The organism is Idiomarina sp. UBA4520 (assembly GCF_002388365.1).
In the GTDB taxonomy this organism is placed as follows: domain Bacteria; phylum Pseudomonadota; class Gammaproteobacteria; order Enterobacterales; family Alteromonadaceae; genus Idiomarina; species Idiomarina zobellii.
Window position 1 is genome coordinate 172518 of the sequence record NZ_DGMK01000022.1, and the last position, 42776, is coordinate 215293.

The 42776-nt window shown below is 47.1% G+C and carries 43 protein-coding genes and 2 tRNA genes (1 of these 45 only partly in view); 17 read left to right on the forward strand and 28 right to left on the reverse strand.

Annotated elements, in window-relative coordinates; translation table 11 throughout:
- Both B3850_RS11735 and B3850_RS11740 read right to left on the reverse strand, forming a co-directional pair.
- Window positions 1-130, reverse strand: the 5' portion of a protein-coding gene (locus B3850_RS11735; RefSeq protein ID WP_286875615.1) for a SlyX family protein. The gene continues 95 nt to the left of window position 1, outside the view; 130 of the gene's 225 nt are visible here — the first part of the coding sequence; the start codon lies at window positions 128-130; its stop codon lies off the left edge, out of view.
- On the reverse strand, window positions 130-1122 hold the full coding sequence (locus B3850_RS11740; RefSeq protein WP_286875616.1) for a WD40 repeat domain-containing protein: 993 nt from the start codon (window positions 1120-1122) through the stop codon (window positions 130-132). The genes B3850_RS11735 and B3850_RS11740 overlap by 1 nt, the downstream gene beginning before the upstream one ends.
- A 94-nt stretch (window positions 1123-1216) precedes the next feature.
- On the opposite strand from B3850_RS11740, the gene fkpA reads away from it, so the two are divergent.
- Window positions 1217-1972, forward strand: coding sequence for an FKBP-type peptidyl-prolyl cis-trans isomerase (fkpA, locus tag B3850_RS11745; protein WP_058578418.1), 756 nt, complete (start codon window positions 1217-1219; stop codon window positions 1970-1972).
- Between the two features lie 58 nt (window positions 1973-2030).
- Here the strand turns inward: fkpA and rsd are convergent, their stop codons facing one another.
- Window positions 2031-2507, reverse strand: a complete 477-nt coding sequence (gene rsd, locus B3850_RS11750; RefSeq protein ID WP_286875620.1) for a sigma D regulator — start codon at window positions 2505-2507, stop codon at window positions 2031-2033.
- Between the two features lie 102 nt (window positions 2508-2609).
- Here rsd and nudC point away from each other — a divergent pair, with 102 nt between their 5' ends.
- The 4 genes from nudC to B3850_RS11770 all read left to right on the forward strand — a co-directional run bounded on the left by nudC (window position 2610) and on the right by B3850_RS11770 (window position 8878).
- Window positions 2610-3407 (forward strand): NAD(+) diphosphatase, encoded by a 798-nt coding sequence (gene nudC / locus B3850_RS11755; protein ID WP_286911772.1) that lies wholly within the window; start codon window positions 2610-2612, stop codon window positions 3405-3407.
- Window positions 3408-3492: 85 nt separating this feature from the next.
- Complete coding sequence (hemE, locus tag B3850_RS11760) at window positions 3493-4563, forward strand: uroporphyrinogen decarboxylase (RefSeq protein WP_286911773.1); 1071 nt, start codon at window positions 3493-3495, stop codon at window positions 4561-4563.
- 157 nt (window positions 4564-4720) lie between these two features.
- Window positions 4721-5776, forward strand: coding sequence for an efflux RND transporter periplasmic adaptor subunit (locus tag B3850_RS11765; protein ID WP_286872059.1), 1056 nt, complete (start codon window positions 4721-4723; stop codon window positions 5774-5776).
- Between the two features lie 3 nt (window positions 5777-5779).
- Window positions 5780-8878 carry an efflux RND transporter permease subunit gene (locus B3850_RS11770; protein ID WP_058578415.1) on the forward strand — a complete coding sequence of 1033 codons (3099 nt, stop codon included), beginning with the start codon at window positions 5780-5782 and terminating at the stop codon, window positions 8876-8878.
- Here B3850_RS11770 and B3850_RS11775 read toward each other — a convergent pair.
- From B3850_RS11775 to rsgA, 3 genes are read right to left on the reverse strand one after another with little or no spacing between them, the layout of a single operon-like run.
- The gene (locus tag B3850_RS11775) at window positions 8875-9603 is read right to left on the reverse strand and encodes a glycerophosphodiester phosphodiesterase (RefSeq protein ID WP_286872050.1); all 729 of its coding nucleotides are present in this window, start codon (window positions 9601-9603) and stop codon (window positions 8875-8877) included. The genes B3850_RS11770 and B3850_RS11775 overlap by 4 nt on opposite strands.
- Entirely contained in the window at window positions 9600-10448 is an 849-nt protein-coding gene (gene asd, locus B3850_RS11780; RefSeq protein WP_286872057.1) for an archaetidylserine decarboxylase, read from the reverse strand. The genes B3850_RS11775 and asd overlap by 4 nt, the downstream gene beginning before the upstream one ends.
- 44 nt (window positions 10449-10492) lie before the next feature.
- Entirely contained in the window at window positions 10493-11536 is a 1044-nt protein-coding gene (gene rsgA / locus B3850_RS11785) for a small ribosomal subunit biogenesis GTPase RsgA (RefSeq protein ID WP_286872047.1), read from the reverse strand.
- A gap of 69 nt (window positions 11537-11605) precedes the next feature.
- Between rsgA and orn the strand changes: the two genes are divergently transcribed.
- The 3 genes from orn (at window position 11606) to B3850_RS11800 (ending at window position 12414) form a co-directional block, all read left to right on the forward strand.
- Window positions 11606-12157, forward strand: a complete 552-nt coding sequence (orn, locus tag B3850_RS11790) for an oligoribonuclease (protein ID WP_058578412.1) — start codon at window positions 11606-11608, stop codon at window positions 12155-12157.
- A gap of 68 nt (window positions 12158-12225) precedes the next feature.
- A tRNA-Gly gene (locus B3850_RS11795) sits at window positions 12226-12301 on the forward strand.
- Between the two features lie 37 nt (window positions 12302-12338).
- Window positions 12339-12414, forward strand: a tRNA-Gly gene (locus B3850_RS11800).
- Between the two features lie 17 nt (window positions 12415-12431).
- Here B3850_RS11800 and B3850_RS11960 read toward each other — a convergent pair.
- From B3850_RS11960 to B3850_RS11825, 6 genes are all read right to left on the reverse strand, one after another.
- Window positions 12432-12854, reverse strand: coding sequence for a HipA domain-containing protein (locus B3850_RS11960; protein ID WP_339612206.1), 423 nt, complete (start codon window positions 12852-12854; stop codon window positions 12432-12434).
- Window positions 12824-13273 (reverse strand): HipA N-terminal domain-containing protein, encoded by a 450-nt coding sequence (locus B3850_RS11965; protein WP_339612207.1) that lies wholly within the window; start codon window positions 13271-13273, stop codon window positions 12824-12826. Before B3850_RS11965 ends, B3850_RS11960 begins: the two co-directional genes overlap by 31 nt.
- Window positions 13273-13530 (reverse strand): helix-turn-helix domain-containing protein, encoded by a 258-nt coding sequence (locus tag B3850_RS11810; RefSeq protein ID WP_053954328.1) that lies wholly within the window; start codon window positions 13528-13530, stop codon window positions 13273-13275. Before B3850_RS11810 ends, B3850_RS11965 begins: the two co-directional genes overlap by 1 nt.
- Window positions 13531-13658: 128 nt before the next feature.
- Complete coding sequence (locus B3850_RS11815; RefSeq protein ID WP_286872043.1) at window positions 13659-14807, reverse strand: dicarboxylate/amino acid:cation symporter; 1149 nt, start codon at window positions 14805-14807, stop codon at window positions 13659-13661.
- 45 nt (window positions 14808-14852) lie between these two features.
- A complete protein-coding gene (locus B3850_RS11820; RefSeq protein ID WP_286911774.1) occupies window positions 14853-15770 on the reverse strand; it encodes a histone deacetylase family protein in 918 nt (305 codons plus the stop codon).
- A 3-nt stretch (window positions 15771-15773) separates the two neighbouring features.
- Window positions 15774-17615 carry a bifunctional acetyl-CoA hydrolase/transferase family protein/GNAT family N-acetyltransferase gene (locus tag B3850_RS11825; protein ID WP_273270041.1) on the reverse strand — a complete coding sequence of 614 codons (1842 nt, stop codon included), beginning with the start codon at window positions 17613-17615 and terminating at the stop codon, window positions 15774-15776.
- 93 nt (window positions 17616-17708) lie between these two features.
- Between B3850_RS11825 and B3850_RS11830 the strand changes: the two genes are divergently transcribed.
- Together B3850_RS11830 and B3850_RS11835 are read left to right on the forward strand one after the other, a co-directional pair.
- A complete protein-coding gene (locus tag B3850_RS11830; RefSeq protein WP_286872038.1) occupies window positions 17709-19805 on the forward strand; it encodes a tetratricopeptide repeat-containing diguanylate cyclase in 2097 nt (698 codons plus the stop codon).
- The gene (locus B3850_RS11835; protein WP_054491309.1) at window positions 19802-21022 is read left to right on the forward strand and encodes an Nramp family divalent metal transporter; all 1221 of its coding nucleotides are present in this window, start codon (window positions 19802-19804) and stop codon (window positions 21020-21022) included. The genes B3850_RS11830 and B3850_RS11835 overlap by 4 nt, the downstream gene beginning before the upstream one ends.
- 54 nt (window positions 21023-21076) lie before the next feature.
- Here the strand turns inward: B3850_RS11835 and B3850_RS11840 are convergent, their stop codons facing one another.
- Complete coding sequence (locus tag B3850_RS11840; protein ID WP_054491310.1) at window positions 21077-22075, reverse strand: DUF4382 domain-containing protein; 999 nt, start codon at window positions 22073-22075, stop codon at window positions 21077-21079.
- A gap of 172 nt (window positions 22076-22247) precedes the next feature.
- Between B3850_RS11840 and maoP the strand changes: the two genes are divergently transcribed.
- Window positions 22248-22613: a DUF413 domain-containing protein gene (gene maoP, locus B3850_RS11845; RefSeq protein WP_053954321.1), complete on the forward strand. Its 366-nt coding sequence runs from the start codon at window positions 22248-22250 to the stop codon at window positions 22611-22613.
- On the opposite strand, the gene B3850_RS11850 is transcribed toward maoP, so the two are convergent.
- The 12 genes from B3850_RS11850 to cutA all read right to left on the reverse strand — a co-directional run bounded on the left by B3850_RS11850 (window position 22610) and on the right by cutA (window position 35087).
- A complete protein-coding gene (locus B3850_RS11850; protein ID WP_053954320.1) occupies window positions 22610-24394 on the reverse strand; it encodes a bifunctional diguanylate cyclase/phosphodiesterase in 1785 nt (594 codons plus the stop codon). The two genes, maoP and B3850_RS11850, sit on opposite strands and share 4 nt — an antisense overlap.
- 70 nt (window positions 24395-24464) lie before the next feature.
- On the reverse strand, window positions 24465-25748 hold the full coding sequence (gene purD / locus B3850_RS11855; protein ID WP_286872022.1) for a phosphoribosylamine--glycine ligase: 1284 nt from the start codon (window positions 25746-25748) through the stop codon (window positions 24465-24467).
- Window positions 25749-25756: 8 nt separating this feature from the next.
- Entirely contained in the window at window positions 25757-26620 is an 864-nt protein-coding gene (locus B3850_RS11860) for a class I SAM-dependent methyltransferase (RefSeq protein WP_286872020.1), read from the reverse strand.
- Window positions 26621-26706: 86 nt separating this feature from the next.
- Entirely contained in the window at window positions 26707-28263 is a 1557-nt protein-coding gene (gene purH / locus B3850_RS11865) for a bifunctional phosphoribosylaminoimidazolecarboxamide formyltransferase/IMP cyclohydrolase (protein WP_286872017.1), read from the reverse strand.
- Window positions 28264-28337: 74 nt separating this feature from the next.
- The gene (fis, locus tag B3850_RS11870) at window positions 28338-28631 is read right to left on the reverse strand and encodes a DNA-binding transcriptional regulator Fis (protein WP_053954316.1); all 294 of its coding nucleotides are present in this window, start codon (window positions 28629-28631) and stop codon (window positions 28338-28340) included.
- A 7-nt stretch (window positions 28632-28638) separates the two neighbouring features.
- Window positions 28639-29610: a tRNA dihydrouridine synthase DusB gene (dusB, locus tag B3850_RS11875; RefSeq protein WP_053954315.1), complete on the reverse strand. Its 972-nt coding sequence runs from the start codon at window positions 29608-29610 to the stop codon at window positions 28639-28641.
- A gap of 124 nt (window positions 29611-29734) precedes the next feature.
- Window positions 29735-30616 (reverse strand): 50S ribosomal protein L11 methyltransferase, encoded by an 882-nt coding sequence (gene prmA, locus B3850_RS11880; RefSeq protein ID WP_053954314.1) that lies wholly within the window; start codon window positions 30614-30616, stop codon window positions 29735-29737.
- Window positions 30617-30620: 4 nt separating this feature from the next.
- The gene (accC, locus tag B3850_RS11885; protein ID WP_053954313.1) at window positions 30621-31970 is read right to left on the reverse strand and encodes an acetyl-CoA carboxylase biotin carboxylase subunit; all 1350 of its coding nucleotides are present in this window, start codon (window positions 31968-31970) and stop codon (window positions 30621-30623) included.
- Window positions 31971-31990: 20 nt separating this feature from the next.
- Complete coding sequence (accB, locus tag B3850_RS11890; protein WP_053954312.1) at window positions 31991-32452, reverse strand: acetyl-CoA carboxylase biotin carboxyl carrier protein; 462 nt, start codon at window positions 32450-32452, stop codon at window positions 31991-31993.
- Between the two features lie 8 nt (window positions 32453-32460).
- On the reverse strand, window positions 32461-32925 hold the full coding sequence (gene aroQ / locus B3850_RS11895) for a type II 3-dehydroquinate dehydratase (RefSeq protein WP_273270451.1): 465 nt from the start codon (window positions 32923-32925) through the stop codon (window positions 32461-32463).
- A gap of 144 nt (window positions 32926-33069) precedes the next feature.
- Window positions 33070-34779 (reverse strand): protein-disulfide reductase DsbD, encoded by a 1710-nt coding sequence (locus B3850_RS11900; RefSeq protein WP_286872169.1) that lies wholly within the window; start codon window positions 34777-34779, stop codon window positions 33070-33072.
- A complete protein-coding gene (cutA, locus tag B3850_RS11905) occupies window positions 34776-35087 on the reverse strand; it encodes a divalent-cation tolerance protein CutA (RefSeq protein ID WP_273270449.1) in 312 nt (103 codons plus the stop codon). The genes B3850_RS11900 and cutA overlap by 4 nt, the downstream gene beginning before the upstream one ends.
- Window positions 35088-35259: 172 nt before the next feature.
- Here cutA and B3850_RS11910 point away from each other — a divergent pair, with 172 nt between their 5' ends.
- From B3850_RS11910 to B3850_RS11920, 3 genes are all read left to right on the forward strand, one after another.
- Complete coding sequence (locus B3850_RS11910; RefSeq protein WP_053954308.1) at window positions 35260-35550, forward strand: co-chaperone GroES; 291 nt, start codon at window positions 35260-35262, stop codon at window positions 35548-35550.
- A 51-nt stretch (window positions 35551-35601) separates the two neighbouring features.
- Window positions 35602-37248 (forward strand): chaperonin GroEL, encoded by a 1647-nt coding sequence (gene groL, locus B3850_RS11915; RefSeq protein WP_053954307.1) that lies wholly within the window; start codon window positions 35602-35604, stop codon window positions 37246-37248.
- A gap of 115 nt (window positions 37249-37363) precedes the next feature.
- Complete coding sequence (locus B3850_RS11920; protein WP_053954306.1) at window positions 37364-37864, forward strand: DUF3016 domain-containing protein; 501 nt, start codon at window positions 37364-37366, stop codon at window positions 37862-37864.
- Here the strand turns inward: B3850_RS11920 and priC are convergent.
- Together priC and epmB are read right to left on the reverse strand one after the other, a co-directional pair.
- The gene (priC, locus tag B3850_RS11925) at window positions 37861-38181 is read right to left on the reverse strand and encodes a primosomal replication protein PriC (RefSeq protein ID WP_286872703.1); all 321 of its coding nucleotides are present in this window, start codon (window positions 38179-38181) and stop codon (window positions 37861-37863) included. The genes B3850_RS11920 and priC overlap by 4 nt on opposite strands.
- A gap of 13 nt (window positions 38182-38194) precedes the next feature.
- Window positions 38195-39217, reverse strand: coding sequence for an EF-P beta-lysylation protein EpmB (gene epmB, locus B3850_RS11930; protein ID WP_286872705.1), 1023 nt, complete (start codon window positions 39215-39217; stop codon window positions 38195-38197).
- A gap of 106 nt (window positions 39218-39323) precedes the next feature.
- Here epmB and efp point away from each other — a divergent pair, with 106 nt between their 5' ends.
- From efp to B3850_RS11945, 3 genes are all read left to right on the forward strand, one after another.
- Window positions 39324-39893, forward strand: coding sequence for an elongation factor P (gene efp, locus B3850_RS11935; protein ID WP_053954303.1), 570 nt, complete (start codon window positions 39324-39326; stop codon window positions 39891-39893).
- 9 nt (window positions 39894-39902) lie between these two features.
- Window positions 39903-40874 (forward strand): EF-P lysine aminoacylase EpmA, encoded by a 972-nt coding sequence (gene epmA / locus B3850_RS11940; RefSeq protein WP_286872708.1) that lies wholly within the window; start codon window positions 39903-39905, stop codon window positions 40872-40874.
- 141 nt (window positions 40875-41015) lie between these two features.
- Complete coding sequence (locus B3850_RS11945; protein ID WP_286872710.1) at window positions 41016-41411, forward strand: MerC domain-containing protein; 396 nt, start codon at window positions 41016-41018, stop codon at window positions 41409-41411.
- Between the two features lie 2 nt (window positions 41412-41413).
- Here the strand turns inward: B3850_RS11945 and trmA are convergent, their stop codons facing one another.
- Window positions 41414-42517 (reverse strand): tRNA (uridine(54)-C5)-methyltransferase TrmA, encoded by a 1104-nt coding sequence (trmA, locus tag B3850_RS11950; RefSeq protein ID WP_286872713.1) that lies wholly within the window; start codon window positions 42515-42517, stop codon window positions 41414-41416.
- Window positions 42518-42776 lie beyond the last annotated feature (259 nt).

Sequence of the window (42776 nt, forward strand, 5' to 3'; positions counted from 1 at the left end):
GACGTTGCATTTCTGTCATTTGCTGAGTTTGTTCAGTGACGAGCTTATTCAATGATTCAATGGTGTCTTCCTGAAAGGTCAATTGCATTTCCAGGTTTGCCATTTGTTGTTCGATTTTCTTTAAATCCATTATTTACTGCCTGTTAAGTCAATTTCCCACCATTCAACCAGACCTGCTGAGCTTTCGCTGACGACGGTATTCTCAGCTTCGTCGAAAACCACTGCTAAAACCGACGCGTTACTTGGACGTCCACCGTCTCGTAAGTCGACTCGCCAGTCACTTAACAGTTTACCCGTAGCCGTGTTCCAAATGGCGATGCGACGCGAAGGGGCGCCGGTGATTAAGTAGTCTCCTGACTCACTGAAGCGGGCTGCGCTAAAAATACGCTGCCGGTCAGGGAACTTCAGTCGGCTCACTTCCTCACCACCGGGCAATGCTCGAATAACTGCATTATCCGTAGAGTCGGCAGCAAACGCATACCTGCCACTGGGGTGAAGTGCCACTTGCGTCATACGACCTTCATACTCCCAGCGGTGCACAATTTGGCCACTGCGAGTGTCCCATAAAATGGCGGTGTAGTCGTTAGATGCACTGAGTACATAAAAACCATTGGGTGAAATATCCAGCGCATTGACGGCTTCGGTATGACCGTAAAACTCTATGCGGCGGCCGGACTGCGGGTTAAAAGCGACCTGAGTGCCGTCACGTTTACCTAACACAACGGTACCACCGGACTTGCTCACAACAATTTTCTGAATGCGCCCATTACCAATGCTCCAAAAACCTAAGTTTTCACCGGTTTTCATATCCCACATAGAGAATTCATAGCGCGACGCAGCAACAGCAACGCTGTTGTCGGCCGCAATGTCGACATCAATAATTTGTGACACTTCACCTTCTTCGTGTTCCCACTGATACTTTGCGTTATTCGCGTAGCGTGGCCATAGCAACAGCCCGGTTTCGTCTGTGGACACTAAACTGTAAGATCCGTCGTCTGATATGTCAGCCGCGTAGGTGCCATTTTCAGCATGGACCTTCTTGTGAATTTTATCAGGGGAAGGCTGGCAGGCACTTACCGCTAATATCAATAGCAGTAAAGCGCTAAGCTTCATAAAAGGCATAGGCAACTCCCCTGTGGTTGTGTAGTATGGTTCTGTTCACTAACACTATTATGACATAGTCCGAAAGGATGCAAGACGATAATTGGAGAAAACAATGAAACATCTGATGAAACCGTTGGCAGTATCAGCGGTCGCCCTGGCGTTAGCCGCTTGTTCACAAGAAAAATTTCCGGCAAACGACACTCAGTTGCAGACAGAAAAAGACAAACAAGCGTACGCGTTGGGCTCATCGGTTGGTGGCTTTATTGCCCGTAACTTAGAACGCCAGGAAGAAGCTGACTTTATTCTTGAACGTGATGTCATCATTGCTGGTTTCGTGGATGCCATTAAAGGCGACCCTCAGCTGAGTGACGAAGAAGCAGAAGAAATTTTGAACGCTATGCGTCAGGAAGTGATGGAGCAGCGCCAAAACGTTTTAGGTCAGAAGTCGGCTGAAGAAGGTCAGGCTTACCTGGAAGAAAACAAGAAGAAAGAAGGCGTTAAAGTGACTGAGTCCGGCTTACAGTACGAAGTGCTGGAAGAAGGTGAAGGTGACAGCCCGGCTGAAACCGACATGGTCGAGGTTCATTATGAAGGTACCTTAATTAATGGTGAAGTATTCGACAGCTCTTATGAGCGTGGTGAGCCAACCTCATTCCCTCTGAACCGGGTTATTCAAGGCTGGACCGAAGGTCTTCAGTTAATGAAAGAAGGCGCGAAATACCGCTTTGTCATTCCAGCAGAGTTAGCTTACGGCGAGCGCGAAGTGGGTGGCGGACAAATTCCACCAAACTCAACACTAATTTTCACGGTAGAGCTGTTGGACGTGAAAAATACTGAAGAAGAGCCGGCAGGCGATACAGAGCAGTAATACTTTGTAATATGACGTGGCCTGACGTAATTAACGTCAGGCCACGTGCGTTTTAGGCTTATGCAGTTATAAGCTGATGCTCTTCTAAGTGGTTGAGTAATTGATCCTCAAACTCCATGCGAAGCTCAATGGCTTCACCTAACGCAGACAAGTCTCGGTCAAACTTGTCGCAATGATTGGTAGAATCGATATCGCCGTATTTGTCGTTAAAGTCTAATGCAATATCGGTTGTATCAGAGATTAACGGGAATAACTCGTCTGCTAAGTCATCAACTGAATGTCCCTGACTGCTCGCTTCTCGGACAATCTGGTCATAAATTTCAAAATGACCACTGGATACATAATCAACTAACTGACCGCAGAAGTTTCTTATATCAACAACGTCTGGCAAGCCTTTATGACTGTTTTCATAAGGCGGTAAGGCGGCAAGTTTAAAGTAATTGATCAGCAAGTCCTGGCGTTCTTCCAGCCAGTGATCAATGGTTTTATGAGCGCCACCCCAGCGCTTTTTTGCCTGTTCATTACGGCTTAACATGATACTCTCCGTTATTGATATCAGTCATCAATGTAAATTCTCAGTCGTTAGAACTCAATAGGTTTTACGCAAAAATCGTCTTACGGAAGAAAGAACCGAAATATGGCAACTTTATACGCAACTCCAGCGAATGACGAACCCGCATGGTGGTTTGTTGTCAGCGCCGATCATATTTTTCTGACTCATGATGGTGAAGTGCCTTTTGGGCAACTAAACCAGCTTGCGTTTCCGGACTTGGCGCAATACCAGGTTATTGAAATTGGCGAAATTCGCGAAAGAACCTGCTATCTGGTCATGGCGGATTACATGGATGAGCAGTTTAAAGGCGGTGATTTTGCACCGTTGCGACAGCTGTTAAAACCGGATGACATGGAAATATTCAAGATGGCCGGGCGTGCGCGGCAGTTCAGCGACTTCCTGAATACACACCGATTCTGTGGCCGCTGTGGTACTCGCATGCAAAGTGTTGAATGGGAACTTGCCATGCACTGTCACCAGTGTCAGCACCGCTGTTATCCGCGAGTGTCCCCTTGCATTATTGTTGCAATCACAAAAGGCGAGCAACTGCTTCTAGCTCAGGGTAAACGACATAAAGCGGGGCTTTACTCTATTCTAGCCGGATTTGTGGAAGCGGGAGAAAACCTGGAGCAAGCACTTAAGCGCGAGGTGTACGAAGAAGCTGGTATTCGTGTGAAAAACATTCAGTACCATATGAGCCAACCTTGGTCTTTTCCGCATTCTCTTATGATGGGCTTTACCGCCGAATGGGAGTCCGGCAATTTGCATATTGACCCTCACGAACTGGTTACCGGAGACTGGTTCCCAATTAATGACTTACCTCAAATCCCCCCGCAGGGAACTATCGCACGCACACTTATCGATATAGCCATAAAGAGGTAGAAACCGGCTAGCTATAAGTTTTCATGGAGTGCGCGCGCATGCACTGCTAAAATGCGCGCCAGAATTTTGTAAAAATGGATGAGTTATGACGGCTCCAGTATTAAAAAATGATCGTTATCTTCGCGCCTTATTGAAGCAACCTGTTGACCGGACGCCAGTTTGGATGATGCGTCAAGCAGGACGCTATTTACCTGAGTATAAAGAAGTTCGGGCCGAAGCTGGCGACTTTATGTCGCTTTGTCGTAATACGGAGCTGGCGTGCGAAGTCACTCTGCAGCCGCTACGCCGTTTTGATTTAGATGCGGCTATTTTATTCAGCGACATTCTCACTATTCCTGATGCTATGGGCCTTGGGCTGTATTTTGAAGCGGGTGAAGGGCCTAAGTTTAAAAATCCAGTCAGAGACATGGCGGCGATAAAAAACTTGTCAGTACCTGACATGGAAGATGAGCTGGGCTATGTCATGGATGCGGTTAGAATGATTCGCCGTGAACTGCAAGGTGAAGTGCCCCTGATAGGCTTTTCCGGCAGCCCCTGGACGCTGGCGACTTATATGGTCGAAGGCGGCAGCACTAAAAACTTCTCCAAAGTTAAGCAGCTAATGTTTGCAGAGCCCGAAGCCATGCACCACCTGCTGAATGTACTGGCTGACTCTGTCACTCAATATTTGAACGCGCAAATAGCCGCAGGAGCGCAGTCGGTTATGATTTTCGACACCTGGGGCGGCGTTTTGTCACCACGAGACTACAAAGAGTTCTCGCTAGCCTACATGGAAAAGATTGTACAAGGCCTGACGCGTGAAGCCGACGGTCGCAAAGTACCAGTGACGTTATTTACTAAGAATGGTGGTCAGTGGTTAGAAGCAATGGCGGCGTCAGGAGCCGATGCTCTGGGAGTTGATTGGACAACCGACTTATCAGACGCGCGAGCTCGCGTTGGCGGACAAGTTGCCCTGCAGGGAAATATGGACCCGAGCGTTTTGTACGCCTCGCCTGAGCGCATTGAACAAGAGGTTCAGACAATATTGGAAAGCTTTGGTCACGGGAATGGTCATGTGTTCAACTTAGGGCATGGTATTCACCCGGAAGTAAACCCGGAGCATGCGAAAGCGTTTATCGATGCGATTCATAAACACAGCCCGATATACCATAAGTAAACACCCTGAATTGTAGATTCGGGCAAAAACGCATCTAAAATACTGAATTTGCGATTAAAGACCGATAATCCTCGTTAAGTGCACCGCCTTTATGGCGGTGTTTTTCGTACAATAAGCTATGTTTAAAACCGTTGGACACAAGCTTTTAGAGGTCAACATGGCGAAACGTAGCTGGATTAACCCAATTACCATTGTGGTTGTCGTTTTATTAGCGGCAGCAATTTATTTATTTGGGTTTCCGCCAAAAGAAGTGGTAGAGCAGGGAGAGCAGCAGGCCGTGCCGGTAAAGGTACAGCAGGCAGAGGTCAGTGAGTTTCGGGATACTATCGAGGCTTTGGGTACTGCTATGGCCAATGAAACTGTCGAAATTACTGCGCAGACACAAGACGTGGTTGATAAAATCTACTTCGACAGTGGTGACCTGGTGAAAGAGGGTCAGCTTTTAGCCGAGCTTAACGCACGCAAAGAAGTTGCTCGTGTTCAACAAATTAAGTTCAGCTTAGACGAAGCAAAACGTCAGTTAGATCGTATTGGTGAGCTGCGTCGTGGCAATGCAGCGTCACAGCAACAGCTCGATGAACAACAGGTAAAAGTTAATGGCTTACAGGCAGACCTGGAAGTCGCAGAAGCCACGTTGCGAGAAATGAAGATTTACGCTCCGTTCTCAGGACGCGTAGGTATCCGTCAGGTCAGTCCTGGGTCTTTAGTAGGTCCAGGCGATGTCTTCACAACGTTAGACGACATTAAACCGATAAAAATCGATTTCAGTGTGCCAGAGCGTTTCTTTGCCAGCATAGCGGTGGGTCAGGAAGTAATGGCGCGCAGCCGGGCATACCCGGGAGAACTTTTTAGCGGACGCATTACCAGCATTGATGCACGCATTGACCCGGTAACCAGAGCTGTACGTGTTCGAGCCAAAATAACCAATGATGATGAGCGCTTGCGCCCGGGGATGCTGTTGCAAATTACCCTATTGCGCAGTATCGACGAAGCCATGTTGTTACCGGAAAAAGCGTTGGTTCCTATTCAAAACCGCCAGTATGTCTATGTGTTAACTCCAGACAACAGAGCCCGTCAGAAAGAAGTGACCATTGGTCGAAGAAAGCCGGGGATTGTTGAGGTCACTGATGGTCTTAAGCCTGGCGAGAAAGTCATCATTGAAGGTATTGTCCGCCTTCGCGACGGAATTCCAGTATCCGTTCAGGGAGAGTAATTTATGTTGTTGTCTGATCTCTCTGTTAAACGTCCGGTATTTGCGACGGTTCTAAACATACTTTTATTGGTGTTTGGTATTGTTGCGTTCACGATGCTGCCGCTGCGTGAATACCCTGATATCGATCGCCCAATTGTCTCCATTGATACCGATTACCCGGGAGCCTCCGCCGAAGTTGTGGAAACGCAGGTCACTCAACTTGTGGAAGACCGCATCAGTGGCATTGAGGGCATTAAAAATATCAGCTCCAGTAGCAGTAATGGCCGCTCGCGTATCAGTATCGAATTTAATTTAACCCGTGACATTGATGCGGCATCGAACGACGTTCGTGAGCGCGTATCGCGTGTGCTCGATAACCTGCCTGAAGAAGCCGACCCGCCTGAAGTGTCAAAAGCCTCCAGCGACGAAAGTACGGTCGTTTGGTACAACCTGCGCAGTGAAAGCATGTCCATTCTTGAGCTGACCGACTACGCTGAACGGTACATTGTGGACAGGCTGTCGGTGGCTGACGGGGTAGCGCGAGTGGTAATCGGTGGTGACCGCCGTTATGCCATGCGTGTTTGGTTAGACCGCGATGCAATGGCGGCACGGCGTGTGACGGTGACTGATATTGTTAACCGGTTGCGTGAAGAGAATGTTGAATTACCGGCCGGTGAGGTTGAGTCAACAGACAGGGAGTTTTCGGTTCGAATGGCCCGGGCTTACCTGGCGCCGGAAGACTTTAAAAACCTTGTAATACGCCAGGGCGATGATGGTTACCTTGTTCGTTTAGGGGAGGTTGCCCGGGTAGAACTCGGCGCCGAGGACGATAAAACCGACTTCCGCGGTAATGGCGTGAATATGGTCGGTATTGGCATTATTAAACAGTCCAAGGGCAACACGCTGGAAGTGGTGAATAATGTTCACCGGGAAATGGAGAACATACAGGAAACACTTCCGGAAACCATGTATTTGGCGCCAAGCTACGACTCATCGATATTCATACAGGGGTCAGTGGATGAGGTATACAACACCTTAGCCGTAGCGATGTCGCTGGTTATTGTCGTGATTTACCTGTTTTTGGGGAATGTACGGGCGACCATAGTTCCCGCGTTAACGGTACCTGTCGCCATAATTGCCTCTTACATTGTGCTATTCGCGTTGGGCTTCTCTATCAACCTTCTGACTTTGCTGGCGCTGGTATTGGCGATAGGCCTTGTGGTTGATGACTCCATTGTCGTGTTAGAGAACATTTACCGACGTATCGAAGAAGGCGAGCCGCCGTTGTTGGCCGCTTACAGGGGCGCGCGAGAAGTTGGCTTTGCCGTTATAGCAACCACATTAGTGCTTATTTCCGTGTTTGTACCTTTGGCGTTTCTGGAAGGGAACATTGGTAAGCTCTTTACCGAGTTTGCTTTAGCCATAGCTGCGGCGGTCGCTTTCTCAAGTATTGCAGCACTGACGCTAACCCCAATGTTGAGCTCCAAAGTACTCAGCAAAAAAGAGCGAACCAGTAAGTTTGGTCGGGCTTTTGATGCGACCTTTAACTGGCTGGAAAACGGCTACGGCAACATTCTTGAAAAAAGCGTGAAGCGCCCGCTAATGGCGGTAGTTTTAGTCGTAATGTCAGGTGTTGTTGCTTATGGGTTGTTTAGTTTTATTCCGCAAGAGTTTGCGCCACCGGAAGACCGCGGAACCTTTTATATCCGTGTAAACAGTGCCGAAGGTGCCAGCTTTGAGTCGAGCTCACGACACATGGATGAAATTGAGCAAATACTTCTGCCATATATTGACGAAGGCAAAATTGACCGCTTAATTGTTCGTGCACCGGGTTGGGGCGGCAGTGCCGGTATCGCCATTGTTGGCGCAGTGCCATTTGATGAACGTGACTGGTCAAGCTTTGACTTAATGGAAGAAATGCGAGAGCAGCTTAACTCGGTTGTTGGCGTGCAGGCTTTTGCCTTCATGCGCAGTGGCATTAGCGGCGGCGGAGGTCGACCGGTACAGTTTGTGTTGCAAGGTAACACGTATGAGCGCCTGGCGGAGTTTCGCGATATCGTTATCGAAGAGGCGTCAACGAACCCAGGGCTGCAAAACCTGGACAGCGACTATAAAGAAACGTTGCCGCAACTGCTTATTGAAGTGGATGAAGCCAGTGCGGCGGACTTAGGTGTGTCGGTTCAGGATATTGGTATTACGCTACAGTCCGTGCTGGGTCAGCGCCGTGTCACCACATATCTCGATAGAGGTGAAGAGTATGACGTTATGCTCGAAGGTGAGAAAGCAGACTACCGCAGCCCAAGCGCTATCGATAATATCTATGTGCGTTCGCGCAAAAGTGACGAGCTTATTCCTCTTTCAAACTTAGTCAGCGTTACTGAGCAGGCAACTTCAGCGCGACTGAATCGTTATAACCGCATGCGCAGTGTGACCATAGAAGCGAACCTGGCGGACGGTTACTCGCTGGGTGAAGCCTTGAGCTATCTGGAAGGGGTGGTTCAGGAGAAGTTGCCTGAAGACGTTTCTGTTGACTACAAAGGTGAGTCGCAGCTTTATAAAGAAAGTGGCAGCTCTATCGTCTTTGTATTCGGCTTAGCGTTGGTTATTACCTTCCTGGTACTAGCCGCTCAGTTTGAAAGCTTTATACATCCGTTGGTCATCATGCTAGCGGTTCCAATGGCGATTGTGGGTGCTCTCATAGGTCTTTACGTAACGGGCATGAGTATCAACATTTACAGCCAAATTGGTATTGTCATGCTTATTGGTTTGGCTGCCAAAAACGGTATTTTGATTGTTGAATTTGCGAACCAGCTTCGTGACTCCGGTGTTGAGTTTAAAGAGGCGGTGCTGCGGGCTTCGCGTCAGCGTTTGCGCCCTATTGTGATGACTGCATTCACGACTCTCATGAGTGCTATGCCGCTTATTCTTGGCTCAGGGCCGGGCGCTGAAAGCCGTCAGGTTATTGGTACGGTCATCTTTGCCGGTGTGGCGGTATCGGCGTTCTTAACCTTGTTCGTCATTCCTGCGCTTTACATTGCACTGGCTCAGAAGACCAGTTCACCGATGGCAATTACGCGCAAGCTGGAGTCAATGCAGGAAGAGTATCCGGACCACCACAGTTAATAGTGCAAGATAGGATCATTGCCGGCAGTCGTTAAGCCGGCAATGACATTTTGTGCAAAGCTTGGATGGTTCGTGAAAATGCCATCAACGCCCATTTCGTGCAGCTCTTCAATATCGTGTCTTTCGTCGACCGTGTAGACATACACCTGAAGTCCCCGTTCATGTCCGTCTTCGACAAGTTCTTTAGTCACAAAGTCCACAGCAAAGTGGGCGGAATAAGCGTTAAGATCCTCCGCAAACTGGCAGTAAGTTAACGGACAGCTGGCACTTAAAGCGCCAATAAGGGCATCGGGGCGACGCTTTTTGAGGCGTTGCAACCAATGATGGTTAAACGATGAAAACAAAAGCTGCTCTTGCGAAAAGCTCGTATTGGTTAGTGCGAAATCCACATCTTTAAGCAATTCGCGAGTCGGAATGTCGCCTTTTAGCTCAATGTTCACATGACAGTGACCATTAATGTGTTTGAGGGCATCGCGCAGCGTTGGTATGGGTTGTTGTCCAAATATTTTTAGTTGCTTTAATTGCTCGGCAGATAAGTCTTTTAAGCGACCAGGCGTTGCGGTGAGGCGCTCGAGGTAGCGGTCGTGAAAGACGAAGCGCTCGCCGTCAATGCCGTAAACATCGAGCTCGATGCCATGGACGCCGGAATCCATGGCGCGCGTAAAGGCCGCTAGTGTGTTTTCCGGGGCTTCGTAACTTGCGCCCCGGTGAGCCCATAAAATCAATCGTCACTCTCTTTAGTTTCTGTTTTTATTTTTGCCATGACCTCACCCATGCGAGTTGTAGAGCGAGGCTCAAGGTCATCATCAAACTCTATAGCATCCTTGGCAAACGTCAGCACCACGGTCGAGCCTAATTTGAAGTGACCCATTTCTTCACCTTTCTTAAGGTGTATAGCCGCAGGGCCAGATGCCGGATAAGACCAGCTTTGAATGCGTCCACCAGTTGGCGGTGTCACAGTGCCGGACCAGACTGTACCAATACTGGCAACAATAGTGGCGCCAACCAGAACCATCGACATGGGGCCAACTTCTGTGTCAAAAATAGCCACAACACGCTCATTACGAGCAAATAAATTGGGCACATTGGCCGCTGTGAGCGGGTTCACTGAATAAAGGTCCCCCGGTACGTAAACCATTTTCTTGAGCACGCCATCGCATGGCATATGAATACGGTGATAGTCTTTCGGTGCCAGATAAATGGTCGCGAAATCGCCATTCATAAAGGGTTTGGCATCTTCTTCGCTGCCGCCTAGCAGCTCTTTTAACGAGTAGTCGTGACCTTTGGCCTGGAATATACGCCCGTCTTTAATTTCGCCAAGCTGACTGACTGCACCGTCTACCGGATGTGCCAACTCGTCATCATCCGCCTTTAATGGTCTTAGTTCGGGCTTCAGACGGCGCGTGAAAAAGTCATTAAAGGTTTTATACGCTTGCGGTGACTCTTCAATAGCCTCACTCATATCAATTTTGTATTGACGGATAAACCAACGGATGAATGTCTGTGTGAACCATCCGGCACGTGCCGCTGCAAATTTTCCCATCAAGCGGGAAATAAGGTGCTTCGGCATAACGTGCTGAAAGAATATTTTGGCTTTATCGGTTTTTGCCACAGTTAATTACCTCTAATGACCCTACTGGGTTTCTGTGTTTTCATCGTTTCAATAATGCGATGATAATTAGAAAGGCGCCAGTCGTGCAATGCATTCTTGCTGACAGCCTCTTGTAATGCGCAGCCCGGGTCTTCTGCATGTTTGCAGTCCCGGAATTTGCAGCCGCCTAAATAGTCACGAAAGTCGACATAACACCAGGCAACACGCTCTGGCTCCAAGTGCCATAATGAGAACTCCCGAATACCGGGCGAGTCGATAAGCGCACCGCCCTCGGCTAAGTCGTACCAGGTTGCTACCGTTGTTGTGTGCTGGCCTAGCCCGGAATTATCTGACACTTGTTTGGTTTCGGCGTTCACTTCAGGCAGTAGCTGATTGACCAGCGATGACTTCCCGACACCCGATTGTCCGACAACAATAGAGACATGGTCTTTAAGCCGCTGTCTAAGTGTTTCAAGCCCTTCGCCGGTTGTACTGCTGACCCGAAGCACCGTGTAGCCAATATTCTGATAGTCAGCTAAACGTTGCTCAATATGCGCTTTTTCTTCGTTGTCGATATTGTCGAGCAAGTCGGCTTTATTAAGCACAATAATAGGCTCAATGCCTATGTCTTCGCATGCCACTAAATAGCGATCAATAATTTGTGATGAGAAACTCGGCAGTACGCTGGATATGACAAAAATTTGGTCAATATTGGAAGCCACAGGCTTCAGGCCGTCGTAATAGTCCGGACGTGAAAGTAGGCTTTGGCGCTCGTGTACTGCGATGACAACGCCTTGCATACCTTGCTGCTCAGTCGTTGCCCGAGCCCATTGAACAATGTCTCCACAGACTAAACTGTCGACCACACGGCGAATATGACAACGATAGGTATTGCCCTGCTCATCTCTAATATCAGCGTGCTGTCCAAAACGGCTAATGACACGGCCTGTTTCAGGCGCATTAAGCTGGCCGTCGTTCCATTCGACGTCATTACCTTTCAGCCGCTTTTTTTGATTCGCCGACACACGGCGTTGCTGACCTTTATTGAGACGTTTGCGTTTTGCCAATCGGGATAACCTGTTGTCGAGCTTTAAATGACGCTATCATACAACAAATTGCATTGAGAGAGCAGGGTAATGGCTGAAGACGATAAGAAACAACGCTTAATTTGGATAGACTTGGAAATGACCGGCTTGGTGCCGGAAGAGCACCACATTATTGAGGTAGCGACCATTGTTACGGACGCTGAACTCAATACAATTGCCGAAGGCCCGGTTATTGCCGTTCATCAACCCAAGAAATACCTCGATCGCATGGACGCCTGGAATGTGAAAACCCATACCGGCTCAGGTCTCGTCGAACGCGTGCAAAAAAGTCAGCATAACGAGCGTACTGCAGCGGCAGCAACCATTGAATTTTTGCAGCAGCATATCGATGCTGGCGTATCGCCTATGTGTGGTAACAGTATCTGCCAGGATCGTCGTTTTTTAGCACGTCATATGCCGGATCTCGAAGCGTTTTTCCATTACCGTAACCTCGATGTGAGCACGTTAAAAGAACTGGCAAAGCGCTGGCAGCCAGAAGTAGCGGATAGCTTCAAAAAGTCCGGCGCGCACGAGGCCTTGGCAGATATTCGAGAGTCTATCGATGAGCTGAAACATTACAGAGAACATTTTTTCAGCAAATAAGCCAATTGCGGCGCAAAAACTATTGACCTTATCGGTGGTATCAGTAGAATACACGCCGCACTGACGAAGCGGGAATAGCTCAGCTGGTAGAGCACAACCTTGCCAAGGTTGGGGTCGCGAGTTCGAATCTCGTTTCCCGCTCCAACGTCAGACTTTCCAGAATACTGCAAAGTACCAATACGCGGGAATAGCTCAGCTGGTAGAGCACAACCTTGCCAAGGTTGGGGTCGCGAGTTCGAATCTCGTTTCCCGCTCCAATTTTTTTATCTAAAAGTCAGCTAATAAGTCTCTCTTTTCGACGATTAAGACCTTCAAAAATAGGCTCTGCAACTTTCATTGGAAAGTGTTTGGGTAAGCGCTTACTAACCTTTTCAATAACGTTATCTGTGCTTTCATACATTACCTTAAGAACGTCCTGCATCTGTTTTAGGCTGTACTGCGCTTCCTTTGCCGAACTGATGAAATGACGCCCGTAAATCTGGAAAAGCTTTGACTTTCGACCTTTTGAGCCTTTAAGTGTCATAGCGAGTTTTAAGTCTCTTAAATGAAGCCCTTGACCACCGACTGCTGGGTACGCAGAAAGAATGTCGTAAAGCGGAGTTAACTTGAAACCACCCCCTGGCTCTATAAACACAGAAAAGTTTTTAGCGTGCCCGTCGGTTGCTCCTAGCAGAAAAAATAGCACCTGTGCTGCCATAAAAGTTCTTCTGTCTTTGTGAGAGTTAGAAGAGCCTTTTCTAGCTTGCTTTCATTCAGAGGCTGGTAGTTTATTGTCTTTATATTGCCAGGTTGTTCCCCTTGAGGGTAAAACTGTAAAGCGCCTACTGTATCTCGGCCTACTGCTTTGAGAAGATCGAAAGGTTGTTTCGAGTCGGCTCGGTAGCGTGCAACAATCCTGTCTCTAACTTCCTGGCTATCGGGCAGAAGGTTATCGAAAAAGTTGATGACTTCAGGACCTTCGTAGGCGTTCCTTGTTAGAGGCATTGATAACGAAATGGGGCGGGCGCCCGGTGTCTCGAGCCAGTTGATACTGTAAGTAAAACGGTGGGCGCCAGAGTTACTACGGTGCAGCTCACCGACCAGCAACCCGTTCATATAAATATCGAGTTTATCCATTACCATTCCTCGTTCCATGAGTGTTCAGTGTTGTTTTCCTGAGCGTTTTCCTTGCTCTTAATGCTTAATTCTAACCCCAGCGCTGATAGAAGCCGAAATAACGTATCTATTTGGCTTTTCTCAGGAGAAAGCTCAAAGCTTGAGACAGTGCCCTGTCTTAAACCAACAGATTCAGCAACTTTTGCCTGACTTAAACTTTGTCGTTTTCTTTCATCTTTTAAATGAACCGCTAACGCGTGGGGGCTTGTAATTTTCATACCTATTCCTAAACGCGAGTCCGTTTAAGAACAGTATTATACGCATTTACGTGTAAATCAAATTTTAATCGCTAGTGCGTGTATATAAATTTCTAAACGCACTAGCGACTAACCGAGTTTGAAGGTTTTCACTGACTCTTCTTCGAGCTGTCCACAAACATCGCAATAGCGCCATCACCAGTAATGTTACAGGCGGTACCGAAGCTGTCCTGTGCCATGTACAAGGCTATCATTAAGGCGACGGCGGTTTCGCCGAAACCCAGCATGGAACCTAACAGGCCAACCGCCGACATAACCGCACCGCCTGGAACACCCGGTGCAGCTAACATGACAATACCCAACATTAAAATAAACGGCAGCATGGTAAAGAACCCGGGAATGGCGAGGGAGTTATGCAGCACCATAACCGCAACAGCACAGCTGACAATGGTAATGGTGGAGCCGGCTAAATGCACGGTAGCGCAAAGTGGCACGGTAAAGTTGGCAACGTCGTTATTGACTCTGTTTTTACGTACGCTCTGCAGGGTGACTGGAATCGTGGCGGCGCTAGACATAGTACCTAGTGCGGTAAAATACGCCGGCAACATGTTTTTGATCAAAAACAGCGGCGAACGACCGGTTTTGATACCCGCCATAATGTACATAGAGGTAATGTAAACCCAGTGTAGGGCAACGGCGAGTATCAGAATAACGCCAAAGGTTTTGAGCGTGTTAAAGACGGTACCGGCAACAGCCATTTCCGCAAAAATGCCAGCGATATACAGCGGCAATAAAGGAATAATAACTTTAACCAGCAGCAGCTCAATAATGTCACGGCCTTGATCAGAGAGCTTTTTCAAATTCTCCGCTTTGGTACTGGCTATGCCTAAACCAAAAATAAAGGCTAAAACCAAAGCAGACATGACTTCCATTAGCGGTGGAACTGACAGTTCAATAAAGGGTTCGATAGTGGCTTTGGCTTCTGTAGAAACACTCTGAGCGTCGGTTGTCAGCCAGGGAACGACAATGCTGGCAGCGAAAAACGCAACAATGCCAGCTGTAACGGTTGAGGCATAAGCAATGCCTAAGGTTTTACCCAGCATTTTTCCGGAGTTGCTCGGTAAGCTGGCAATACCGCTGGTAATAAAGAACAAAATAAGTAATGGGATAGTGAAGAACAGCAGCTGACCGAACAGTGTTTTGAAAGTCAGCAGAAGTTGGCTGACCCATTCTGGCATGTATAACCCAATAAGAATACCGGCGACAATGCCCGCCACAAGTTTAAGAACTAATCCCATAATATTCGACTCTTTTTTATGAATGTTTTAAGAATAGAGGTGCGCTTAGAGTAGGCCTTTTAAATGCGCAACAACACTGCGGCCTAACGCGCTGAGATTATACCCACCTTCGAGCGTAGATACGATACGACCGTCACAGTGTTTGTCGGCAATTTCTTTCAGCTTAACGCTTATCCAGTGGTAGTCTTCTTCTTTCAGTAGAAACTGGGACATGTCGTCTTCTGCGTGACCATCGAAGCCGGCAGAAATAAGCACCAGTTGAGGCTGGAATTGGTCGAGGGCATGGAACCATTTCTCTGAAACGGCTTGTTGCCATTGTTCGCCTTTGCAGCCAGCCGGCAGTGGCACGTTATGTACATTGCTGGCGCTGCTGTCTTCGCCGGTGAATGGGTAGAAGGCCTGCTGGAATGACGAGCAGAACAAGATACGGTCATCACCCTGAACTATGTCTTCGGTACCGTTGCCGTGGTGTACGTCAAAATCGACAATAGCAACGCGCTCAAGCCCGTGTTTTTCAATAGCGTGGTACGCCGCAACGGCAATGTTGTTGAATAAGCAAAAGCCCATGGCTTTTGAGCGCGTAGCGTGGTGGCCGGGTGGGCGAACGGCACAAAAAGCCTGTTTGTTGAGGGTGGTCATGACATCGTCAACCGCATTAACTGCCGCCCCGGCTGCTTTCAAGGCGGCGGTTAAGCTACCTGGTGTCACTAAGGTGTCCGGATCTATCCATTCATGGTCGTACTCAGGAATTTCCGCACGAATAAAGTCGATATGTGCTTGCGAATGCGCTGCTTGAATAGCTTCCCAGGGCGCTTCTGTTGCTTCTTTTCGTATGAGAACGAAGTCGAGCCCGGAGCGAATGAGTTGGTCATTAATAGCTTCAATACGGGCAGGGCACTCGGGGTGCTGCTCGTTGGGTATGTGTTTAAGGCAGTCATCGTGACTGAATACGACTATCGACATAATTTATTCACTGCCTTCTTTAAGGTCGAGTTTTAGCAAAACCTCACCGGGCTCTTCACTGGGCAGGCGTTTGAAGCCGCCCCGTTCAAACACACTTAACATGGGTTTATTCGCGGCTAATACGTAGGCTTGCATACTGTCCAGGCCGCGCTCCCGGGCTATGCGGATCATTTCATCTAAGAGCTTGCCCGCCATGCCGCGGCCCTGGTATTTCTCGCGGGTCACGAAAGCAACTTCGCAACTATTTTGCGACTCGATGTAGTAGTAACGCCCAACGGCCTGAATTTGAACGGCTGAACCTTTTTGGTGAACAATACAGAGTGCTAGGTCTTTAGATTGATCAACACTGACTAAGTTACAGGACTTTTCACGACTCATGCTAGTGGGCACGGCGTTGTAGCGCAATTGCAGCGTTTCTTTAGTGTGCGAGTAGAAAAATTCCTGCAGGCGACGTTCATCAGATGGGTATAGCGGGCGCAGATCGAAATTTTCGCCGTTGATTTTCAGCTTTTTAAAGCCAATGTCGCCAAGCTCCGGCACATCAACCGGCGTTTGTTGCTGATAATGTGGCACCCAGTAGTGTTTACGAACCTCCTGCAATAAGTGACTACGGAATTTAGGGTGAGCTACCCGAATTAACTCCATAGCTCTCTCGCGGATACTTTTGCCACGCAATGAAGCGACCCCAAACTCTGTGACCACATAGTGAACGTGGCCACGAGTGGTAACTACGCCAGCCCCTTCTCTTATAAAGGGAACTATGCGGGAGACTTTACCGTCGTTGGTGGTTGAGGGAAGAGCGATAACTGGTTTACCGCCTTTACTTAAGGAAGCCCCTCGGCTGAAGTCCACTTGCCCGCCTATACCGCTGTAAAATTGATGTCCAATAGAGTCCGACACGATTTGTCCGGTTAAATCGACTTCAATAGCACTGTTTATCGCCACTAACTTATCGTTACGTGCGACATTAGCGGGCGAGTTGACGTATTCACTCGGATAAAAGCCTACGTGGGGGTTGTGATCGACAAAGTCGTATAGGGCTTTTGACCCCATGCAGAAACTCGTCACAATTTTATTCGGGTGAAAGGTTTTCTTGCGATTATTAATGACGCCTTTCAGCATCAAATGCATGACATCGTCGGTAATCAGTTCGCTATGAATGCCTAAATCTTTATGATTACTGAGGTATCTCAAAGCGGCTGCACAAATATTGCCAATACCTACCTGTAAGGTTGCGCCGTCTTCAACCAGCAAGGAAATATATTGACCAATACGCTCAATGATTTTGCTATTGTCGTGCTCTGGCGGCGCCAGTTCCGGCAAGGGTGAGGAATGCTCCCAAAAGTAGTTAATTTGATTTTCGTGTAAAAACGACTGTCCGTAAGTGACAGGCATTTGCGGGTTAACCTGAGCTATCACGGTTTTTGCGGATTTAGCTGCAGCCGCTACCACATCAACTGATACACCCATTGAGTGATAGCCATACTTATCGCCCGGAGCAACCATAATCAACGCCGCATCCAGTGGCAAAATCCCATTATTGAACAGGTTGGGTATGTCTGAAATAAAGCTTGGCGTGTAATCAGCCCGGCCTTCGTTGACAGCTTTGCGAATTGTACCGCCACCGATAAAAAAGGTATTTACCTTAAAAAGTTGCTGATATTGCGGCTCTGCCCATTTGTTATCGGACAGCGTCATAAGCTGCACAATTTCAATATCGTGCAGATCTTTTGAGTTCTCTATCAGGTCGTCAATTAAGGCTGTTGGCACCGCAGCATGAGAGCCGATAAAGATGCGCTGACCCGATTTTAGAACGTTCGACCAATTAATTTTTGTTTCTGTCATAACATCCGTTTTATCGCAGATGTATATTTTGTGCAATGGTTAAAATTCGGGTAAACTCGGCGATTAATTTATAAACGAAACGACGTCGTTCCCATGCATAAAAATAACAATAAATGGGCTCACTTTTGGGCTACTTTGTCATTATTGCTGCTACTTAGCTTTGCGGTTAAGGCAAACCAGGCACCTATTGAGAATATCAACGGAGTGCCGGTTGATATGGCGATAGAGAAGCAGCTCGATAAGTATCTTACGACTAGCGGTGAAGAAGGCGTCGATTCCAAAGCGTTGCTTTTTGGCGTTCTTGAAAAAATCTCTAGCGAAACCCCGGTTGCAACTCGCGCCAGAGCGTTGAGCTATGAAGCTTACTGGCACTATTATGAAGGCAATACAGAGCTTGCTTTTGAAACGCTGGATAAATTATTTAATCTTGCTGAAAATACAGAGCTAGCTGATGTAAAAGTGGAAGCTTTAGCAACACAGCTGGAACTGGTCCAATACGAAGGCAAGTACGGTGAAGCATTTTTATTACTTAGTGATATAGAGATTCACCTTTCCAGCGCACGCATGCCTCGTCTTAGATACTTTGCACACAACCGTATTTCTCGTGTTTATGCTGACTGGAATAGGTATGACGATGCCCTGCGTCACTTGCTCGCTGCTCAGGAAGCTGTTAGCGAAACCAACAACGAAAGAACCCCTATTCGTCAGCAGTACCTAGACTATTCTATCGCTGTTATTCAGTCCGAACTGAAGAACTGGGAAGGTGCTCTAAGCACCATTAACAAAGCGATAGAGCATGCTAAACAGAATGGCTTAACTTATGATTTACCGGACTTCTACCTTCAAAAATCTTATATAGAAGCCGGTATGGGTAACAGGGAAGCCTCTCTGAATTCATTAAGAAAAGCCTATGATACTGCCGAAAGTGGTGACCGAATTTATTTGCTGCCGACAATTCTGAATAATTTCGGCGATCATTACATGTATGAAGAAGACTGGGAGAAGGCACGCAGCCATTTACTAGAAGCGCTAGAGCTTGCTGAAGAGGTTGAAGATGTTTGGATGGCTCAAACTATACATTTTAATTTAGGGTTTGTTGAGGTGCATCAGGGGAATACTGAGGCGGGCCTAAAAGAAATGACGGATGCCGTTCAATTTTACAGGGACGAAGAGTTAACAAAAAAAGTGGAAGCGATGTTAGGTGAACTCGCTCAGGCTTACGAATTTGCGGGCTTATATCAGAAACAAGCAGAAACTCTAAAAGAGCAGGTTGCGTTGTCAAAGGAGCACTACCAAAGCGATCAGCAAAAAAACCTCGCAAACCTGCAACAACTTTATGAAACCAAAGACAAAGAGCAACAAATTGAGTTATTAGAACGTCAAAATGAACTTAAAGAGCAATTGTTGGAAATAAACCAACAGCGGAATATGATTTGGTTGTTGCTTGGTGTTGTGGCGTTATTTGCTACTGTTTTCGTATTCATCATGTATCGAAAAGCACGAAAAGCGAACCTACGCTTAAAAGCGGCGAACAGTATGTTGGCCGATCAGTCCTTAAAAGACCCGCTCACAGGCTTGTGGAATAGGCGCGCACTGCAAAAAGAAATGGATGAGCGCAAGAAACATGGCGAGCGCCGTGATGCCGCGACTCAGTCCGATGGCTTAATTCTGCTTGACCTCGACTTTTTCAAACGCATAAACGATCAATACGGGCATGCAGCGGGGGATGAAGTGTTGGCCGAAGTTAGCCGACGCCTGCAGATGATCTGCCGAGACAGCGACAAACTGATACGCTGGGGCGGGGAGGAGTTTCTATTCCTGGTTCGCAATGTCGATGATGAAAACCTAAAAGAGCTGAGTGAGCGCATACTGAATGAACTGGCTAAAAAGCCTGTTAGGTATGAAGGTTATGAAATTCCAGTGACAACCACTATTGGTTTTATTCGCCTACCTTTCTCGGGTGTTTCAGAGAAACAAATGGATTGGGAAAAAGTACTTCAGGTTGCTGATATGGCGTTGTATATGGGCAAAGCGCACGGAAGAAACCGTGCTTGTGGGGTTACTGAGTTGCATGTGTCTTATGAAGAGGCCCAGGCAATACTGGAAACCGACTTGTCTGAGGCATTAAGTAATAAATGGATCTCTATGGAAACCATTGAGGGTCCTGAAGCGCCTCAAGACCCCTCATGAAGCTATCTCAGTTTGGCCCCGGCGCGCTGGTCGCTGCCGCTTTCATCGGCCCCGGAACTGTTGTTACGGCGTCGTTAGCCGGTGCTAATTATGGCTATGCTTTGTTATGGGCTTTAGTTTTTTCTGTTTTCGCTTGTCTTATCTTGCAAGAAATGTCGGCTCGCATTGGGTTAGTGACTCAAGCTGGGCTGGGCGAGAATATCCGAAATAACCTGACCGCGGGCTGGTTGCGGTGGTTAGCTCTTTTGCTTATTTTCAGTGCAATAGCCATTGGCAACAGCGTTTACCAGGGCGGAAACTTATCTGGTGCGAGTTTAGGAGCTTTTGAACTGCTAGGTCCTGTGCCATTAGTTGATAAATGGCTAAGCAATGCCTGGGCAGTGGTTATTGGTGTTGTGGCCTTTCTGGTACTTTGGTCGGGTAATGCTCGGGTTATCGAGAAGTCGTTAATTGCCATGGTGCTCCTTATGAGTATCGCATTTCTAGGTACGTTCTTTTTGACCGATCCTGACTGGGCTGGTGTATTTAACGGTATTTTCGTGCTCAGCATGCCTTCGGGAGCGACGCTTACTGTGGTTGCGCTCATTGGCACAACGGTTGTGCCTTATAATATCTTTCTTCATGCCTCCAGCATTTCTAAAAAATGGCAGTCAACCAGTGATTTGCCAGCAGTTCGTCGCGACTTATTTGTTTCCATTCCATTAGGCGGCTTAATATCCATGGCAATTGTGGCGACTGCCGCATCGGCGTTTTTTGGTCACCAAATTACAATTTCCAGTGCTGCCGATTTAGCCGTCTCCTTAGAGCCTCTGTTTGGTGATGCCGCAACGTATCTAATGGCAATTGGTCTGTTTGCTGCGGGAATTTCTTCGGCGACAACGGCCCCTTTAGCAAGCGCCTATGCGCTAAATGGTATTATGGGGTGGTCAGTGAATTTGAAGAGCAGGGCCTTTAGGACGGTCTGGTTGAGTATTTTGGTGTTGGGCGTAGCTATTTCCAGCCTTGGCATAGAGCCTGTCACCGTTATTTGGTTTGCGCAGGTCGCTAATGGGATTTTGCTGCCTGTTATTGTGGGCTTTTTATGGTGGTTGAGCTGGGGAAGTTTATTGGGTCAGAATCGCAATTCCTGGTGGCAAAACCTGTTAGCGGCAATGGTGTTTATCATTTCAATTGTACTGAGTGTCAGAAGTTTAGGTTCAGCGTTCGGAGCTTTTTAGCCCTCTAAAATAAGAAAAAGGCAGCGTCCCTGCTGCCTAAAACTGCGAAATGAGTTATTCGCTTGCGGCACCAATAAACTCGAGTTCTACTGGTTCACTTGATGCTTCAATGGTGACATTTTCAGTTAGGAAAAACTCTATGTCATCATCTGCTTCTGGGTCATCCGTATTATTACAAGTTAACGCAGCGGTGTACTCGCCGGTCGCAACGAAACCCATAGCGAAGTCATAGGTATCAACCCCGTCAAAATAAACCGCTGTGCTCGCGTACGGCTCATTCTCTTCGCTACCGCCGTTGTCGGCTAACGCTGAAGCTTCTAAATCGCTGCCTTTATAAAGGTAAACGTAAGCAACTGGCTGCGATTCATCTTCAGGTGCGACAGTGCAGGCTTCATTAAACAGCAGAGCGCCTTCGGCTACTGTACCTTTCAAGTGGCCAACCGCTGAGTTATCAACTAAGCGAACACCGCGTGGCTTCAGAATATAGTGTGCTTGACCGACCGGGTTGGTCATTGCATGGCGTAGATCAAACTCAACAGTGAAGTTAAGGTTACCGCCTGCATCAGCTATGAATCCATCGAGTTTAAGTTCATTGGATGGCACTTGGACAGGTACTTGCTCAGCTTCTCCATCGCCATTTGTGTCAGTCATGATGTACGAACCATCGGCCATTACCAGTCTGAGTTGTCCATATTGACCGGCTTCAATTTCTGCGTTTTCGAGAAACACCATCGACTCGTTACCAGTAAATTCAAGTAAGTCGATGCCTATTGTATTAGGAATTGGGTTACCTTCCTCGTCTAGGCAAAGGTCATTCTCTTCAGGTGCTTCTAAATCATCGCCAACCGTAAATGTCTGCGTTCCATTTCCGTTTCCAGTGAGCTCCACGGCATTAAAGCAGGCAACCACGGACTCTGCGTTATCGACAGGCGCGTCACTTACTCCTAAAGTCAACTGAGCAGTATCCGGTGTGGTCGGGTCATCATCTGAACCGCCACAAGCGGCTAGCGTTACTGTCGCCAAAGCTAACGTAGTGTATGCAAATAAACGCATGGGCATTCCTCCTTATGAGTTAACTCCTGTTATTTATAGGCATTACCGCACTTATTTAAAACGCGTTTTACAAACATTTTCATTGACAAATTCTCAGTATGGCTCTATATCGTTTTTGTCGTAAATAACGACAGGCTTTTTGTTCGGTTTTAGTCTGTAGGAAGGGCTTATCATGACCATTATTACCCGAGAGTTATTATTGAAGAAACCGTTTAACGATTTCCGAAACTACCCTTATGGCTTCGCTCGTTCGGGCGATTTTTCTATCCGGGAAAGCGATGCATTGACACACTACGGTTGTTTAATTACCGCCATGCTTAATGGAGAGTTTAAACCGACTTCTCAAGAGGATATCGACTTACTGGCTGCTGCAAAAGGCGAGCAAGCGCCTGCTACCCCGGTTGAAAAAGCCTGGGCCAAATATCAGGCGCGTATTCACCGTCCTAAAGTCGCCAGTATGTATGGCAAAGGTAAGTTTGCGGATGACTCATTAGGCTCATCGTCTGACACAGAAGACGATTTGATTGTCGAAGATTAAGAATGTGAACTAACAAGCTTTAAGCGTCTGGGGGCTTGGCGGTGGCAAAGGTAACAATGGCTGCCGCCAAAACGCTTTGCTTCTTTCTTGGCCTCGGTTGCTAGTAAGGCAACGTCATGGTGCGACTCACAAAGTTTAGCGTCTGGGCTGACCACTCCAACGGCAATGCTCAATAAAGAAAAGAATGTTGGGTGACCCTCTCGGTTAACTGCCTTAATGCCGCCAAGCTTTATATGTTCCTCTTGATAAAACTGAATGACATCCCTATCAAACAGCTCAATAACGTTTTTACAGCTGTTTTCAACGAGACCTGCATTTCCCGCTGAGTGATCAAATATTACAACAAAGTCATCACCACCAATATGACCGACAAAGTTACTGCACCCTGTAAGGCGTTTCTGCAGTAGCTGAGCAACCCACTTGATCACTTGATCACCTTGCTCGTAGCCATAAATATCGTTATAGGGCTTGAAGTGGTTTAAATCGAAGTAGGCGACACTAAATGGGGTTTGAGCTTTCAACTTTTCGTTGATAACCCGATTTATAGCTACATTACCGGGCAATTGAGTTAAGGGATTGGCATGTCGGGCATCATTAATTTTTAGCTCAGTTATTTTCCGCAGTAAGCTCTTTATAGAAGCTACGCCGTAATATCTGTTATTGCGAGTGACGATAATATGTTGATAGACATCGGTTTCTTCGTGCTCAGTGATTAACTGACTGACGTCTTCTAACGATGCTCGCCAATCAACAGCTATCGGTTCTTTTTCCATAATATGCACAACGTGCTTGCTGGCATTTAAGGCATGCCCATAAGAGCCGGAAAAACGCTCTAACAGTTTTTCTCTGCGAAGCACGCCTACCACTTGCTGGTATCGGGTGACCGGAAGTAACGACAATGAGGCATTCTTGGTAAAACGGTTGAGTGCCTCTAGTGCCGGTTCATCATCAGCAATAGTTTCCAGTGAATTAACAACGCTGGCGATAGTTTCGTGGTAGCTGCTTTTAGTAGGCTGATATGTATTTAAAAGGGATGTGTTTACATCTCTCGCAGGCAACTTGGCAGGCCTACCGAACAGATAGCCCTGGCAGTGCTTAATGCCTAATGCGTGAAGCTGTTCAAGCTCATCTTTGGTTTCAATCCCCTCAGCAATAACTTTCGTTTGTATATTTTTTGCCAGCGAGAGAATGCTTTGAACAAACACCCGTTTAACCGACGACTCATGAATATCCTGAATGAAATAGCGGTCAATTTTAACGTAATCAGGATGCAGCTCAGACCAAAGCTTTAAGCCAGAATAGCCGGCACCTAAGTCGTCGATGGCTATCATAAAGCCTAATTGACGGTAATGAATAATGGCTTCTTTCAGGTTTTCGGTATCCTCTATTGGATATCGCTCTGATATTTCAATAACAATTTGGTGAGGATCCAGTCCCAGCTGCTGTGACAGTCGTAATGTTGAACCATGGGGGTGGGAGTCATCTTTTAAAACGTTGGGGTTTACGTTTAAAAACAGTTTGCCGGTCATACCTCGGCGCTGAAACTCTTTTATCGCGGCGTAACGACAGGCAAGCTCAAGCTCTGAGAGTAAATCGCTTTCGTGAGCAACCGAGAACAGTTTATCGGGAAACTCCAGAACATGGCCTTTAGGCCCCCTAATAAGGGATTCATGACCAATCACACAACCGCGGGTAGTATCAACAACGGGCTGAAAGAGGGGATACAATTGTTGATTATCAATGAGTGAAATGAGTGCCCGGCGGTTATCGCTCGTTGACATAAAGCCTCCTGTCATAAACACCACGGATGATAAGTCCTTTTTATGACGGTGTTATGACAGGAGGTGGGTTTTAGCTTTCGCGTTTAATGGCTCTGTGGGCAATATCTGTGCGGAAGTAGACATTGTCCCAGCTAATATTATCAACCAGTTGGTATGCGAGGCTTTGAGCTTCTGTCACAGTTTTACCAAGTGCGGTGCAGCAAAGAACGCGACCGCCGCTGGTAACTACGTTTCCGTTGTTCATTTTGGTACCGGCGTGAAAAACCTTTTGATTCTCCAGCTCAGTGTCCGGTAAACCGTGAATAACGTCGCCTTTATTGTAGCTTTCAGGGTAACCACCTGCGGCCATGACCACGCCTACCGCCGCGCGCTCATCGAACTCGATAGGTGCTTGGTTTAATTTGCCCTCGACTGCTTGCAGACATAGCTCAACTAAGTCTGACTTAAGGCGCATCATAATTGGCTGTGTTTCCGGGTCCCCAAAACGACAGTTGTATTCGAGCACCTTGGATGTACCATCTTCCGCAATCATTAACCCAGCGTATAAGAAGCCTTTATAAGGAGCGCCTTCAGCCGCCATTCCGTCAACGGTTGGTTTAATAACATGACGCATTACCCAGTCATGAATCGCCGGAGAAACGACCGGTGCTGGAGAATAGGCGCCCATACCACCGGTGTTCGGGCCCGTATCGCCATTGTCACGAGCTTTATGGTCCTGGCTAGAGGCAAAGGGTATTGCGCGTTCACCGTCAACCATTACAATGAAAGACGCTTCTTCGCCTTTTAAAAACTCTTCAATGACCACACGGTGACCTGCGTCACCAAAGCGGTTGCCTGCCAGCATATCGTCTATCGCTGCGTTAGCTTGCTCCAGGGTTTCAGCGATAATAACGCCTTTACCGGCTGCTAAGCCGTCTGCTTTGATGACAATAGGCACGCCTTTTTCAGCAACATAAGCTTTTGCAGAGTCTACTTCTGTGAAGTTTTGGTAGTCGGCGGTTGGAATCTTGTGACGTTGCAGGAAGTCCTTACTGAACGCTTTAGAACCTTCCAGCTGAGCGGCTTTAGCTGTAGGACCAAAAGCGGCTAAGCCAGCTTCAGTAAATTTGTCGACAATGCCGGCGACAAGAGGTGCTTCAGGACCAACAATGGTCAGCCCAATGCTTTCCTGTTTGGCAAAGTTAAGCAGGCCGTCGATGTCTTCGGCCGCAATATCAACGTTTGTGAGGTTTGGCTCACGTTCAGTTCCTGCATTGCCAGGAGCTACGAACACACAGTCTACTTGTGAGGACTGTGATGCTTTCCACGCCAGTGCGTGTTCACGGCCTCCGCCGCCAACAACCAAAACTTTCATGAGTATCCTTATTCTACGGGTTTTCTAAACTTCAGTGTGAATCGGTCACTCTCACCGATGGCTTTATAAATTTCAGCGTCATCACCATCTTCGACATTGAGTGTTGGAGGTAAATTCCAAACACCGTTAGGATGGTTCGCTGTATCTTTCGGGTTTGCATTAATTTCACTGCTTTCGACAAGCTCAAAGCCAGCCTGTTCAGCAAGACCAATAACCCAGCTTTCTTTAATGTAACCACTGTTTTCCATAGCGCCATCGTCTGCACTTTCTGGTAAACGGTGATCAACCACACCCAAAATACCATCCGGAATTAATGCTTGATGGAATTGTCGGAAAGCATCCAACACCGCTTCTTCGCCGCCACTCATATACCAATTGTGTAAATTACGGAAGGTCAGTATGCGATCAGCGCTGTTTGGCGGCGCAATATCAGTTTCCAGTGGTGTCAAAGGGGCAAACTGAGTCAGCTCAACATTGCCAAACACAGCTTCGCTGGTGAGGCGTTCTTTAAATTTATTGAGTGAGCGTTGGTAATAGTCGCTTTGTGTATCTTCCGGAAAATGTGCAGCGTAAAATGTACCTTCGTCAGCGAGGTATGGCGCCAGAATTTCGCTGTAGTAACCACCGCCTGGCCATATTTCGACAACGGTCATCGAAGGTTCAAGTTCGAAAAACTCTAGAGTTTCTTTTGGATGGCGGAACTGATCACGCTCAACATACGCAGGCGTGCGATCCTCGTGGTTAACTGCGCTTTCTAAAGTGATAGGTGCGCCTTGCTCTGTGCTTGCCGGTGCCGACGACTTCGGACCACTGTCACAGGCTGATAACGCCAAAAGAGAAACCATGGATAATGCGATTGCAGAATATTTCATATAACTGCCTCTTCGTTTTTATAAGTGTTTGTAAAGATTAGCCCCGAATCGTCGGGGCAGCAAATAACATCACTTATCACTACGCATTAATGGCGGAAATGGCGCATCCCGGTAAAGACCATGGCTATGCCGTGTTCGTCTGCGGCAGCAATAATCTCGTCGTCGCGAATAGACCCACCGGGTTGAATAATAGCTTTAATACCCGCTTCAGCGGCAGCATCGATACCGTCCCGGAATGGGAAGAATGCGTCAGATGCCATGACTGAACCTTCGACCTGAAGGCCTTCATCAGCTGCTTTAATGCCGGCAATTTTTGCACTGTAAACCCGACTCATTTGCCCAGCGCCAACACCAATGGTCATACCGTCTTTGGCATAAACAATGGCATTTGACTTAACAAACTTAGCCACCTTCCAGCAGAACATCAGGTCAGTCATTTGTTCTTCGGTTGGTTGAACCTTGCTAACGACTTTCAACTCGTCTTCGTTAAAGTCCTGAGTGTCGGTATCTTGTACTAATAAGCCGCCGGTGACTCGTTTATAGTCGAGCTGAGTGCCAGAGTCAGCCCACTGACCACACTCGAGCAAACGTACGTTTTTCTTACCGGAGACGGCTTTTTTCGCGGCATCGCTAACGCTTGGCGCAATAATAACTTCGACAAACTGGCGCTCAACAATTGCAGTTGCTGTCGCTTCATCCAGTTCGCGGTTAAACGCAATGATGCCACCAAAAGCTGAGGTTGGATCGGTTTTAAAGGCTCTATCGTAAGCTTTGGTAATAGACTCGCCAATGGCAACGCCGCAAGGGTTCGCGTGTTTTACAATGACGCACGCAGGCTCTGCGAAACTTTTCACACATTCCAATGCTGCATCGGTATCGGCAATGTTATTAAAAGACAGTGCTTTGCCTTGTAGCTGCTCTGCTGTAGACACGTTACCTTTAGGCGCATTACGCTCAGTGTAGAACGCTGCCGATTGATGCGAGTTTTCACCGTAGCGCAAGTCTTGTTTCTTAGATACTTGCAAGTTCAAGGTGCGCGCAAAGTCATTGTCGCTGAGCTGCAGGCCTAAGTAGTTCGCTATCATACCGTCGTATTGGGCTGTGTGTTCAAACGCAGCAACCGCAAGATCAAAACGGGTGTTGTAGCTGACACTACCGCTGTCATTAATCTCATTTAAAACACGGTCATAGTCAGACGCATTAACTACTATAGTGACATCTTTATGGTTTTTCGCTGCCGCGCGAACCATGGTTGGACCGCCAATATCGATGTTCTCTATCGCGTCTTCTAAAGTACAACCTTCCTTCGCGACCGTTTCGGCAAATGGATACAGGTTCACAACGACCATGTCGATAGGCGCAATGTCTTGCTCTTGCATAACGTCCTGATCAATGTCTCGTCGACCTAAAATGCCGCCATGAACTTTCGGGTGCAGCGTTTTCACACGACCGCCCATAATTTCCGTTTGACCTGTATGCTCAGAGACATCAATAACGGTTAAGCCAGAGTCGCGCAAAAGTTTAGCAGTGCCACCTGTAGAGAGAATTTCAATATTTTTCGCTGCTAACGCCTGAGCAAACTCAACGATGCCTGTTTTATCTGAAACACTGATTAACGCGCGTTGGATAGGACGGTTTTCCATGGTTTTGCCTTTCTGTTCTAAGTTACTTTTTTAAGCCATAAAAAAAGGGCGCCAAAAGGCGCCCAAAAATCGTATTAGTTCATGCCGTATTTTTTCAGCTTTTTGCGTAAGGTGCCGCGGTTAATGCCTAGCATGGTCGCGGCGCGGGTTTGATTACCCCGGGTGTAAGTCATGACCTCTTCAAGTAATGGTGCCTCTACTTCTGAAAGCACCAGTTCATACAGCTCTTCTGGGTCCTGACCGTCAAGCTGGCGCAGGAAGCTGTGCAGTGCTTGCTTTACGGAGTCACGCAGCGGCTTAGGCTGAGCGTTGTTTCCGATAGTGGTCAGGGGAGATACATTCTCACGATTAGGGTTTTGATCAAACATAATACGCTTATCTCTTCTCTACAGTGACAAAATAATCTTCAAGTGCCTGGAGTTGCTCGCTGGCGTCTTCCAGGCGATTAAATACTTGCCGGAATTCATCGTTGCTGGCTTGTTCTTTCAAGTACCAACCAACATGTTTTCTGGCTATTCGAACACCTTGAAAGCTGCCGTAAAATTGATGCAGCTGTTCAACGTGATTAATCGTTGTTTCCGCGACTTCCGATATTGACGGTGGCGCTAATTCTTCACCGGTTTCCAGGAAATGGCTTATTTCCCTGAATAACCAGGGATTTCCTTGCGCGCCACGTCCTATCATTATTGCGTCAGCACCGGTATAAGCTAAAACCTGTTGTGCTTGCTGTGGTGTACGAACATCACCATTAGCAATGACAGGGATTGAAACCGCTTCCTTTACCGCTCGTATGGTGTCGTATTCGGCTTCGCCTTTGTACATACAGGCTCTTGTTCGACCATGCACTGCGAGCGATTGAATACCACAACGTTCGGCAATTTTTGCTATTTCAATGCCATTTTTATTGTCCCGGTTCCAACCGGTACGGGTTTTTAACGTGACCGGAACATCGACAGCTGAAACCACGGCTGTCAGTATCTCTTCAACAAGCTCCGGGTATTGCATCAGCGCAGAGCCTGCCATTTTTTTATTCACTTTCTTCGCTGGGCAGCCCATATTGATGTCAATAATTTGAGCGCCCATATCGACATTCACTTTGGCCGCTTCTGCCATTAAAGAAGGCTCGGAGCCTGCAATTTGCACGGCGCGAATACCTAATTCACCCGAGTGGTCCATGCGTTGCCTGGATTTCCCGGTTTTCCACACTTTCGGGTTACTGGACAGCATTTCAGACACTGTCAAACCTGCCCCTTTGCTGTAACACAGCTGACGAAAGGGCTGATCAGTAACTCCGGCCATGGGAGCTAGAATGACCTGATTGTCGAGTTGATATGGACCAATCCGCATCGGTTAAAAACTACTCAGCGAAAGGGGAGAGAATTTTATGGAATTTGCGCAATAAAGAAAAGGCTATTTATTACGCAATTTGATTCTTTTTTTAACTTTTTACTATTGACAAAGCGAACGCTTGTTAACCAACTCGAGTACCGCTGAGCATTGCCCAGTCGCCGTCTATGACGGGCGTGTCGAATTTTATGTCAGGCTGGTAGGCTTGTATTACATCGCTGACTTGACGTTCCAAAATTCCGGAAAGTACGAGCTGACCACCGGGTTTAACAAATGCCAGTATGGTGTCCGACAACTCTCTGAGTGGTCCGGCGAGCACGTTGGCTAGGACTAAGTCGACCTGTGTTAGTGGTTGCTCGCTTGGCAGGAATACGTCGAATTTGCTGCTGACACCATTACGCTCCGCATTGTCTTTAGTGGCGATAAGTGCCTGTTGGTCAATGTCGATACCAATAGCGTGCTTCGCATCAAACAAGAGTGCGGCAATACCCAAAATACCGGAGCCACAGCCAAAGTCTAAGGTGGTCTTATCTTTTGGTGGGTTAGCGTCAAGCCATCGCAAGCACATAGCTGTCGTTGGATGCGTACCGGTACCAAACGCCATGCCTGGATCAAGCAAGATATTTACTGCTGACGGGTCAGGAATATCGCGCCAGCTAGGGCAAATCCAAAGGCGCTCGCCAAACTGGATAGGGTGGAAGTTATCCATCCACTCACGTTCCCAGTCCTTGTCTTCAAGCGCATCGGTTTTGTATTGAAGCGGGGTCGGTAAAATCGACGACTTTTCCAAGTTAGTGACAACCGACTTAATATCAGCCTCAGCGTCAAACAATCCCGTGACTAGAGTGTTTTGCCATAATGTCACTTCGCCCGGTCTGGGTTCAAAAATAGGTGTGTCGGCGCCGTCACGGTAGGTGACCGCTTGAGCGCCATTGCCCATGAGCATGTCGCCGACACGCGGCGCATGCTCTTCACTACTGGAGAGGGTGAGTTGTATCCAGGCCATTCTGTTAATGACCGCCCATACCGAGCTTTTTCTCTAAGTAGTGAATGTTGGTACCACCATGCTGGAAGTTTTCATCCGCCATGATGCTTTTTTGCAGAGGTACGTTGGTTTTAATGTTCTCAATAATGAGCTCACTCAACGCATTGCGCATACGTGCAATAGCGATATCGCGGTTTTCGCCGTAGGTAATGAGCTTACCAATCATTGAGTCATAATTAGGTGGCACTTTGTAGTCTGCATAAACATGAGAGTCCCAGCGAACACCAAAGCCGCCCGGAGGGTGGAATCGTGTGATTTGTCCTGGTGACGGCACAAAGGTGTCAGGGTCTTCTGCGTTAATTCGGCACTCTACAGCATGCCCACGAATAACAACGTCTTCCTGGCTGATAGAAAGCTGTCGGCCAGCAGCAATGCGCAGCTGCTCTTTAATAAGGTCGATACCGGTAACCATTTCGGTGACTGGGTGCTCCACCTGAATACGGGTGTTCATCTCAATGAAGTAGAACTCGCCGTTTTCATATAAGAACTCAAAGGTACCAGCACCGCGATAGCCAATTTCTATACAGGCCTTGGCACAGCGCTCACCAATGAACTTACGCATTTCTGGCGTAATACCTGGGGCTGGCGCTTCTTCGACCACTTTCTGGTGGCGACGCTGCATAGAGCAGTCTCGCTCGCCTAAATGAATAGCGTTGCCCTGGCCGTCGGCGAGAACCTGAACCTCTACGTGGCGAGGGTTTTCCAGGAACTTCTCCATATAAACAACGGGGTTCCCGAAAGCAGCTCTTGCTTCATTCTGAGTCATACTAATGGCGCTTAGTAACTCGCTTTCTTGACGCACAACGCGCATACCGCGGCCACCGCCGCCGCCTGCCGCTTTAATAATAATTGGGTAACCAATGCGCTTGGCGAGTTTAATATTGCGCTCATCATTGTCGTCCAGAGGACCGTCTGACCCTGGAACACAAGGAACCCCGGCTTTTTTCATGGCTTTTATCGCTGAGACTTTATCGCCCATCAGGCGAATAACGTCTGCTGTTGGTCCCACGAAAACGAAACCTGATTGTTCAACTTGCTCAGCGAAGTCTGCATTCTCAGCAAGGAAGCCATATCCTGGGTGAATGGCGGCTGAGTCGGTAATTTCTGCAGCGCTAATAATTCTTGGTATGTTCAAATAGCTTTCATTCGCCGGTGCTTTACCAATACAAATGGCTTCATCAGCAAGCAGTACGTGCTTTAAATTTCTGTCGACCGTCGAGTGAACCGCAACCGTCTTAATGCCAAGCTCTTTACAAGCTCGCAAAATTCTCAGTGCAATTTCGCCGCGGTTGGCTATGACCACTTTATCTAACATGACAAATTCCTGCGGTTACTTTATTCGATAACAAATAGTGGCTGATCAAACTCAACTGGCTCTTCGTTCTCGACCAGAATTTGTTTCACAACACCGGACTTGTCTGCTTCAATTTGATTCATCATTTTCATTGCTTCAACGATGCACAGTGTTTCGCCGGCGTTGACTTGTGAACCCACAGTGACAAATGGCTTAGCATCAGGTGAAGGCGCTTCGTAGAACGTTCCCACCATGGGTGAGCGAACGATATGACCGGATATTTCTTCACTGGGTGCTTCAGCACTATCGGCAGCAGCTGGTGCTGACTGAGCTTGAGGCGCCGCTTGAGGTGCTGGTTGCGGAGCGTACTGAACGGGCGCTGGTGCCGCCTGAGCGCTGTATCGGTTAATACGAACTGACTCTTCACCCTCGGTGATTTCTAACTCAGCCACGCCTGACTCTTCAACCAGTTCAATCAATTTCTTAATTTTACGAATGTCCATGCTAACGCTTACCTTTCAATGTCGTTGTTATTTAAATGCTGTAAAGCGGCCTTCAAAGCGTACTCATAACCTGAAGGTCCTAAGCCGCAAATAACGCCGGTTGCGGCGTCCGCTAAATACGAGTGATGCCGGAATGACTCACGGCGATAAATATTGGAAATGTGTACTTCAATAAATGGAATAGCAGTGGCTAATAGTGCATCTCTTATTGCAACGCTGGTGTGAGCGTAAGCCGCAGGGTTGATGATGATGTAATCAACGTCAGATTCTGCTGCTTGCTGTATCCAGTCAATCAGTTGATGTTCGGCGTTTGACTGCTTAAAGGTCAGCTCCGCGCTCTCTGCTTTAGCGATACTGTTTAAGTCCTGCTGAATATCAGTGAGTGTTTTATGACCATAAATCGAGGGCTCCCGCGAACCTAGCAGGTTAAGATTTGGGCCATTTAGCACTAATATATGAGAAGGTTTCGCCATTATGCCGCCATCTGCTTCGAAATCACTGAAAACTAACTATTGTAGACAGTAACTTCTAATGTGAGTTCTTATTTTCCGTATTATAGGCAAAAATGACAGGAATGCAGCACTTTACTGGTCTTATCAGAGCATTTAGGCGCAAAATTACTCATTTAGCATGTTTTCAAGGTGCTTTTTAAAGTCTTCAGCGTTTTTAAAGCCCGTTACACGGTATGCTTTCTGCTCTTCGCCGTTTGGTGAAAAGAACAAAATGGTTGGCAGACCCAGCACTTTGTAGTGATTCAGTATAGCGATGTCCTGCTTATTGTTGGCGGTAACGTCAGCTTGTATCAAATGCATACTTTCAAAGTGTTTTTGTACGTTGGCGTCAGAGAAGGTGTACTGCTCAAACTCTTTGCAGGCAATACACCAGTCAGCGTATAAATCCAGCATAACCCACTCATCACTCTCGGTTATTTCGCGCTGAATGTCTTCAAGAGTGCTTACTTGCTTAAATAAGCCATGACTTTGCTGCTCTAACTGAGCTTTATTCACTTGCCAGTAAACCCCAATGGTAGCCAGGCTCGATAAAGCGATTAATGAAATAACGGTCGATTTCACTGAGGTAATTCGACTAATGGCGGCAATTAACGCTCCGGCGGCAATCACAAAGTAGAATACCCATAGCCACATACTTATATGGGTTGGTAGTAAACGCTCGATTAAGAACAGTGTGACAGCAAGCAGTAACCAGCCAAAAACCTGTTTCACGACGGTCATCCAGGCGCCGGCTTTAGGCAGCAGCTTACCGCCACTGAGACCGAACAAAATAAGAGGAACACCCATGCCTAAACTTAATGCATAGAGTATTGCTGCACCGTTTATGATATCGCCTGATTGTGCAATAAAGAGTAAAGCGCCGGAAAGAGGTGCCGTTGTGCAGGGAGAGGCTACTAATCCGGAGATGGCGCCGATAATGAATACACCTAAGGGGCTACCTCCTTTTTGTTGACCGCTAAACTGCTGCAGTCGAGACTGCCAGCTAATGGGAAGTTGTAAGGTAAACACACCAAACATACTTAACGCGAACGCGGTGAACAATACTGCTAAAACAATGAGAACCGCTGGGTGCTGAAAATAGGCTTGGTATTGCATGCCTGCGAGCGCAACGACCAGGCCTAATAACGAATAGGTGATAGCCATACCTTGCACATAAATAAAGGACATCCATAACGTATTACGCCAGGTGCGCTGACGGTTTCCCAGGACAACGCCCGACAGAATCGGATACATAGGGAAGACACAAGGGGTAAATGCTAAACCTATACCCAAGGCAAAGAACAGCAGAAGAGTCACCACAAGTGACTGCTCGCCAATACCGAATAACGACTCGTCGGAACGTGTTTCGTTTGCTGTACTGGCGTCAGCTTCGGCGCTAACGTCAAGCGTTATGGTTTTCTGGGTCGGTGGGTAACATAGCCCCGCATCAGCACAGCCTTGATACTGAATGGTAATTTGTTGGCCGGAGTAGTCTTCGCTTAGCTCGAAGGTAAGCTCTGCATACTCTCGGTAAATAAAAGACTCGCCGAAAAATTCGTCGTGATGAGACTCTGCTTCAGGGAAGTTTAACTCACTAGCTAAGGCGTTCTTTGGAACCACCGAAAAGCGGTGTTGATACAAATAGTAGTTTGGCGCAATTAACCAACTGACAGTTACTGTTTTGCCATCAACGTCGCTGCTAAAGTCAAAGGCTTCATCGACCGGTAAAAACTCTTGGTTATTACTGGCGAATGGACTCTGTGTCGCGGTAGCGGGTAATGTCGCTGCGACTATCAATAATAAAGCTAGAGTTACCTGGAACAGCGATTTTATCATTTTACGGTATCCTGAACCCATTGTAGGTAATCGGGTAAGCCGTCGGTAACATCGACACTGATAAGCTCTGGTGAATCGTACGGGTGTATCTTCATTATTGCTTCTTTGAGAGCCTCAGACATGTCGTCAGTGGTCTTAATAAGTAGCAGCCATTCTTGATCGTGCTGAATTTCGTTATTCCAATGATACACCGAGGTAATGCCCGGGATGATATTAACGCAGGCGGCCAATTGCTGTTCCACAATCGATGCGGCTAACTCATTAGCGGACGACTGACTATCGGTTGTGCAATAGAAGAGTTTGACCATGGAAACACCTGTATCATTGCGTTATTCAATTGAGCAGCAAAATTACCATAAAAAATTTTTATCTGCCCCCCTTGATAAGACAAAAATTTCCCCCATTTATTGAGCACAACGTTTTTAACACGCCCCAAAGGGGTATTTACCACTAACAACATAGGTTGAGGAGTTATCACCAATGAAACTTCGTCCTTTACACGATCGAGTCATTATCAAACGCATCGAAGTCGAAGCTAAATCGGCAGGCGGCATTGTTCTGACTGGTTCTGCGGCAGAAAAATCTACACGCGGTGAAGTCGTCGCTGTAGGTAATGGCCGTATTTTGGATAACGGTGAAGTGCGTGCGCTGGACGTAAAAGCCGGCGACAAGGTTCTGTTCAACGAAGGTTACGGTGTAAAAACCGAGAAAATCGACGGTGAAGAGTACCTGATCATGAGCGAAAGCGACATTTTGGCTATCGAAGAATAAGCCAAACCCTAACGCATAAATCGTTAAACCGCATTTGAGAGGAAAGCAAACATGGCAGCTAAAGAAGTTAAGTTTGGTAACACAGCGCGTCAAAAAATGCTGAAAGGCGTCAACGTACTGGCTGACGCAGTAAAAGTAACCTTAGGCCCTAAAGGTCGTAACGTTGTTTTAGATAAGTCATTCGGTGCGCCGAACATCACTAAAGATGGTGTGTCAGTTGCAAAAGAAATCGAGCTGGAAGATAAGTTCGAGAACATGGGCGCACAAATGGTCAAAGAAGTGGCGTCTAAAGCAAATGACGAAGCTGGTGACGGTACAACTACTGCGACCGTATTGGCGCAAGCTATCGTAAACGAAGGTTTAAAAGCGGTAGCTGCGGGCATGAACCCAATGGATCTAAAACGTGGTATCGACAAAGCGGTTATCGCTGCAGTTGAAGAGCTGAAGAAAATTTCTCAGCCGTGCGCTGACAGCAAAGCCATTGCGCAGGTTGGTACTATTTCTGCGAACTCTGACCATACTATTGGTCAAATCATCGCTGAAGCGATGGACAAAGTTGGTCAGGAAGGTGTCATCACTGTTGAAGAAGGTCAGGCACTGACAGATGAGCTTGACGTTGTTGAAGGTATGCAGTTCGACCGTGGTTACCTGTCTCCTTACTTCATTAACAACCAGGAAAGCGGTTCAGTTGAATTGGATAACCCATTCATCCTGTTGGTTGACAAGAAAATCTCTAACATCCGTGAATTACTGCCGGTATTAGAAGGTGTTTCTAAAGCAGGTAAACCATTGCTGATCATCGCTGAAGACGTTGAAGGCGAAGCGTTGGCAACCTTGGTTGTAAACAACATGCGCGGCATTGTTAAAGTTGCAGCCGTTAAAGCACCTGGCTTTGGAGACCGTCGTAAAGCAATGCTGCAAGACATTGCTGTATTGACGGGTGGTACGGTTGTCTCTGAAGAAATCGGCATGGAGTTGGAGAAAACTCAGCTGGAAGACTTAGGTACAGCGAAGCGCATTGTTATCACTAAAGATAACACCACTGTTGTTGACGGTAACGGCGACGATGCCGCTATCGAAGGCCGTGTAACGCAAATCAAACAGCAAATGGAAGAAACTACTTCTGACTACGACCGCGAAAAACTGCAAGAACGTCTGGCTAAGTTAGCTGGTGGTGTTGCAGTCATTAAAGTAGGTGCTGCGACCGAAGTTGAGATGAAAGAGAAGAAAGCGCGCGTTGAAGACGCTCTGCACGCGACTCGCGCTGCGGTTGAAGAAGGCGTTGTCCCGGGTGGTGGTGTTGCACTGGTTCGTGCAGCAAGCAAACTGGGTGAATTACGCGGCGACAACGAAGAACAGAACGTCGGTATTCGTTTAGCATTGCGTGCAATGGAGGCGCCACTGCGTCAAATCGCAACCAACGCTGGTGCAGAAGCTTCTGTTGTTGCTAACAACGTACGTGACGGCGAAGGTAACTACGGTTACAACGCGGGTAACGATACGTACGGCGATATGCTGGAAATGGGTATTTTGGATCCAACCAAAGTGACTCGTTCAGCGCTGCAGTTTGCTTCTTCAGTAGGTGCGTTAATGATTACTACCGAAGCTATGATTGCTGACATCCCACAAGATGACAATGCTGGCGGAATGCCTGGCGGCGACATGGGTGGCATGGGCGGAATGGGCGGCATGATGTAATGCGCGCTTAAACGCCAAAAAAGGGAGCCTCAGCCGGCTCCCTTTTTTTATGGAATTTTTTTGCTTTTCGGTACTCTAACGCCATATAAGTAAAACGTATGACGGAGGAATAAGCATGCGTATTCGTAGTTTAGTGGTATTAATGGCTATCTCCTTTAGTGCTTTTTCCTTTGCTGGAGAAGCCGAAGTGAAATGGGAAGGTGTTGATAAATATACTGACTTTAAGCCGGCTAACAGCAACGAAGAGCGTTATCAGGAAAAAGTGAAAGAGCAGTTGACTGAGCATATTCATCAGTTAGCCGGTGAGCTACCTGATGGGCAAAAGCTGCATATGGTTGTAACCAATGTCGACTTAACCGGCCGTTTGGAACCAACGTTTGGGCGGTCAACGTCTAATTATGTGCGTATTGTTCGTGAAATAGACTTTCCACGCATCAGCTTTAATTATCAGTTAACGGACAGTAGCGGCGAAGTGATAAAAGAAGGCCAGGAGAAGTTAAAGAACATGGGCTTTAACTATGACAGCCTGGCTTCGGTAAAACGTCGCGACGATTTGTATTTTGAAAAAGAAATGTTAACCCGCTGGTTCAACGAAACCTTGGGCGAAAAGAGTTAACCGGCCTGGCGAATACTTTTAAGCCGCGCCAGAGTTTCAGTCATAAGCTGCAGTTGCTGAACCAGTAGCTGCAGTAGCTCTTCATCACTTTGGTTTTGTTTCCAGGCTTCCAAGTTTTCAGTGATTTCATTTAAGTAGGGCTGAAACTTATTGCCCTTACTTTTGAAAATTGTCTGCTCGGCAAACACTCCCTGGAACTTGGCCTTACCCTGTTGACGCATATCATCTAGATATTGATCGGCATCGACGACCTGTCTATAGAGAACTTGCAGGTGCTCCTGAATTTTCTGTTCAACACTGTCAAAGCTGTCGCTCATGAATCATCCTTCATTATGTTGTTAAGCCATCGGGCATTATGGCAGTTTTACTGGGTTTGCGAGCTTGCTCCCGAACAAGCTTAGGAACTAAAAAGCCGGGTAACTGTTGCGTCATGTCCAGCCAAAGCTGTTGGGCTTTGTCGTCACTTACTTCAAAATGGCTGGCGCCTTCAACTTTATCCAGCTGGTGCAGATAATAGGGTAACACGTTTGCACGAAAGAGCGTTTCACTCAGGCGGCAAAGTACCTCCGAACTATCGTTAACTCCTCTTAACAAAACGCTTTGATTTAGCAGGTGTATGCCGGCGTTATGCCATTTCTTTAAAGCGGCGGACAAATCATTAGAAATCTCGTTCGCGTGATTCGCGTGTATTACTAACACGACTTGTAATCGGCTTTGGGTTAAAGACGTTAATAGCCCGTCAGTCAGCCTGGACGGAATAACCACGGGCAGCCGGCTGTGAATGCGTAAACGAGTCAGCTGAGGTAAAGCTTCTAGCTCCCGCACGAGTTTATGTAGCCGCTCGTCTTTCGCCATTAGTGGGTCACCGCCACTTAAAATCACCTCGTTAACTTCTGGATTCTGTTTTATGTAGTCTAGCGTGTCATCAATTTGCCGCTGACTAATGGTTAACTCGTCATAGGGAAAGTGCCGGCGAAAACAATAGCGGCAATTAACGGCACATCCGCCTTGCAGGATTAATAAAACCCGTCCGTGATATTTATGCAGCAGACCATTAGCCGGAGAGCTTTGCTCGTCGAGCGGATCTTTATGGAACCCCGGTTCGACTCTAAACTCGTCTACAAGAGGAAGTACCTGCCGCAGCAGAGGGTCATTAGGGTCGCCAATGTTCATTTGTTGAACGAAGGGGCGTGGCACTCGCATGGAGAATAGTTGCCGCGCTTTAATATCGTCGGCATACGCGCTGGCGTCCAGCTGCAAGGCTGATAGCAAGTCTTCAGGTCGAGTGTATGACTTTTTTAATTCGTAGAGCCAATCAGCTCGTGGACTGACGGACACTGAATTTTCGGTCATGCGACCTCCCTATACTCAACAAAGTTCGTATTTTACCTGAAAATAAAGTCATTTTGTTTTATTATTGCGCGCAAATAATGATGGTTTAAGCAAGGAAAATGTCGTTATGGCAAATTACAGTACAAGTGAATTCAAAGGTGGTTTAAAAATCATGCAAGACGGCGAGCCATGCTCGATCGTCGAAAATGAGATGGTTAAGCCTGGTAAAGGTCAAGCATTTAACCGCGTAAAAATCCGTAAGTTAATTAGCGGAAAAGTGGTAGAGAAAACCTTTAAGTCGGGCGAGTCAGTTGAGGGTGCTGACGTTATCGAGCTTGAGTTGTCTTATTTATACAACGACGGTGAGTTCTGGCACTTCATGAACAATGAAACGTTTGAACAGGTGCCTGCTGACGCTAAGGCTGTTGGCGATGCGGAAAAATGGTTGGTTGAACAGGACGTGTGCACATTGATTTTATGGGAAGGAAAGCCAATCAGTGTACAGCCACCAAACTTTGTTGAATTGGAAATTACCGAAACAGATCCGGGCTTAAAAGGCGATACCGCGGGAACAGGTGGTAAGCCAGCAACGTTGAGCACTGGTGCCGTTGTTCGAGTGCCGTTGTTCGTGCAAATTGGTGAAGTGATCAAAGTGGATACGCGCTCTGGCGAATACGTTTCACGCGTTCAGAAGTAAGTTTGAATAATGAGCTGGCGCCCTGACGCAAGTTGGAGCATGCTGCAACAGCGGGCTGACCTATTTAAGTCAGTGCGCCAGTTTTTTGAAAATCGTGGTGTGACTGAAGTCGATACCCACTTACTTTCCCAGTATGGTGTTACTGACGTCCATCTAAAAAACCTGTCTACCGAGTTTAGTCAGCCTCTTCCGTCTGGTACAAACACCCTCTATTTACAAACCTCTCCTGAATTTGCAATGAAGCGGCTTGTCGCAGCTTACCAACAAGACATTTACCAGCTCAGTCATGTGGTTCGGGACGATGAAGTTGGTCGGTATCATAATCCTGAGTTTACTTTACTCGAGTGGTACCGTATTGGCTTTGACGATAACGCGCTTATTAATGAAGTCTCTCAGTTGTTATCGGAAACCTGCGGCGCTCCGCCGATCGTTGAGCGTAGCTACCAACAGTGTTTTCTGGAGACGCTAAAGTTGGATCCTTTGACGCCGGACGGCATTGAGGGCATAAGACAACATTTAGAGAGCGTTCCTGCGCTGACTGACTGGATGCAAAAAGAAACCGATGCGTCCACTATATTACAAGTAGCTTTCTCGGAATGTATTGAACCAACTTTTACTAAAAACGTGCCGCAATGTGTAACGCGCTTTCCTGTAGAACAAGCTGCACTAGCTCGAGTGGATGAGTCTGACCCACGAGTCGCAAAACGGTTTGAGGTTTATTATCAAGGTGTCGAGCTTGCCAATGGGTATCACGAATTGACCGATGCTGTTGAGCAGACAAGGCGCTTTCAAGACGACAACCGATACCGAATGACGAACAAGCAGCCGCAAATGGCGGCGGACAAGCGACTAATTGCAGCTTTGGAATCCGGTTTACCCGACTGTGCCGGTGTCGCTTTAGGCTTCGATAGGCTGCTAATGATAAAATCCGGTGCTAAGCACATTAGCGAAGTGCTTCCTTTCACAACTAATAACGCCTAAAAAAACACCAATAATTCTGCCTTAAATCAAAATTTAGATGATCTGTCTTGGATAATAAACGCGTATGTTATAATATAACACGTCAGTTAGGCGATAAATTCGTTGAGCGCACTCAAGAGCAAACAGTAAGGCAGAATGTTTATGCAGGCTAATACGCCCCAAAACTTAGACAAAGCAGGAATCTGGATTACCACATTATGTGCTATCCACTGCCTATTGCTGCCTCTTATCTTGCCATTATTAGCGATGGCGGGTTTAGCATTCATCGGTGAAGATGCGCTTGAAAATACCATTCTTGGCCTGAGTGTATTTGTTGGGCTTTGGTCATTAGTCAGTGGCGCTCGCAAACACGGCAACTGGAATCTGTTAACGTTCCTACTGTTAGGTGCGGCTATTTATTCACAGCGAGACGTGCTTGGTCATTGGGGTGAACCCGTCATTATTCTATTTGGCGCAGGCTTGATAATATACGCTCACGTATCAAACTTACGCCTTATTAAAAAGTTGGCTTTTACCTCTTCTCAGCAACCGCTGTAAAGCTAGTCAGCTTTAGCCTCAAGTACGACCCCTGTTTCTACATGATCAGTATATGGAAATTGATCAAACATAGCGGCGGCAGTAATCTCATGAGTTTCCGTTAAATAATCTAAGTTCTCTGCTAACGTATCCGGGTTGCAGGAAATATAGATTATTCTGGAATAAGCCGACACCATTTTCAGTGTTTCAGTATCAAGCCCGGCGCGAGGCGGATCAACCAACACGGTTTTACAGTCAAAGTTTTTAATGTCAGCCTCATCAGCGCGACGAGATAACCGCTCACCATTTAGCGCTTCAGTAAACTCTTCAGCAGACATACGAACAATAGTGACGTTTTCAATGTTATTCAGCTCAGCACTTCTCCGGGCAGACGCTACCGAGCTTTTACTAATTTCCGTGGCTAAGACTCGCTGGAAGTTTTCTGCTAAAGGTAGGGTGAAGTTGCCGTTACCGCAGTACAGCTCCAATAAGTCATGAGTATTTTGTCCGATATGCTGTTTGACCCAGCCAATCATTGTTTCGTTAATTTTTGCATTGGGCTGGGTAAAACTATTTTCGGTTTGAATCGATTGATAGGTTTTATTTCCGACGTTGACATGCTCGACAACACTGTCGTCAAACAAAACCCGTTTTTGTTTTCGAGCACGACCAATAATATTAATGTCTGCCAACTCTTTAAACTTTTCACGTAAAGCTGTGGCTTCCTTTTCCCATTCGTCATCCAGGGGGCGATGATAAAGCAAAGAGATAACGGCTTGGTTCGTTGTGGTTGTAAGAAAGTCGACTTGAAAAAGCTTGTTCCTGAGTATTGGATTAGGTTTTAGCTTTTCTATTAGTTGTTTCATTAGGCGATTAATTAACTCGCTACCTGGTAAAAATTCGTCCATACGGATTTTTTCCCGCGTTTCCGGGTTGAACATGATGTAATAGAGATCATCTCCCTCATGCCAAACACGAAACTCAGCACGCATACGGTAGTGTTTCCGGGGTGACTCGAAAGTATCCAGTTGTTGTACCCCAAATTTCGACAATTTCTTTATTAAGCTTTCTTCTTTGCTTCGGAACTGCTCTGGGTAGTTTGCTGTATCAATCTTTTTGTACGTCATAGTATCCGCTGTTGCGTAAGTTTCGTTTATTCCTCTATTTTACGCACCGAAACTATTAACTACCAAGTTTTGCTCAGATTTAACGCATAAAATGTTAACTCTTGATTACATTTGAACGAATACTGAACGGTCGAGAGAAAAACAGTTAAAAAGGCATAAAAAGCGCTTGACGGTGCGAGTTAAATCTCTAAAATGCGCTCCACGTTCGAGGCAGGCAACGAAGCCGCCGAAAACCTAAGTTTTCTAAAACATCTTTTTT

Excerpts from the sequence above, each read along its gene's own strand:
- B3850_RS11740 (WP_286875616.1), bottom strand. The coding sequence starts at position 1,122 with ATGCCTTTTATGAAGCTTAGCGCTTTACTGCTATTGATATTAGCGGTA.
- fkpA (WP_058578418.1), top strand. The coding sequence starts at position 1,217 with ATGAAACATCTGATGAAACCGTTGGCAGTATCAGCGGTCGCCCTGGCG.
- rsd (WP_286875620.1), bottom strand. The coding sequence starts at position 2,507 with ATGTTAAGCCGTAATGAACAGGCAAAAAAGCGCTGGGGTGGCGCTCAT.
- nudC (WP_286911772.1), top strand. The coding sequence starts at position 2,610 with ATGGCAACTTTATACGCAACTCCAGCGAATGACGAACCCGCATGGTGG.
- hemE (WP_286911773.1), top strand. The coding sequence starts at position 3,493 with ATGACGGCTCCAGTATTAAAAAATGATCGTTATCTTCGCGCCTTATTG.
- B3850_RS11765 (WP_286872059.1), top strand. The coding sequence starts at position 4,721 with ATGGCGAAACGTAGCTGGATTAACCCAATTACCATTGTGGTTGTCGTT.
- B3850_RS11770 (WP_058578415.1), top strand. The coding sequence starts at position 5,780 with ATGTTGTTGTCTGATCTCTCTGTTAAACGTCCGGTATTTGCGACGGTT.
- asd (WP_286872057.1), bottom strand. The coding sequence starts at position 10,448 with ATGCCGAAGCACCTTATTTCCCGCTTGATGGGAAAATTTGCAGCGGCA.
- orn (WP_058578412.1), top strand. The coding sequence starts at position 11,606 with ATGGCTGAAGACGATAAGAAACAACGCTTAATTTGGATAGACTTGGAA.
- B3850_RS11960 (WP_339612206.1), bottom strand. The coding sequence starts at position 12,854 with ATGGCAGCACAGGTGCTATTTTTTCTGCTAGGAGCAACCGACGGGCAC.
- B3850_RS11965 (WP_339612207.1), bottom strand. The coding sequence starts at position 13,273 with ATGGATAAACTCGATATTTATATGAACGGGTTGCTGGTCGGTGAGCTG.
- B3850_RS11810 (WP_053954328.1), bottom strand. The coding sequence starts at position 13,530 with ATGAAAATTACAAGCCCCCACGCGTTAGCGGTTCATTTAAAAGATGAA.
- B3850_RS11815 (WP_286872043.1), bottom strand. The coding sequence starts at position 14,807 with ATGGGATTAGTTCTTAAACTTGTGGCGGGCATTGTCGCCGGTATTCTT.
- B3850_RS11820 (WP_286911774.1), bottom strand. The coding sequence starts at position 15,770 with ATGTCGATAGTCGTATTCAGTCACGATGACTGCCTTAAACACATACCC.
- B3850_RS11825 (WP_273270041.1), bottom strand. The coding sequence starts at position 17,615 with ATGACAGAAACAAAAATTAATTGGTCGAACGTTCTAAAATCGGGTCAG.
- B3850_RS11830 (WP_286872038.1), top strand. The coding sequence starts at position 17,709 with ATGCATAAAAATAACAATAAATGGGCTCACTTTTGGGCTACTTTGTCA.
- B3850_RS11835 (WP_054491309.1), top strand. The coding sequence starts at position 19,802 with ATGAAGCTATCTCAGTTTGGCCCCGGCGCGCTGGTCGCTGCCGCTTTC.
- B3850_RS11840 (WP_054491310.1), bottom strand. The coding sequence starts at position 22,075 with ATGCGTTTATTTGCATACACTACGTTAGCTTTGGCGACAGTAACGCTA.
- maoP (WP_053954321.1), top strand. The coding sequence starts at position 22,248 with ATGACCATTATTACCCGAGAGTTATTATTGAAGAAACCGTTTAACGAT.
- B3850_RS11850 (WP_053954320.1), bottom strand. The coding sequence starts at position 24,394 with ATGTCAACGAGCGATAACCGCCGGGCACTCATTTCACTCATTGATAAT.
- purD (WP_286872022.1), bottom strand. The coding sequence starts at position 25,748 with ATGAAAGTTTTGGTTGTTGGCGGCGGAGGCCGTGAACACGCACTGGCG.
- B3850_RS11860 (WP_286872020.1), bottom strand. The coding sequence starts at position 26,620 with ATGAAATATTCTGCAATCGCATTATCCATGGTTTCTCTTTTGGCGTTA.
- purH (WP_286872017.1), bottom strand. The coding sequence starts at position 28,263 with ATGGAAAACCGTCCTATCCAACGCGCGTTAATCAGTGTTTCAGATAAA.
- fis (WP_053954316.1), bottom strand. The coding sequence starts at position 28,631 with ATGTTTGATCAAAACCCTAATCGTGAGAATGTATCTCCCCTGACCACT.
- dusB (WP_053954315.1), bottom strand. The coding sequence starts at position 29,610 with ATGCGGATTGGTCCATATCAACTCGACAATCAGGTCATTCTAGCTCCC.
- prmA (WP_053954314.1), bottom strand. The coding sequence starts at position 30,616 with ATGGCCTGGATACAACTCACCCTCTCCAGTAGTGAAGAGCATGCGCCG.
- accC (WP_053954313.1), bottom strand. The coding sequence starts at position 31,970 with ATGTTAGATAAAGTGGTCATAGCCAACCGCGGCGAAATTGCACTGAGA.
- accB (WP_053954312.1), bottom strand. The coding sequence starts at position 32,452 with ATGGACATTCGTAAAATTAAGAAATTGATTGAACTGGTTGAAGAGTCA.
- aroQ (WP_273270451.1), bottom strand. The coding sequence starts at position 32,925 with ATGGCGAAACCTTCTCATATATTAGTGCTAAATGGCCCAAATCTTAAC.
- B3850_RS11900 (WP_286872169.1), bottom strand. The coding sequence starts at position 34,779 with ATGATAAAATCGCTGTTCCAGGTAACTCTAGCTTTATTATTGATAGTC.
- cutA (WP_273270449.1), bottom strand. The coding sequence starts at position 35,087 with ATGGTCAAACTCTTCTATTGCACAACCGATAGTCAGTCGTCCGCTAAT.
- B3850_RS11910 (WP_053954308.1), top strand. The coding sequence starts at position 35,260 with ATGAAACTTCGTCCTTTACACGATCGAGTCATTATCAAACGCATCGAA.
- groL (WP_053954307.1), top strand. The coding sequence starts at position 35,602 with ATGGCAGCTAAAGAAGTTAAGTTTGGTAACACAGCGCGTCAAAAAATG.
- B3850_RS11920 (WP_053954306.1), top strand. The coding sequence starts at position 37,364 with ATGCGTATTCGTAGTTTAGTGGTATTAATGGCTATCTCCTTTAGTGCT.
- priC (WP_286872703.1), bottom strand. The coding sequence starts at position 38,181 with ATGAGCGACAGCTTTGACAGTGTTGAACAGAAAATTCAGGAGCACCTG.
- epmB (WP_286872705.1), bottom strand. The coding sequence starts at position 39,217 with ATGACCGAAAATTCAGTGTCCGTCAGTCCACGAGCTGATTGGCTCTAC.
- efp (WP_053954303.1), top strand. The coding sequence starts at position 39,324 with ATGGCAAATTACAGTACAAGTGAATTCAAAGGTGGTTTAAAAATCATG.
- epmA (WP_286872708.1), top strand. The coding sequence starts at position 39,903 with ATGAGCTGGCGCCCTGACGCAAGTTGGAGCATGCTGCAACAGCGGGCT.
- B3850_RS11945 (WP_286872710.1), top strand. The coding sequence starts at position 41,016 with ATGCAGGCTAATACGCCCCAAAACTTAGACAAAGCAGGAATCTGGATT.
- trmA (WP_286872713.1), bottom strand. The coding sequence starts at position 42,517 with ATGACGTACAAAAAGATTGATACAGCAAACTACCCAGAGCAGTTCCGA.